59 protein-coding genes, 1 pseudogene and 1 riboswitch (2 of these 61 only partly in view) are annotated in these 57,671 nt (G+C 39.3%); of the genes and pseudogenes, 14 read left to right on the forward strand and 46 right to left on the reverse strand.

Annotation, left to right across the window (positions count from 1 at the left end; translation table 11 throughout):
- The 8 genes and pseudogenes from ACIROD_RS01290 to ACIROD_RS01325 all read right to left on the reverse strand — a co-directional run.
- A protein-coding gene (locus tag ACIROD_RS01290) for a helix-turn-helix domain-containing protein (protein ID WP_402937279.1) crosses the window boundary here: on the reverse strand, positions 1-2,047 show its 5' portion. Its footprint begins 272 nt before the window's first position; 2,047 of the gene's 2,319 nt are visible here — the first part of the coding sequence; it begins with the start codon at positions 2,045-2,047; its stop codon lies beyond the left edge, outside the window.
- A 222-nt stretch (positions 2,048-2,269) separates the two neighbouring features.
- On the reverse strand, positions 2,270-2,830 hold the full coding sequence (locus tag ACIROD_RS01295) for an HPP family protein (protein WP_260357799.1): 561 nt from the start codon (positions 2,828-2,830) through the stop codon (positions 2,270-2,272).
- Between the two features lie 194 nt (positions 2,831-3,024).
- Positions 3,025-3,558 carry a GNAT family N-acetyltransferase gene (locus ACIROD_RS01300; RefSeq protein WP_402937281.1) on the reverse strand — a complete coding sequence of 178 codons (534 nt, stop codon included), beginning with the start codon at positions 3,556-3,558 and terminating at the stop codon, positions 3,025-3,027.
- Between the two features lie 181 nt (positions 3,559-3,739).
- A pseudogene (locus tag ACIROD_RS01305) lies at positions 3,740-4,035 on the reverse strand (zinc-binding dehydrogenase); the annotation flags it as partial.
- Positions 4,036-4,064: 29 nt separating this feature from the next.
- Complete coding sequence (gene sat / locus ACIROD_RS01310) at positions 4,065-5,243, reverse strand: sulfate adenylyltransferase (protein ID WP_402937283.1); 1,179 nt, start codon at positions 5,241-5,243, stop codon at positions 4,065-4,067.
- Positions 5,244-5,311: 68 nt separating this feature from the next.
- Positions 5,312-5,908: an adenylyl-sulfate kinase gene (gene cysC / locus ACIROD_RS01315; RefSeq protein ID WP_402937285.1), complete on the reverse strand. Its 597-nt coding sequence runs from the start codon at positions 5,906-5,908 to the stop codon at positions 5,312-5,314.
- 12 nt (positions 5,909-5,920) lie between these two features.
- Complete coding sequence (locus ACIROD_RS01320) at positions 5,921-6,793, reverse strand: sulfite exporter TauE/SafE family protein (RefSeq protein WP_402937287.1); 873 nt, start codon at positions 6,791-6,793, stop codon at positions 5,921-5,923.
- Positions 6,794-7,124: 331 nt separating this feature from the next.
- The gene (locus tag ACIROD_RS01325) at positions 7,125-7,844 is read right to left on the reverse strand and encodes a glycosyltransferase family 2 protein (protein ID WP_402937289.1); all 720 of its coding nucleotides are present in this window, start codon (positions 7,842-7,844) and stop codon (positions 7,125-7,127) included.
- 294 nt (positions 7,845-8,138) lie between these two features.
- Here ACIROD_RS01325 and ACIROD_RS01330 point away from each other — a divergent pair, with 294 nt between their 5' ends.
- Positions 8,139-9,218, forward strand: a complete 1,080-nt coding sequence (locus ACIROD_RS01330) for a glycosyltransferase family 4 protein (RefSeq protein ID WP_402937291.1) — start codon at positions 8,139-8,141, stop codon at positions 9,216-9,218.
- A gap of 67 nt (positions 9,219-9,285) precedes the next feature.
- Here the strand turns inward: ACIROD_RS01330 and ACIROD_RS01335 are convergent, their stop codons facing one another.
- From ACIROD_RS01335 to ACIROD_RS01345, 3 genes are read right to left on the reverse strand one after another with little or no spacing between them, the layout of a single operon-like run.
- Complete coding sequence (locus ACIROD_RS01335; protein WP_402937293.1) at positions 9,286-10,011, reverse strand: sulfotransferase family 2 domain-containing protein; 726 nt, start codon at positions 10,009-10,011, stop codon at positions 9,286-9,288.
- A 36-nt stretch (positions 10,012-10,047) separates the two neighbouring features.
- Positions 10,048-10,761, reverse strand: a complete 714-nt coding sequence (locus ACIROD_RS01340) for a glycosyltransferase family 2 protein (protein WP_402937295.1) — start codon at positions 10,759-10,761, stop codon at positions 10,048-10,050.
- A 57-nt stretch (positions 10,762-10,818) separates the two neighbouring features.
- Positions 10,819-11,724, reverse strand: a complete 906-nt coding sequence (locus ACIROD_RS01345; protein ID WP_402937297.1) for an NAD-dependent epimerase/dehydratase family protein — start codon at positions 11,722-11,724, stop codon at positions 10,819-10,821.
- Positions 11,725-12,264: 540 nt separating this feature from the next.
- Here ACIROD_RS01345 and ACIROD_RS01350 point away from each other — a divergent pair.
- From ACIROD_RS01350 to ACIROD_RS01360, 3 genes are all read left to right on the forward strand, one after another.
- Positions 12,265-12,705 carry a hypothetical protein gene (locus ACIROD_RS01350; RefSeq protein WP_402937299.1) on the forward strand — a complete coding sequence of 147 codons (441 nt, stop codon included), beginning with the start codon at positions 12,265-12,267 and terminating at the stop codon, positions 12,703-12,705.
- A 233-nt stretch (positions 12,706-12,938) separates the two neighbouring features.
- Positions 12,939-14,159 (forward strand): glycosyltransferase family 4 protein, encoded by a 1,221-nt coding sequence (locus ACIROD_RS01355; protein WP_402937301.1) that lies wholly within the window; start codon positions 12,939-12,941, stop codon positions 14,157-14,159.
- Positions 14,160-14,304: 145 nt separating this feature from the next.
- On the forward strand, positions 14,305-15,219 hold the full coding sequence (locus ACIROD_RS01360) for an NAD-dependent epimerase/dehydratase family protein (protein ID WP_402937303.1): 915 nt from the start codon (positions 14,305-14,307) through the stop codon (positions 15,217-15,219).
- Between the two features lie 546 nt (positions 15,220-15,765).
- Here ACIROD_RS01360 and ACIROD_RS01365 read toward each other — a convergent pair.
- The 4 genes from ACIROD_RS01365 to ACIROD_RS01380 all read right to left on the reverse strand — a co-directional run bounded on the left by ACIROD_RS01365 (position 15,766) and on the right by ACIROD_RS01380 (position 20,795).
- Entirely contained in the window at positions 15,766-16,614 is an 849-nt protein-coding gene (locus ACIROD_RS01365) for a dTDP-4-dehydrorhamnose reductase family protein (RefSeq protein ID WP_101225081.1), read from the reverse strand.
- Between the two features lies 1 nt (position 16,615).
- On the reverse strand, positions 16,616-17,602 hold the full coding sequence (locus ACIROD_RS01370) for a polysaccharide biosynthesis protein (protein WP_101225082.1): 987 nt from the start codon (positions 17,600-17,602) through the stop codon (positions 16,616-16,618).
- Positions 17,595-18,686, reverse strand: coding sequence for a non-hydrolyzing UDP-N-acetylglucosamine 2-epimerase (wecB, locus tag ACIROD_RS01375; protein ID WP_101225083.1), 1,092 nt, complete (start codon positions 18,684-18,686; stop codon positions 17,595-17,597). Before wecB ends, ACIROD_RS01370 begins: the two co-directional genes overlap by 8 nt.
- A 393-nt stretch (positions 18,687-19,079) precedes the next feature.
- Positions 19,080-20,795, reverse strand: coding sequence for an ABC transporter ATP-binding protein (locus ACIROD_RS01380; protein WP_402937307.1), 1,716 nt, complete (start codon positions 20,793-20,795; stop codon positions 19,080-19,082).
- A gap of 220 nt (positions 20,796-21,015) precedes the next feature.
- Here ACIROD_RS01380 and ACIROD_RS01385 point away from each other — a divergent pair, with 220 nt between their 5' ends.
- The gene (locus tag ACIROD_RS01385; RefSeq protein WP_402937309.1) at positions 21,016-22,242 is read left to right on the forward strand and encodes an MFS transporter; all 1,227 of its coding nucleotides are present in this window, start codon (positions 21,016-21,018) and stop codon (positions 22,240-22,242) included.
- Positions 22,243-22,450: 208 nt separating this feature from the next.
- Here ACIROD_RS01385 and ACIROD_RS01390 read toward each other — a convergent pair whose 3' ends face one another.
- From ACIROD_RS01390 to ACIROD_RS01425, 8 genes are all read right to left on the reverse strand, one after another.
- Positions 22,451-23,713: a LysM peptidoglycan-binding domain-containing protein gene (locus tag ACIROD_RS01390; protein WP_402937311.1), complete on the reverse strand. Its 1,263-nt coding sequence runs from the start codon at positions 23,711-23,713 to the stop codon at positions 22,451-22,453.
- A gap of 176 nt (positions 23,714-23,889) precedes the next feature.
- The gene (locus ACIROD_RS01395; RefSeq protein WP_402937313.1) at positions 23,890-24,639 is read right to left on the reverse strand and encodes a (S)-benzoin forming benzil reductase; all 750 of its coding nucleotides are present in this window, start codon (positions 24,637-24,639) and stop codon (positions 23,890-23,892) included.
- A gap of 339 nt (positions 24,640-24,978) precedes the next feature.
- On the reverse strand, positions 24,979-26,436 hold the full coding sequence (gene cls / locus ACIROD_RS01400; RefSeq protein ID WP_101225088.1) for a cardiolipin synthase: 1,458 nt from the start codon (positions 26,434-26,436) through the stop codon (positions 24,979-24,981).
- Positions 26,437-26,643: 207 nt separating this feature from the next.
- Complete coding sequence (locus tag ACIROD_RS01405; RefSeq protein ID WP_054395644.1) at positions 26,644-26,907, reverse strand: metal-sensitive transcriptional regulator; 264 nt, start codon at positions 26,905-26,907, stop codon at positions 26,644-26,646.
- Positions 26,908-27,078: 171 nt separating this feature from the next.
- Complete coding sequence (locus tag ACIROD_RS01410) at positions 27,079-27,522, reverse strand: SRPBCC family protein (RefSeq protein WP_101225089.1); 444 nt, start codon at positions 27,520-27,522, stop codon at positions 27,079-27,081.
- 154 nt (positions 27,523-27,676) lie between these two features.
- A complete protein-coding gene (locus tag ACIROD_RS01415; protein ID WP_230176002.1) occupies positions 27,677-28,204 on the reverse strand; it encodes a DUF4309 domain-containing protein in 528 nt (175 codons plus the stop codon).
- A gap of 491 nt (positions 28,205-28,695) precedes the next feature.
- Entirely contained in the window at positions 28,696-30,126 is a 1,431-nt protein-coding gene (aspA, locus tag ACIROD_RS01420) for an aspartate ammonia-lyase (RefSeq protein ID WP_101225091.1), read from the reverse strand.
- Between the two features lie 23 nt (positions 30,127-30,149).
- A complete protein-coding gene (locus tag ACIROD_RS01425; RefSeq protein WP_402940056.1) occupies positions 30,150-31,139 on the reverse strand; it encodes an asparaginase in 990 nt (329 codons plus the stop codon).
- Positions 31,140-31,368: 229 nt separating this feature from the next.
- On the opposite strand from ACIROD_RS01425, the gene ACIROD_RS01430 reads away from it, so the two are divergent.
- Complete coding sequence (locus ACIROD_RS01430) at positions 31,369-31,743, forward strand: helix-turn-helix domain-containing protein (RefSeq protein ID WP_402937316.1); 375 nt, start codon at positions 31,369-31,371, stop codon at positions 31,741-31,743.
- A 422-nt stretch (positions 31,744-32,165) separates the two neighbouring features.
- Here the strand turns inward: ACIROD_RS01430 and ACIROD_RS01435 are convergent, their stop codons facing one another.
- From ACIROD_RS01435 to ACIROD_RS01465, 7 genes are all read right to left on the reverse strand, one after another.
- Positions 32,166-32,333: a hypothetical protein gene (locus ACIROD_RS01435; RefSeq protein WP_162878727.1), complete on the reverse strand. Its 168-nt coding sequence runs from the start codon at positions 32,331-32,333 to the stop codon at positions 32,166-32,168.
- Between the two features lie 234 nt (positions 32,334-32,567).
- Positions 32,568-33,530: a homocysteine S-methyltransferase gene (mmuM, locus tag ACIROD_RS01440; RefSeq protein ID WP_402937319.1), complete on the reverse strand. Its 963-nt coding sequence runs from the start codon at positions 33,528-33,530 to the stop codon at positions 32,568-32,570.
- Positions 33,527-34,915: an S-methylmethionine permease gene (mmuP, locus tag ACIROD_RS01445; RefSeq protein ID WP_402937321.1), complete on the reverse strand. Its 1,389-nt coding sequence runs from the start codon at positions 34,913-34,915 to the stop codon at positions 33,527-33,529. The genes mmuM and mmuP overlap by 4 nt, the downstream gene beginning before the upstream one ends.
- Positions 34,916-34,998: 83 nt before the next feature.
- A riboswitch (SAM riboswitch) is annotated at positions 34,999-35,101 on the reverse strand.
- Between the two features lie 224 nt (positions 35,102-35,325).
- Positions 35,326-35,934 carry a flavin reductase family protein gene (locus ACIROD_RS01450; protein ID WP_260357804.1) on the reverse strand — a complete coding sequence of 203 codons (609 nt, stop codon included), beginning with the start codon at positions 35,932-35,934 and terminating at the stop codon, positions 35,326-35,328.
- A 17-nt stretch (positions 35,935-35,951) separates the two neighbouring features.
- A complete protein-coding gene (locus ACIROD_RS01455) occupies positions 35,952-36,560 on the reverse strand; it encodes an alpha/beta hydrolase (protein ID WP_402937324.1) in 609 nt (202 codons plus the stop codon).
- Complete coding sequence (locus ACIROD_RS01460) at positions 36,560-37,507, reverse strand: ring-cleaving dioxygenase (protein ID WP_101225097.1); 948 nt, start codon at positions 37,505-37,507, stop codon at positions 36,560-36,562. Before ACIROD_RS01460 ends, ACIROD_RS01455 begins: the two co-directional genes overlap by 1 nt.
- A gap of 24 nt (positions 37,508-37,531) precedes the next feature.
- Positions 37,532-38,509 (reverse strand): ring-cleaving dioxygenase, encoded by a 978-nt coding sequence (locus ACIROD_RS01465; protein ID WP_230175817.1) that lies wholly within the window; start codon positions 38,507-38,509, stop codon positions 37,532-37,534.
- A 250-nt stretch (positions 38,510-38,759) separates the two neighbouring features.
- On the opposite strand from ACIROD_RS01465, the gene ACIROD_RS01470 reads away from it, so the two are divergent.
- Positions 38,760-39,359 carry a nitroreductase family protein gene (locus tag ACIROD_RS01470; protein ID WP_402937326.1) on the forward strand — a complete coding sequence of 200 codons (600 nt, stop codon included), beginning with the start codon at positions 38,760-38,762 and terminating at the stop codon, positions 39,357-39,359.
- 182 nt (positions 39,360-39,541) lie between these two features.
- Here ACIROD_RS01470 and ACIROD_RS01475 read toward each other — a convergent pair whose 3' ends face one another.
- From ACIROD_RS01475 to ACIROD_RS01485, 3 genes are read right to left on the reverse strand one after another with little or no spacing between them, the layout of a single operon-like run.
- Positions 39,542-40,594, reverse strand: a complete 1,053-nt coding sequence (locus ACIROD_RS01475; protein ID WP_402937329.1) for an alpha/beta fold hydrolase — start codon at positions 40,592-40,594, stop codon at positions 39,542-39,544.
- Positions 40,587-41,087 (reverse strand): hypothetical protein, encoded by a 501-nt coding sequence (locus ACIROD_RS01480; RefSeq protein ID WP_402937330.1) that lies wholly within the window; start codon positions 41,085-41,087, stop codon positions 40,587-40,589. The genes ACIROD_RS01475 and ACIROD_RS01480 overlap by 8 nt, the downstream gene beginning before the upstream one ends.
- Before the next feature lie 30 nt (positions 41,088-41,117).
- Positions 41,118-41,879 (reverse strand): SDR family oxidoreductase, encoded by a 762-nt coding sequence (locus ACIROD_RS01485; RefSeq protein WP_230176000.1) that lies wholly within the window; start codon positions 41,877-41,879, stop codon positions 41,118-41,120.
- A gap of 314 nt (positions 41,880-42,193) precedes the next feature.
- On the opposite strand from ACIROD_RS01485, the gene ACIROD_RS01490 reads away from it, so the two are divergent.
- On the forward strand, positions 42,194-42,643 hold the full coding sequence (locus ACIROD_RS01490; protein ID WP_101225103.1) for an OsmC family protein: 450 nt from the start codon (positions 42,194-42,196) through the stop codon (positions 42,641-42,643).
- A gap of 51 nt (positions 42,644-42,694) precedes the next feature.
- On the opposite strand, the gene ACIROD_RS01495 is transcribed toward ACIROD_RS01490, so the two are convergent.
- The gene (locus ACIROD_RS01495) at positions 42,695-42,946 is read right to left on the reverse strand and encodes a YkuS family protein (protein WP_101225104.1); all 252 of its coding nucleotides are present in this window, start codon (positions 42,944-42,946) and stop codon (positions 42,695-42,697) included.
- A 98-nt stretch (positions 42,947-43,044) separates the two neighbouring features.
- On the opposite strand from ACIROD_RS01495, the gene ACIROD_RS01500 reads away from it, so the two are divergent.
- Positions 43,045-43,179: a YuzL family protein gene (locus ACIROD_RS01500; RefSeq protein ID WP_101225105.1), complete on the forward strand. Its 135-nt coding sequence runs from the start codon at positions 43,045-43,047 to the stop codon at positions 43,177-43,179.
- 89 nt (positions 43,180-43,268) lie between these two features.
- Here the strand turns inward: ACIROD_RS01500 and ACIROD_RS01505 are convergent, their stop codons facing one another.
- A complete protein-coding gene (locus ACIROD_RS01505; RefSeq protein ID WP_157831130.1) occupies positions 43,269-43,430 on the reverse strand; it encodes a hypothetical protein in 162 nt (53 codons plus the stop codon).
- Positions 43,431-43,527: 97 nt separating this feature from the next.
- Between ACIROD_RS01505 and ACIROD_RS01510 the strand changes: the two genes are divergently transcribed.
- A complete protein-coding gene (locus ACIROD_RS01510) occupies positions 43,528-43,719 on the forward strand; it encodes a hypothetical protein (protein ID WP_101225106.1) in 192 nt (63 codons plus the stop codon).
- 246 nt (positions 43,720-43,965) lie between these two features.
- On the opposite strand, the gene ACIROD_RS01515 is transcribed toward ACIROD_RS01510, so the two are convergent.
- The 3 genes from ACIROD_RS01515 to ACIROD_RS01525 form a co-directional block, all read right to left on the reverse strand.
- Positions 43,966-44,904 carry a magnesium transporter CorA family protein gene (locus ACIROD_RS01515; protein ID WP_101225107.1) on the reverse strand — a complete coding sequence of 313 codons (939 nt, stop codon included), beginning with the start codon at positions 44,902-44,904 and terminating at the stop codon, positions 43,966-43,968.
- Positions 44,905-45,222: 318 nt separating this feature from the next.
- On the reverse strand, positions 45,223-45,492 hold the full coding sequence (locus ACIROD_RS01520; protein WP_260357810.1) for a hypothetical protein: 270 nt from the start codon (positions 45,490-45,492) through the stop codon (positions 45,223-45,225).
- 64 nt (positions 45,493-45,556) lie between these two features.
- Positions 45,557-46,636, reverse strand: coding sequence for a nitric oxide synthase oxygenase (locus ACIROD_RS01525; RefSeq protein WP_402937334.1), 1,080 nt, complete (start codon positions 46,634-46,636; stop codon positions 45,557-45,559).
- A gap of 262 nt (positions 46,637-46,898) precedes the next feature.
- On the opposite strand from ACIROD_RS01525, the gene catR reads away from it, so the two are divergent.
- The gene (gene catR / locus ACIROD_RS01530; RefSeq protein ID WP_101225109.1) at positions 46,899-47,222 is read left to right on the forward strand and encodes a catDE operon transcriptional regulator CatR; all 324 of its coding nucleotides are present in this window, start codon (positions 46,899-46,901) and stop codon (positions 47,220-47,222) included.
- 140 nt (positions 47,223-47,362) lie between these two features.
- Positions 47,363-48,280 carry an NAD(P)/FAD-dependent oxidoreductase gene (locus ACIROD_RS01535; protein WP_101225324.1) on the forward strand — a complete coding sequence of 306 codons (918 nt, stop codon included), beginning with the start codon at positions 47,363-47,365 and terminating at the stop codon, positions 48,278-48,280.
- 92 nt (positions 48,281-48,372) lie between these two features.
- On the opposite strand, the gene ACIROD_RS01540 is transcribed toward ACIROD_RS01535, so the two are convergent.
- Positions 48,373-48,519, reverse strand: coding sequence for a lmo0937 family membrane protein (locus ACIROD_RS01540; RefSeq protein WP_157831131.1), 147 nt, complete (start codon positions 48,517-48,519; stop codon positions 48,373-48,375).
- A gap of 238 nt (positions 48,520-48,757) precedes the next feature.
- Here ACIROD_RS01540 and ACIROD_RS01545 point away from each other — a divergent pair, with 238 nt between their 5' ends.
- Together ACIROD_RS01545 and ACIROD_RS01550 are read left to right on the forward strand one after the other, a co-directional pair.
- A complete protein-coding gene (locus ACIROD_RS01545; protein ID WP_101225110.1) occupies positions 48,758-49,078 on the forward strand; it encodes a YckD family protein in 321 nt (106 codons plus the stop codon).
- 170 nt (positions 49,079-49,248) lie between these two features.
- The gene (locus ACIROD_RS01550) at positions 49,249-51,222 is read left to right on the forward strand and encodes a S9 family peptidase (protein ID WP_402937337.1); all 1,974 of its coding nucleotides are present in this window, start codon (positions 49,249-49,251) and stop codon (positions 51,220-51,222) included.
- A 42-nt stretch (positions 51,223-51,264) separates the two neighbouring features.
- Here ACIROD_RS01550 and ACIROD_RS01555 read toward each other — a convergent pair whose 3' ends face one another.
- From ACIROD_RS01555 to ACIROD_RS01585, 7 genes are all read right to left on the reverse strand, one after another.
- Positions 51,265-51,696 (reverse strand): CBS domain-containing protein, encoded by a 432-nt coding sequence (locus tag ACIROD_RS01555; protein ID WP_402937339.1) that lies wholly within the window; start codon positions 51,694-51,696, stop codon positions 51,265-51,267.
- A gap of 80 nt (positions 51,697-51,776) precedes the next feature.
- Positions 51,777-52,613, reverse strand: coding sequence for an MBL fold metallo-hydrolase (locus ACIROD_RS01560; protein ID WP_402937341.1), 837 nt, complete (start codon positions 52,611-52,613; stop codon positions 51,777-51,779).
- 601 nt (positions 52,614-53,214) lie between these two features.
- Complete coding sequence (locus ACIROD_RS01565; protein ID WP_402937343.1) at positions 53,215-54,195, reverse strand: ABC transporter permease; 981 nt, start codon at positions 54,193-54,195, stop codon at positions 53,215-53,217.
- A complete protein-coding gene (locus tag ACIROD_RS01570; protein WP_230175807.1) occupies positions 54,188-55,102 on the reverse strand; it encodes an ABC transporter ATP-binding protein in 915 nt (304 codons plus the stop codon). The genes ACIROD_RS01565 and ACIROD_RS01570 overlap by 8 nt, the downstream gene beginning before the upstream one ends.
- Complete coding sequence (locus tag ACIROD_RS01575) at positions 55,099-55,890, reverse strand: SGNH/GDSL hydrolase family protein (RefSeq protein ID WP_402937345.1); 792 nt, start codon at positions 55,888-55,890, stop codon at positions 55,099-55,101. The genes ACIROD_RS01570 and ACIROD_RS01575 overlap by 4 nt, the downstream gene beginning before the upstream one ends.
- 378 nt (positions 55,891-56,268) lie before the next feature.
- Positions 56,269-57,465, reverse strand: coding sequence for an MFS transporter (locus tag ACIROD_RS01580; RefSeq protein WP_402937347.1), 1,197 nt, complete (start codon positions 57,463-57,465; stop codon positions 56,269-56,271).
- Positions 57,466-57,533: 68 nt separating this feature from the next.
- Positions 57,534-57,671, reverse strand: partial view of a PAS domain S-box protein gene (locus ACIROD_RS01585; RefSeq protein ID WP_402937349.1) — the 3' portion only. Its footprint extends 1,995 nt past the window's final position; 138 of the gene's 2,133 nt are visible here — the last part of the coding sequence; its start codon lies beyond the right edge, outside the window; its stop codon occupies positions 57,534-57,536.

Here is a 57,671-nt window from a genome sequence, read left to right on the forward strand (position 1 = left end):
TTAAGGAGCTCAAAAAGAAGCTTTCGACAGAATAAGTGGGATTTACATAGGAATTGTTATATATAGCTAATTGGTACCCTTGTTTCCCCTTCGTCAGTATAAAGTCCTCACCTTCGGCTAAAATTTCTTGCCCAATTTTTGCGATAAATTGCATGTTAAAAAACGCCGGACGTTTTATTTGATAATAATAAAGGAGGGCAATTCCATTCATTGCAATATTATCATTATTCATATTACTATTTTCTAATGAATGGGTATCAATCCAAAATCCCAAACCGGAAATCTCTTTTATAACATCAAGCATGTCTTTAAAAATGAGAGCTGATCGAAAAAAAGTTCCACTTAAATTTACTGTATTACCGTAAAGTGTATTCCAGTTTGTCAAGTAAATTGGTGTGCCAGCCAAGCCAGCTGAAGAAAGGTTTGCTTTTAATTCAATACACGACTTTTTTATATAATCTTTTACTCCCTTGAAGGAACTGTTATCCATATCGGTAAAGTCCAATTGTTCATTTGGATTGCAGCTGAAGCACACCAGGTCAATTTGATCCATTTGCTTTAAAAATTCAGTAACAGGGACTGATAATCCGTTTTCTAAGGAAAATGGTACATGAATTCCAACTTTTGCGGTGGAAGCCCTCTTTTTAACAGTTTGAAGGTATTCTTGATAAAAAGTCCGGGCTTTTTGATCCCACTCGGTGAACACCAATTCAAATTGCCACTTCCCGACAAAGTCATCTCCAAAATAACTGACGGCGTGCTGTAAAAAATCATCTAACATCCTTATATAATCGGGGCTGCTTACGACTTCCTTTTCAATCTCAACGCTAATGAATGGAATTAAACCCAGCCTTTGAAATTCGTTAAATAACGCATCAATCTTATAATAAGGCCCTCCTATTTGCAAAAACGGGTCCATTGTCGTAAAAGCGGGAGATAATAGGTTCGTGAAATAGGCATATTCAAAATGAAGCTGCTCCTGAACAAGCTTTAATTCTGCTTGGACTTCTTCATTTAAGGCATATTCCAGCTTTCCAATCACCAGTAATCGCTGGGCTTTATCCCGGACAAGAACAGGCTCTTGCGGAAGATTAATATGTACCGCAGAAACCCCCGATTCTTTCACCGTAACATTTTGGTCCTTTTGCGAAATATACTTGCTCAATTCAATTAAAAAGTCCGGCGAATTCACCAGAGTATATTGTTCGCTTATATTATTTACTTCATGGAAAGGTTCTTTTTTATGAAGACCACGATATTCTGCAGGTGTTTGATTGTACATTTCCTTAAAAGCCTTGTTAAAAGCTTTCACATTTGGAAAACCATTATTTAACGAGACTTTCATAATGGTATGATCGGTATATAACAGCTCATGAACAGCTGATTTCAAGCGGATTTGTTTTATATATTGTGAAAAGCTGACACCAACAGCCTGCTTGAAATAACGGGACAAATAGTATAGGGATAAATATTGCCGTTTGGCAATCTCTTCTAAAGACACTTGTTTACGATAATTTTTTTCAATAAAAGTAAGGATTTCCCTAATTCTTTCATCCTTCATTTCGATAAATCGATTCTGCCCGAGATTTGTGGTTTTGAAATTTCGGATAAGGAGTGTAACTAACTTGTAAATCAGGCTGTTGATTTCAAGTTCACTTCCATCCTGCTCTTGGTAATGTGCGATCAAAATTTCAGCCAAGAGTTGACGGATCTGATCAAACAGAAGATATAGCCCATTATCCTCTTTGGATGAATGGCAGTCGAAATAACACACATGAATATCCTGATAAAGCTGCTCGATGGAATTTAGGGGAATTTGCAGCAATAATACTACATTATCTTCGTGCCCCTTAACGGTATGAACATCATTAGCATTAATTAGCAGGAGATCATTTTCCGCCAAATGCCAGGAATCTTGATTGACGATAACTTCAACTTCTCCCCGAATTACGAAAAGAATTTCTATTCCTAAATGGATATGCTGTGAGTGATGGCGAATATTTTGCAAACTGATTTGATAAGAATCTCCTAATGTTGGTTCAGACATGAACATTCACCTTTTTTAATGGGATTTTACCACTCCCCATCAAGCTTTAGCAAATCATTATCATACGTTATTTTATGTAATGTGATGGTAAGTAAGGTTTTTAATTCTATTAGTAAGAAAAAGCGCAGCTCCCCGCTTATTGAAGTAAAGCAGTTATCAAATAAGTGAGGAGCTATAATACAGTCACAAATGAAGCACCCGTTTGGTTAATATATTAATTTTTCAAAACCAGTGCTTTGGATATTGTCTTGTTTGAAATAAGTTATTATAGATCATCGATATAAAAACTAATAATAAGGTACCTATTACAATTGAAATCAGGAATCCCCAACCAGCCTGAGAATTAATAGAAACAAGGGCACTTGCCGCTGCGGGGGGATGAACAGTCTTTGTGCAGGTCATTATAATCAATACAATAGCCAATGTTAGACCGATAATGAGCAGGCTTTTACCAAAGAAGCTCCAAATGATAAGAGCTGATGTAGTAGAGATAATATGTCCTCCAATAACATTCCGTGGTTGAGACAAGAGACTTTTATGCGCACCAAAAACAATAACACAGCTCGCCCCAAGAGGAGCTAATGCCATAGGGTATCCTAAATGGAAAGCTATAAAACTAATAATGATAATAGCAATGAGCCCACCTATAGCTGAAACAAAGGAATCCATATAATCTATTCTGTCTTTTTCCCTAGCTTCGCCCTTCATTTTCTTTAAATATGCTGTTAAACCTATGTTTTGTTGATTGCTCCAACTTTTTTCAAGACTTTTTTCTAATTCCATAATTTATGTTTTCCTCGCGTTTTCTAAGTAAGTCGACAAATCGACAGGGTTTTTATATATTGGTATCTTACAGGAAAACAATGATTTTTAAAATATATATCTTAATTTTCATTTTTTGTTTTCCATAAAACAGTTAACAACTTCCCTTATATCTGTAAGCATTGCGCGAGTGTTCCTAGTACTTTGTTAATTCATTAAGGCTTTACCGATAATAAAGAGTATAGATTAGTATCAAAAGAAACATCATTTTGGTACATATAATCTCTCAATATCCCTTCTTTTTTGAAGCCTAAATTTGTCAGCAACTTATTGGATGCTTTATTTTCAATAAAAACAATTGCTCCAATACGCGTTAAGTCAAGCTCTTTAAAACCATAGGAAATCACTTTACTGACAGCTTCTGTTGCATAACCTTTGCCCCAATAATTTGGGAAAAGTGCATAGCTCAGTTCTGCTCTCTTATGTTCATGGAACCATTCTTGAAATCCAATCGTTCCAATAATGCCATCCGTTCCTTTCAATTCAATTCCCCATTTAATACCACGTTTTTCAACAAAATTCTTTGAAAAATTCGTAATGATTTGCATCACCTGATCTATATTTGTTAATGGAGGTTGCCCATAATATCGTAATACATCTGGATTGGAAAAACATTTTAATAAATCCAGTGCATCCCCTTCAGCCAATTCTCTCAAGACCAATCGTTTTGTCTCTAATATTGGAAACATTTTTCCACTCCCTTTGCTAAAACTAGATCTATATCGTTCCAGAGGCACACCTCGTTAACACCGTACGTACTACCCTGACATATATCAGACTTATTTTTAAAAAAGGTCAGCCAGGTATACACCGGCTAACCTTATGATTAACGCATCCCTTAGCTTTATAAAAAATTACCTGTTTCATTTATTAGGATTTGCCACTATGTTCCAGTTTCATGGCGACATTTCCCTTCTTGTGTCCTTTCCCTACATATTTATGGGCTTGAACTATTTCTTCAAACTCATAATATCTGTCAATGACCACTACTAACTTCCCCGCTTCAACAAGTTTTTTGAGGAAGTTTAGAGCTTCGGGAGTTTCAGGTGAATTTTGACTCAATATCAGCTTCTTGCCTGTTGTCAATTTAGTCCATAGCATTCGTACACCGGGTAACGGCTGGCAACATTTAGATAAGTTCCGTCCTTCTTCAGCGATTTTATACAAGCATAGGTCTCACCGCGTTTACAATAGCTTACTCGCCTTCATTTATCTTCATGCCTCTAATAAGAACTTCAGCCACTTCAGGACGTGTAAACTCAAGTGGCGGGACAAGGCCGTTCCGGAGCATTTCCCTGACTTTGGTGCCACTTAATATAAACCTATCTTCATCTTTGTGGGGACATGTTTTCAGGGAAGCCATATTCAAACATTTTTTGCAGTAAAAGCTATGTTCATAGAATAGAGGTTTAATGCCAATTTTCAGCGGATCAAACTGGCTAAAAATTTCTTGGGCATCATATGTCCCATAATAGTTGCCTACACCCGCATGATCTCGGCCGACAATGAAATGCGTGCACCCATAATTCTTTCGGACAATTGCATGAAATACTGCTTCCCTGGGCCCTGCATAGCGCATTGCTGCTGGGTATATGGCAAGTAAAACCCTATCCATTGGATAGTAGCCTTTTAGTAAGGCTTGATAGCTTTCCATCCGAACATCCGCAGGTATATCATCTTTTTTCGTTTCACCGACAAGAGGATGCAATAATAGTCCATCAACGGTTTCCAATGCTGTTTTTTGCAAGTATTCATGTGCACGGTGTACTGGGTTCCTCGTTTGAAAACCGACAACAGTATTCCAACCTAAATCCGTGAACATCTTTCTCGTTTCGGAAGGGTTCATATGAAATTCCCCGAATTGCTCATGCGATGACCCATTTATTAAATAAATTGGTCCTGCAACATAGATATCCCCTTGTCCAAACAGCTTTTTAACCCCAGGGTGATTGGGATCGTCTGTTTTATATACGAGTTTTGCTTCCTCCAGTTTATCGTATTCAAACGTTTCTTCCACCTGTATGATACCAGCAAGTTCCCCGTCATCACTGTATAAAGCGATCTCATCGCCAATGTTCAGCCGACTTGCCTCTTCCTTCGTGACAGGAAGAGTGATCGGTATCGTCCATGGCAAGCCATTTGCCAGATGCATATCTTTAATGACACTCCGGTAATCCTCTTTTCCCATGAATCCTACAAGCGGGCTGAACGCTCCATTTGAAATCATTTCCAGATCGGAAACATTCCATTTCGAGATGGTCAGGGACGATAAGGATTTACACTTTTCCATGTATTCCACACGGTCTTTTCCTGATAATTCACGTTGAATCAGTTTCCCGCCATGTGGATCGATACTGGTTCTTTGAACCTTCATTTATAACCCCTCAATCATTTGATTTGGTTTGTTTCATATTCTCTTTTTCAAATTCGGCCATGTCGATGTTAAAGGCCATTATCCTCTAAATAGTTCATGACCTGCTGCACACATTCTTCAATTGTGTATTGACTGGTTTCAATTAGTATCTCCGGATTTTCCGGTTCTTCATATGGAGCCGAAACGCCTGTGAAGGAGGTGATTTCCCCACTTCTAGCTTTCTTGTACAATCCTTTGGGATCCCGTTTTTCGCAGGCTTCGATGGGACACTTTACATAAATCTCAATAAACTCATCCTGTTGTACTTTTTTTCTTACTTCCTCCCTGTCACTCGCATAAGGCGAAATGAAAGTGGCCAACACTACTATTCCGCTATCCACAAATAGTTTGGAGACCTCTCCGATTCGCCTTATATTCTCTTTACGGTCACCAGAGCTGAAACCAAGGTCTTCATTTAATCCATTTCGTAGATTGTCTCCATCTAAAATATATGTCGAAATTCCCATCGCATGCAGTCTTCCCTCGACCATGTTGGCGATGGTGGACTTACCTGACCCTGATAAACCAGTAAACCAAAGAATATAGCTTTTATGTCCGTGCTGAGCTTGCCTTAGCTCTTTCGTAATGGAAAAAGGATGTTGATGGATATTCTCTTGTTTACTCACACTATCTCCCCTTTAATCTTTATGGAACCCCTTTTTGTTGTTCCGGATGACAAATACCAAAGAACCTGCCCACCCGATCAATATCAGCATATATATGACGGGGACCCAATGATGCTGAAGAGACCATGTTGCAAGCAGCGTTCGAGCATTCGTCAAAATGATAAAACCTCCGACAAGGACTCCCAATAAATAAGATGGCAATTTTGTAACGATCCATGCAGCAATCGGGGCAGCAATAATCCCTCCAACCATCAGGGAGGTTACCCAAAACCAGTTCACTTCCTGCCAACCTAATGCAATGAGAAACCCTAGGGTTGCGGAAACAGCAATTGCAAACTCACTAGTGTCAACTGTACCAACCACTTTTCTGACAGGAACACCTTCTTGGGATAATAGGACTGGAGTTGTGATAGGACCCCAACCGCCCCCACCCGTTGCATCTGCGAAGCCCGCTATCAATCCCAAGGTGATTGATTTTTTTCTTGTAAGATTAATTGATTTCTTTTCACTTTTTGTCTTAGACGTTCTTAAAAAGCGGAAAAGTACATACACACCAAGAATCAGCAGAAATATCGAAATGTATGGCTTAATCAGATCACCAGGTAAGTTACTTAAAAAGCACGCTCCTGCAAATGCCCCGATAGATCCAGGTATGATTAATTTGAAAAGTGCCTGGCGGTCGACATTCCCGAACTTCATATGTGAAATGCCTGATGCGGCCGTTGTCACGACTTCTGATAGATGAACGGATGCAGAGGCCACTGCCGGTGCGATTCCGAATGTCAGCAACATCGATGTGGATGTAACCCCATATGCCATGCCTAATGAACCATCGATCAGCTGAGCCAGAAATCCGATAAACGCAAATATAATGAGTTTTCTCATTTTCTCCTCCTACAAAGCATTCCTTTTTTTATAACGTACCTGTTGTCCCTTGTTCTGTAACAACCAATGCACTGACGCTCGTCCACTGTCGATTAACGCAATTAAGCCCTTCCTGACAAAAGCTTTAATTGGTGACAGTCCCTGATTATTAAGGAAAATGAATGATTTCTTTAAGATATGCAAAGAGCTTTATGTATGTTATAGACTCATATATGAAATTGGAAATTTCATTTGGCCACCCTCGAGGTCCCATGATGAAAGCCAGGCCCTTCCAACAACTAAAGAAGCCCCTGTTTTATAAAAACAGGGACCTCCTTTACAACTTGCTCACCTATTGTTGTTTCCTAAGTTCATTTACCAATAATTGTTTCATTTTGGCATGATGTCGATTAACCACCAGTCTATTTTCCATTTTGATGCTGCCTTCATGCTTTTTAGAGCCCATTTCTGTATGAATCCTATATAGTAATAGCGGTTGAGGCACAAAGTGAAATTTGAAATTTTGCAGGATCCGCAACCATAAATCATAATCGTGTGTGTATAGAAGCGACTCATCAAATATTCCGATGAGCTCAAATACCTTCCTGTGAATCATGACCGAGCAGCCATTAATAATATTTCCTCTGATCATTGCTTTAATAAGTTCAAGCTGATTAGGTGGGTATATCCCTATAATCGGAGTAATGATTTCGCCATTATCATCAATGCAATAATAACTGGTATAACTGAATCGTGCATCTTCCCTAACCATTGCTTCCAACTGAATCTCTATCTTCTCAGGGTAAAAGATATCATCTGAACTAAGCCAGCATATATAATCACCTGTTGCATTTTTGATGCCGGAATTCAATGCACTGGCCGTTCCCCCATTTTCCTTTTTGATATATGTTATTTTATCCAGAAACGGATCGATTTTTTCTGAATATAATGTAGAACCATCATTGACTACGATAATCTCAATATTTTTGTAGGTTTGGTTGAACAAGCTCTCCAAAGCTTTATCGATATATGGACAATTATAGAATGGAACAACAATCGATACTTTAGACATTTATGAACCGCCTTTCAATTGATTACCATGTATTTCGTGAGCATCAGGGCTATCCGTTTTATAAAGAAAATTCATATTAATATTTATTTCACACTAATTAAGATATGAACTATTCCCAATCGAGTCATCCCAAATTAAAACGGCTATAAATCCAATTTGTGAATCATACGTATATTACATGGCTCTTTGTCACACCTATTCAAAATGGATCGATTTGTGCTAACTGTTGTTTTGAAAGGTAAAGTCCAACCTAAATATGAGACGTGTTGCTCCATTATTTTGAGGAGGGGAAAAATGAATATATTGTTTGTTTTTTATGTTCCAAGTGGTGGAGTGGAAACATTGAATCGGCAACGATTTGCCGCTCTGAAAAAATACGGTATCGATGCTCATTATCTATATTATGATAACAGAAGGAATTTCTTGAATGACCACAGTGCCCCAACATTTATTACGAACAATGATGCTGAAATCAAAAAAATATTGGAAGAGGGAGATTATTCCGCTATCGTTGTCGTATCAGATTTCAAAACTTTACCGAGATTCAGGTCTATGGGTTATAAAGGAAAGATGATTATCGAAATACAGGGTTACGGTCCAAAACATGTGGCAAGATCCGCACTTACAAATGCCATCCCAGATGTCAAGGCCCATGCAGATGGATTTCTTAACCCAAAGACTCCTCATATCATGCAATTATTAGATGAACTTTACCCAACGTTCCCAAAGTTCAGTTTTAATAATTGTTTTGATACAAGTCAATTCTGCTACAAGCCAATGCCTTTAGATGGATATAGAAAAGTGGCTTGGATAGGAAGGATCGAAGATAATAAAAATTGGAGTGAATTCCTGAAAATCGGTTATCAACTAATTAACAATCATAATCCGAAAATACAATTACTTATGTTCGAAGATCCCACCTTAAGTGACCCTAACGAAAGAGATAAATTCAATAAATTAATAAAACGGTTAAATTTAAGCTCAAAGCTTACTTTGCATTCAAATGTCCCAAATTCCCAAATGGCTGATTTTTTCTCTGAAATTGGGGATTCCGGAGGCTTTTTATGCTCCACTTCAAAAGTGGAAGGAGCCCCTTACGCACTCCTAGAAGCGATGAGTTGTAGATGCCCTGTGCTGACGACGGATTCCGATGGTGTAAGGAGCTCAATCATTCATAATCAAACTGGAAAGTTTTACACGTTAGGAAACCTCGATAATGCCGTCAAAGAGGCAAAGGAATTAATGAATAACCAGACCTTAAGGGAAAGTATACGATCGAATGCCCTCGAGCATGTAAAGACTAATTTTAGTCCTGATTTGTATGCTCGAAATTTCATCAATATGCTTGAATCCTTAGGAATAGATTCCAAGTGAAAAGAAACCGCCGGAATTTTTTCATTCCGGCGGTTTCTTAATTTATTGGGGACTGTCATATTAGGAACTAGTTTGAGGCACTCAGTTCCATTTTGAACTTTTCCAATTGCTTTTGCTCGTCTACTGTAAGTGATTGAAGTTTTTCGTAAAGAAGTTTTTTGGCAAAATCATATAATTCCAAATCCAATGCGTTATATTTTCTAATCAAGTTTATTAAGTCCGATGGCACTTCTTTTTTGGCCAAGCGATTTTTAGTAATATTTTTTCTTGTATAATGGATATCCCCCCAGGCATATTCCTTTTTCAGGCAAAAAAGTGTTTCATTGAACAACTCAGTGACTCCCACCACAGCAAATGTCTTTAGGTTTTCCTTGGCTTTTTCAATGTCAGGAATCTCCTGGCTGCCGCATACCATCAATGTTTGTAAATTGGGTGCTTCAGGCCCTTTGACTACAAACTCCTCCAAGGTCATGTCTTTTACCATTTCATAGCCAGGATAATCCTTCAAAAAATAATAGGAAGAAATGACACGGTCTACCGGGTCACGTAACATCGTAAAATAATTGAATGGCCGTGAAAACTCCTGATGTATCCCATAGAAATAATGACCTGTAATTGCTTTGATATTCCTCTTTTCCGTCTCCGTTAATTCATCCATTTTCATCATCTTCATTTCAAAAGAGTCATGATCAAATATTTCGTTAAGCTTGTATTGTTTTTTAAATATTTCGTTTAAAGTCGTTCCGCCAGTTTTGGGGATATGCATAAATATATCGAGAAGACCTTCAGACATAATGATTCCTCCATTTCTAGTTATAAAAATCGTGCACTATAAGTTCTTTAAATTTTTTTTGAGAATGGGCCGGTAATGGGTTTCAATCGTAAGAATATCTTTTAACATCTCAGGTTGGAATCTGCTTGTACCCGATTCTTCATGTATTCTGAACTTCGTTAAGACTTCATCCAAATAATACATTTTATAACCATTTACCAATAAACGAAGCCACATTTCGTAATCATGGGTATAACGATGATATGGATTGAAGTAACCAACCGCGTCGAATACATCTTTCTTCAAAACGACAGTACAGCCATTCACGGCATTACGAAGTAAAAAAGCATGGTACACTCCGTTTTCAATATCTGAAAAGCGTTCGCCGGTCCAAGATAGAATGACTTCATCATTTTTGTTTATACTATCAAAATTCGTAAAACTCACCTTTGCATTATGTTCGAGCATAAACGAAATTTGCAGTGATACCTTTTCAGGAAGAAAATAATCATCCGAGCTTAACCAAGCGATATATTCTCCCGTAGCAGCACTTATCCCATGATTCAATGCCGTAGCAGTTCCCCCGTTCTCTTTTCTTAAATAACGGATTTGTTCCAAGAACGGCTCGATTTTTTCAGTATAAATTGTCGATCCGTCATCGACGACAATGACCTCTACATTCTTATATGTTTGATCAAGCGCACTTTGAATGGCGTGATCTATATAGGGACAATTATAAAATGGAATAATGATTGATACTTTCGGCTCCATTGCCTACCCTCCTGAAGAATATATAGCGTATTTTTTCGATTGCCTACAATTGATTTATCACTTTTCCTTTAATTCACGATGAAAGGCAAGGATGTCCATTAAAGATGATTCAAGTGGGATATTAGGCTTCCATCCTAAATTCACTAGCTTAATAGGATCGATTGCCGCTTTATTTTCGATTAAATCATTTCGTTTTGAATTGACCTTGATATCACCTGTTGTTACCGACCTATAGCCTTCTATGATTTCTTCTAAAGAACGATTATTACCTGAAGCAACATCATACGTATCTCCTGGCTGCCCTTTTCTCAAAAGAAAATCATATGCTCTCACTGCATCTCTTACATCCAGAAAATCACGTTGGTCATTCGGATTATCGACCTCAAGGACCTTTTCCAACCCCTTCTTTTCCATCTCTGCTATTTTTTTCGCAAAAATGGAACATACCCCATTAGAAAATCCAGGTCCAATTAGATTGGCTGGTTTTGCAATGATGATGTCCATGTTATATAAAACTGCCCATGATTGTGCTATAAGTACTTGAAGTGTTTTACTTAAACTATAAGGATGTGGAATGGAAGAGATTGAACCAGGATCAATTTGAAGAGCTGAGCCAACTATCACCATTTTACAGGTTGGACTTTCTTTGCGAATTGCATCAATTAAATATGCAGTGGACATGGTATTTGCCTCCAGAGTCGATACGGGTTCCGACCATGACTCCCCAACATGGTTTTGTCCGGCTAAATGAAGAAGGTACTGAGGTTTGGTCCTTTTAATGAGGTTCTTTACATCTCTTTCATTTGTCAGGTCACAGCATTCTGCTTGTATCCTACCTTCGAAATTCATCTTTTTTCTTGAAACCGCCGTAATATCAAATCCTGATTTCAGGAAGTGTGCGCATGCATGCCTGCCTGTAAACCCACTAGCCCCTGTGATCATTAATTTCCCTTGTTGATTCATTGATTTCTCATCCAATCATTATTGATATTAATAACCGCTTTAATCGACTCAAGGTTATCCAGATATTCATTGATAAAAGGATTCCGGATATACTGGTATTTTTCTGACACACTGGGTCAGCATGAACAATCGCTCGTAACACATCAAAACGTTATAGTTCTAAAAATCGCCATAAGCAGTTATTTACAAATCCATAGTAATCATAAACACAGTCTCTTTATTACACTATGTTTAAACCCCTCTATTGCTATGGGCTGTTCTCACATCTACCGTCAAAAGGGCTTTCACTTAAGGATGAACAATATCTTAAAAGCTGGACTTTTTTTGAGCTGAAAATTGTGGGAATATTCGTTTCCATATATAAGGATATTTTGGAAGTGGATTTTTCAGGAGGGTTGTACATAATGGGTCAATATGCTGCGACAGGAAAATGCCAAACATATTTTTAGTTGAAAATATTCATATTATGAATAACTTGTCTATACAAAAACCTTCTCAAATTAATATGTTAGAGTATTCCAATAAAAGAGGTGTTATAATTTGGGAAAATTTTTAGATGCACAAACTTCACAGAATGCCAGTTATCGTGACTCCATCTCGATACCGGTCACCACTACACCTGCACTTTTCGGCACATTGGGCCTAAACACTACTGGTGCAGGACCGAATATCAGGGTCGAATTCACTTTCACCGCAACTCTTAGCTCTCTAGCTGCCATATTAACTCCCGTCAACATTGAAATTTATAGAGGGACAGGCGTAGGACGCGTACTGGTTTATTCAGCACAACTAACATTACCCGTTGCAGGTTTAGGTGTTGCCTCCGAAACGATCATCACCCTAGCAGGAGCGGACTTCAATCCACCATCCCCTAATAACTTTTTAGTATATCAATCGTTCATAAGTATACCTGGCGGAATTGTCATCGCACCGACTCGTACTGGCCCAGAAAGCTTTTTCGCAGCTGCATTTTCCAACTAAATACTTCTAAGGGCAATGAAGAATATTAGATTTACCGTGTTTATAATGGTGGCGAGTGCTTCTTGATTGGACAAGTACTCGTTTTTTTATGAAATGATATTCAAAAATATGGGAATCCCTTAAATAAGCTACATAAACCCATGTGATTCGTCTATAGCATCATTTTTTCCCCGAATAGTTATAAAGAGATAACTTAAAATGGAGTATCAAAAGCATGATAAGGAGAGATTACCGTGAAAATATTACTTGCCACTTTTTGGGTAACACCACATGTTGGCGGTGTATGGAACTATATGCAGCAATTAAAGGAAAAGCTTGAAACTCTTGGTCATGAGGTCGATTTCCTAAGCTATGGTGAAAACCATGAATATGTTCATATCATTAACGAAAATCGTAGAATAGATATGGATTCACTGCCTCAAGAAGTATTAATGGAACAACAAGATTCATCCCTCCATAGTGATCCAGTGATTGCTTATTATGCCTCAAAGTGTGATTTTTTTCAGTTTGCCGCTAATAATTTAGGATTGGAAAAATATGATGTCATTCATACACAAGATATATTTTCGACCGTCTGCATTAACCGGATACGAACCGAAAAAACTGCTCTGGTCGCTACCCTTCATGGTTGTGTCGCTCACGAGCTAAGGAGCGCGTACTACAGCTCCAATACGCAAAAGAAAAGCTATGCAAAACAAGGTTGTGATTATTTTAACCGACTCGAATATGAAGGTGCGACCTCGGCTGACTATACGATCGTAGCCAATGAATGGATGAGAAATATTTTAACGGATGAATTTCAAGTGCCGAAAGAGCAACTTAGCGTTTTTCACTATGGATATGATATTGAATCCTTCTTGAAGCGAACGAACGAAAAAACCGAGATCCAACGCCCAAATGATAAGAAAGTGATTATCTATACTGGTCGCCTGAATGAGTTTAAAGGAGTACATCATTTGATAAGCGCACTCAAGGAATTAAAAAAGACTAGAAGTGATTGGGTTTGCTGGATTGTTGGGGATGGTCCCAAAGAATTGGAGTTGAAAAACAAAAGCAAAGCGGAGGGATTGGAAAGTGATGTGATTTTTATGGGAAGGCGGGATGATGTTCCTTTTTTGTTATCTCTTTCGGATATCTTCGTTCTTCCAACATTGATGGAAAATCAGCCGTTGTCTGTAATTGAAGCACAAATCACCGGAAAAGCTGTCATTGCCAGTGATGTAGGAGGAGTACCAGAAATCATCGAACATGGAATTACAGGTGTATTATCACCTGCGGGGGATGAACAGATGTTAACCATGCATATCAATTATTTATTGGAGAATGAGTCCTATATGAAAACCCTTGGTTTAAATGCCCAAAAATGGGGGCTGGAACATTGGTCACCCGATAAAGCCGTCCAAAAGGTGCTAGGTGTATATGAAAACGCACTTTGCAAAAAGAGAAATAAATGATGTCTACAAGAAAGGTGCTAACCACTTATTGCGTCAGCACTTTTTTTCCTTTTTCCTTTCTTTTTTGGCAATGCTAGGTACCTGTTTAAGACATTTTTGAACGTATTACATACAATACTAAAAACATATAAGAGGAGTATGATGCATGAAGGCTATCGTGACAGGAGGGGCTGGGTTCATCGGTTCCCATCTCGTTGAAGAACTTATCTTAAATGGTGCCGAGGTACATGTATTGGATAACATGATATCCGGACACAAAGAATATGTACATCCAAATGCCATCATCCATACTGAAGATATATGCAGTGAGGCAGCTGTCCAAATCATCGCGAGTGAAAAGCCGGATGTCGTTTTCCATTTGGCTGCACAAGCTGATGTGAGCCGTTCCATACTTGAACCCCAATATGATGCTGATGTGAACATTAATGGAACAATTAATATTCTTCGGGCTTGTCATGAATCTTCTGTAAGTAAACTGATCTTTTCCTCCACCTCAGGAGTTTATGGCAATTTACAGAAAGAACTGATTTCCGAAGACGACCCGACAGGCCCCATTTCTTATTATGGATTATCAAAACTGACTGCCGAATCATATATCCGCCTGTTTCATCAGTTATATGGGCTCCCCTATACGATTCTTCGTTATGGAAACGTTTATGGGCCGAGACAAACAGCAAAAGGCGAAGGCGGAGTCGTCGCAGTCTTTTTGGAAAAACTCAAAAAAGGGATGCCTTTAAGCATTCACGGTGATGGTGAACAAACTCGTGATTTTATATATGTGAAAGATATAGTGCATGCTAACATCGCTTCGGTGAATCGTGGTAATCAAGAAACGATCCAGGTCAGCACTGCACAGAAAACATCAGTAAATCAACTCTTGGAAATGCTAGCACAAATTCATGGTTCAAAAGTGAGTACACTCCATTCAGCCGCAAGAACAGGAGATATCAAACACAGCTGCCTTGATAACAGGAAAGCACGGCAATCGCTGAATTGGTATCCAAAGACTGATATTTTCAAAGGGTTATCCGAAACCTATTCCTTCTCGAGTAAGAAGTAGTTACAATGATATCCCCCATGCTCCCCTTTAAGACCACTACCACATCGTGTATGGATCGCTTACCTTTACACCTCATACCGCTGCTACATTCAAAATTAAAGACGCACTAAAAAAGGGTTACGTTTTCAATCTATCATTTCTCCCGAAAACCCAAATTTTCGGGAGAATATCAGTGGTCATTTTTTGGATCGTTTATAAAAAGGATTCCATCGAGAAAGATGTTTTTTTAAAATCCTTCGTATAGTATTCATAAGTTGAACAATTTCTAAAGCATTACTCTATTTATTAACTCTTAATAAAATGGCAGCGCTTTCATAAAAATTTCACCTTTACACTCAATAGCTCAACGACTTTCGCCACTTATATTCCCCTCGGGTTTATATAATATCAACCTTACATTTTTGTTTTAAAGAAAAAGACCCCTCGGATAGTTAACTTTTTCATCAAAGCGATGCGAGGTTTCCTACACGAAGAGATCTTTACATAACATGACCATTTTCAGCCTGAACGAAATCTAGTCTTTTGGTCACGAATGGATTAAACCATTCAACCAATCGACTTGTTTTCTTCCTTTTTCCTCATCCAATCTCTTAATTCCACCAGCATTTCTTCGTAAGTAGGCAGTTTGTATTGAAAATCATTTCTTGTATTTTTAATGGTTCGATCTAAATTAATAAATGAATCAGGAATGATTTCCACATCGGTTTTCTTGAAGATTTGCTGTATCAATGTCAATAAGGCCGCTTTTGAGATCTTTTCATCTGAGCCAAGATGATATAACCCAGTAATGTTCTTTTGGATCATCGTGTCCAGTGCCTTAGCCAGCTCGAGAGTCGTTACACCATTCCATAGCACTTTTTCGTATCCTTTTATTTCTCCCTTTTGCTTCATGAACCAAAGAAATAAACCAATTCCATTTTCTTTTAGCTCCGGGCCGATTATGGAGGTTCGTATAGTCAAATGTTTTTCACTAATGATTTCACCCAAATGTTTTGATTGGCCATAAATTGTGGAGCTGTCGGGTACATCATTCTCAGTATAATCACCTTTTGACCCTGAAAATACACAATCTGTACTGATATGAATCAATTTTCCATTATTGCGTTCAGTCAATTTAACAAGCTGATGGGGAAAAACACTATTTACCTGAAAAGCGAGTTTCGTATTATCACTAGCATGCTCATTTAAAATGCCGATACAATTAATCGTAATGTCAGGTTTAACTTTATCCATGATTTCCTCTAGACTCGTTACATCGGTTACATCCAGATATAGTCCCTTATTATCATTCGGATCCCTTGACGTATAGGTCACCTGATACTTCGGGTCCTGTGTGAAATACTCCTTTATTACATGGCCTGCCATCCCTTGTCCACCAAGGACTAATACCTTCATGTTAAATAAAGCCCCCGTTCTTTAACATTTCCTCGATCTGGGCTTTATCCATAAGTCCTGTGCCAGAGTTATAGTCTTCTAAACTAACCGGCTGGTATTTAGAATAATGTTCTTTTATCCCATCTATGTGAATGGCCGGCAATATGACATAATACTCATCGTCATAGGCAATCGCCGTTGTGCTTTCATATTCTGAAAGCAGGATTTCATGGAGTTTTTCACCAGGACGGATGCCCAGGACATCTACACCTACATTTGTTTTCCCGGATGCTTCTATCAACACTTCAGCTAAGTCAATAATTTTACAGGAAGGCATTTTCATCACGAATATTTCTCCGCCGACACTTTCAAAAGTAGCCTTGAATACCAATTTTATCGCTTCTTGAATGGTTAGAAAGAACCTTGTCATATTCAAGTCCGTTATCCCGATTTTCCCCTTTTCCTTGATTTGCTTTTTGAATACATGAATGACGCTTCCATTCGTACCCATGACATTTCCTCCGCGGATACATACGAATCTAGTTTTCGTGTTTAATGTATTAGCGTGTATGATCAGTCTTTCCGCCATTGCTTTTGATAGACCATAAAAATTGGATGGATTCGAAGCCTTGTCGGTAGATATATTCACAACAGAATGCACATTACAGCTTATAGCTGCCTCTATTACATTCTGTGTTCCGATTACATTCGTCTTTAATGCTTCAATGGGCTGATCTTCACAAACAGGAACATGCTTTAATGCAGCCAAGTGGAAAATATAATCAACACCTTGGCAAGCTTCCAATAAAGCTTCCTTCTCTTTTATGTCTCCGATAATAAAATGCAATTTCGGATTATTATCAAACTCTTGTTTCATTGTGAATTGATTGGATTCATTTCTTGAGAAAATTCGTATTTCACGCGGTTCAAAATCCAGTAGTTGCCTTACCAATTCATATCCCCATGAGCCTGTACCGCCCGTTACCAAAATTGTTCGATTCTTAATCAATTTCATGGCCTCCCAGTATTATTTTAAGCACTTTATCTGAAACGTTTTTATGGTCGTAGCCTTCTGGAAAGGTCCAGTCTTTTTGCTGGTTAACCATAATCTTCACACAATTGACGATTTGTTCAGCATTAATTCCCGATAACATATTGCTGCCTGACTCAATTGTTTCAGGCCTTTCCGTAGTTTTTCGTATCGTAACCGCAGGAACATGGAACAAGCAACATTCCTCTTGGACGGTTCCGCTATCGGTCAGCACACAAAAAGCGCTTTTTTCAAGCTTAACGAAGTCGAAGAAACCAAATGGCTCATGGAATTCAATTAGTGGATGTACATCTAAATTGGGACTGAGTTCAATGCGGGATTTTGTCCGGGGATGTAAGCTGCATATAATTCTTTTTTGATAGGTTTCGGCAACCAAATTAATGCCTTTCATAATTTCCATCAAACGGTCTTCATAATCAACATTTTCGGCTCGATGGGCTGTTACGAGGAAATAATCCTCCTTTTTCAAATTCATTTTGTCCAAAATTCCACTTTGCTCGATCTCATTGTTGTAATGATTCAAAACTTCGTAAATAGGGTTTCCCGATAAATATATCCTTTTGCTGGGGATACCTTCTTTCAGAAGATTCTCTTTACTTTGAGGAGTGTAAGGTAAATTCAAGCTTGATACAGCATCAATGATCTTTCGATTTTTCTCCTCAGGCACTTCCAGGTCAAAGCAACGGTTTCCTGCTTCCATATGAATGACGGGTATTCCCAGTCTTTCTGCTAAGATGGAGCTGAGCCCGGAGTTCGTATCCCCCAACACTAATACTTTGTCTGGCTTTTCTTTTAATAGGATTGTCTCTAAATTCTTAAAGATCGCCGATAACTGTTCGCCGAGTGTTTTCTGTTGATTCAGCAAGACGTAATCGGGTTTCCTTACCTGTAACTGTTGGAAGAATATTTCGCTTAAGGATGTAGTGAAATTTTGTCCGGTGTGTACTAGTATATGTGAATCGGCATACTGATCCAATTTCTTTATAATGAGACTTAATCTGATGATTTCAGGTCGAGTCCCTAAGATGGTCATTACTTTCACGATTTGCACTCCTTACTCTTTTCTGGTATATGGCCTCTCCTTCTACCCTTTATTGTATGCACTGCCAATCCTATTGTTATAGGCTAACCTATTAGATTTCGGTCTATATAAAACAAATAACCGCGTTTATAGACAGCACTTCCAACTCCGGCCAAGACACGTTTAAAGACTTTTTTTAAATAAAAAAAGCCATGGAACGACTCCAAGTCTTTTTTGGTAGAACATCTGCCTTAGTACACTAAGCATTATCATCCTTATGAGGTAAATGTTTCATCCATTTTTCAAAAGCCTTGTTTGTTACCCTATGGAATTATGGGAAATCATTCTGAATTGAATTCCACTCCAATCTATTAAAAATGCTATATGTCCTTATGGGGACATATAGCATTTTTATCATTTTTGGAATTGTAATTGATGCAGATTGGCAAAAATGCCCCCCTGCTCAAGTAAGTCATCGTGACCGCCCTCTTCAGCAATTCCTTCTTCCGTAACAACCACGATCTTGTCAGCATTTCGAATGGTTGCCAATCGGTGTGCGATAATTAACGTAGTTCTGTTTTCAGCTAGTTCTGTAAGAGCCTGCTGAATTATTCTTTCCGTCTCAGTATCGAGTGCAGAGGTTGCCTCATCGAGAATTAATATTGGCGGATTCTTCAAAAACATCCTCGCTATTGCAATTCGTTGTTTTTGTCCTCCAGATAATTTCAAGCCACGTTCACCTATTTGAGTTTCATAGCCTTCTGGAAGTCCTTCAATGAAAGTCTCCAAATGGGCTTTCCTTGCAGCATCTTGAATTTGTTCATCCGATGCTCCAAGCATTCCGTACGCAATGTTCTCTTTTACTGTTCCTGTGAAAAGAAACACGTCTTGCTGGACTATGCCAATTTGTGAGCGCAATGATTTTTTCGTCATCTCACGAATATCAATTCCATCAATGGATATTGAACCGGCCTTAACATCATAAAATCTTGGGATCAATGAACATATGGTCGTTTTCCCAGCTCCCGAAGGCCCGACAAAAGCAATGGTCTCACCAGCCTTAATTGTAAGATCAATACCTTTTAAAACTGGCTTTTTGTCTTCATAGTTAAAAGAAACGTCTTTAAAGGAAATATCGCCTAAAAGGGTGGTTACCTCTATTGCATCCTTTTTATCGACGACATCTGGCGTTACATCCAGAAGTTCCGTAAAACGCTTAAAGCCGGCCATCCCTTTTGGATAGAGTTCCATCATCGCACTGATTTTGTCGATCGGCTTAAACAATACGTTAACATATAAGACGAATGCAACCAGTTCACCATAAGAGAGCTGCCCATGAAATGTTAGCCAAGCACCAAGCACCAACACGGCAAGGGTCATAAACCTCGTCATCATGTATATGCCCGATAAGCTAAAGGACATAACCTTATATCCAAGAAGTTTCGCTTTACGGAATCGGCGATTATTAGTAGCAAATCTTTTCATTTCATATGTTTCATTAGTAAAGGATTGTACAACCCTGACTCCTGAGACGCTATCTTCCACACGGGCATTTACATCCGCAACTTCTGTATACATTTTCTTCCAGGCTTTATTCATCTTTAAATTACTTATGACAATTAATAAAACGAGGAACGGTAAAATACAAACCGATACGAGTGCAAGTTTCACATTGATTGTCAACATAATCCAAAATGCGCCTATAAAAGTCATGAAGGCAATGAATAAATCTTCGGGACCATGGTGAGCAAGTTCCCCAATATCGAAAAGGTCATTGGTTATGCGGCTCATGATATGGCCGGTTTTCGTGTTATCAAAAAAACGAAAAGATTGTTTCTGCACATGCTCAAATAATTCTTCACGCATATCAGTCTCGATATTGATACCCAATTTGTGCCCCCAATACCCTACGATGAACTGTAAGAAGGTACTAATGATATAAAGGAGGAACAAACCGGCACTTACCGAAACAATTGCAGACCAGTCGTCGCCAGGCAGCAGTGTATCTATGAACCACTGAACAGCTAGCGGAAATGCAAGTTCTAGTACAGCAACGACCACTGCACTGAAGAAGTCAATAATGAATAACCGCTTATGCGGCAGGTAATATGAAGCAAAACGTCGAATCATCAAATTTTTCTCCTTTTTTACATATATTAAGGAGTATAATTCCATATTCAATATTCAGCAAGCATTTGAGAACCCCCTTGTTCATATTATGGTAAAATCATCTATATAAAACAGGCCAACCCGGCTCATGCAATCTAGTAAATTAAGGAGTGAATCCAGTGTAAAAATTATAACCATTCTAAATATCCATGAACTTTATTTTCGCAAAAGGATGGTATATATGAAAAACTCATCTTTTCGATACCTTTGGATCGGTCAGTCGTTTGCAAATCTAGGTGATATATTTTATGTAGTCGGGTTGATTTCATTATTATATACTTTGACGGGATCTGCCTTTTATTTGAGCTTGCTTCCGTTCACTACAACGATTTTTCGATTTATCAGCAGTTTACTCTCCCCCCTTGTCATCGACAGGTTTCCTTTAAAAAGGATCCTTGTACAATCTCAATGGTGGAAGTCCATCTTACTCGTTGGCCTAGGAATCTATATAACAAATTTCAATCATGGTTTTGCTGTTGCCGTCATTTGCTTCATTGCCTCCATTTCATTATTGGATGGAGTCGCTGCCCCGGTCAGCGCAGCTTTGGTTCCTCAATTAGTTCCGAAGGAAGAACGGATGAAAGCGAATGGTTTCTTGAATATGATCACCCAGACCATCTTTGTAGCAGGATGGCCACTAGGTTCCGTCTTATTGATAAGTACCAACAGCAGTTTCATCATTTGGCTTACGGTCATGCTTTTTGCCGTTTCAACGATCTATACAATGAAAATAGAAGTCTCAGAACGAACGACGGACTCTGTTGTTCCGTCAAACTGGGGTTCGATTAAATCCGGATGGGTTTCGATTCGACAAATCCCAACTATCCGTACACTCATTTCCATTGATTTTATAACTACTTTGGCTTCAAGCGTGTGGATGGCTGCCGTTATATATGTATATGTTGAACAGAACCTGGAACTAGGTGAGGAGTGGTGGGGATATATTAACACAAGCTACTTTGTCGGCATGATATTCAGTGGATTGATCGTCATCCGTTTTGCCAAGTTACTAGAAAAATATATAGGGTTCTTCATCACTTTCGGGATATTTCTCAGTTCAATGCTAACCCTGCTTTTTGGAACTACCAGTATTCCTGCTTTGGCTTTACTGCTGGCATGCCTGTACGGTCTCCCGGAACAAATCCGGGAAGTGATCTACACCAAGCTATTCCAAGACCATGCTTCGGAAAAGACTCTTGCAAAATTTCATGCAGTTTGGGGAGCCGTCATCAATCTTACATTTGCCGGCTCTGTCTTACTATTAGGCTATATAACGGAAACATACAGTGTAAAAACAACGTTCCAATTTTCTTCCACCCTGATATTCCTTGCCTTTCTTTATGCAATTTTTAAAAAGAAAGACTTACAGGGAAAAAAACATGAGCATTCGATACCAAATCAGTCATAAATATTCCTGGATGATGCATTCCATTCGGTTAACCGTTAAAGTAAAGGAGCCTTGGTTTTCCCTGGCTCCTTTTTATTGGTTCATAGCCATTCGAACGATATTGGCTCCCTTTAATTCTTCTAGATGTGATTGGCTTGCCCTGATAAAAGTTGCACAACCAAACAAGGGAAAAATATAACACTTCTATTCACCGCCTGCACCCATTCATCTATTTAATAATCAAAATATTCTTTTCTATAAACGCCCAATTCTGAGGGAATTCCAAACCAATCTGCCAATAAGTTGCACCTATCAGTTCATATGCATCAATCATTTCATATTTCGCGCTTATCGATCGAATATCTTCAAACCAAACCACATGATTCGAATTTTCTCTTTGATAAGCATAATTAGGTGATGCCGCAGACGTGTCAAAAGTTATTTCAGCGCCAGTTGCAATAGCAAGATTTTGGGCATTTTGAGCTGATAAAGCTTTCGTCTCGTGGCTTGGTACTACCCAATCGTATCCATACATAGGAAATGCCGACTGCAATTTATATTCAGGAATATTCGTCAAAGCATAACGAAGAACCTCGCCCATCCACCAAAGTGGGGAAATTGGTTCAGGCGGGCCAGTAGGATACCCATAGTCAATGGTCATCACGGCAACAAGATCGGCTACCTCTCCGATCCCCCGATAATCATGGCCGCCTACAATTCGATTATCAGGATTATCCGCTGTTTTTGCGTGTACGTTCACATGAAGGATCAGTTCGTTCAATCCCTCCTTTAATTCTTTTAAAAAAAGCACATAATCGGAACGCCGAGCAGGTGGTATGAATTCGATGTCCATACTGACACCCCCATACCCTTTCTCCCTAACGAATTTCAGCATACTATTGATTAAATTCGCTCTGTATACTGTACTAGCAAGGACATCACCCGCCAAATCAGCATCAAAATCACCATCTTGAAAGTTCCGGATCATCAATAGGGGTGTCACCCCGGTTTGCTCGCATTTCGCGATAAGCGGGAGATCATCACCATCAACGTATGCATTTCCTTCCCTTGTAAACGAATAAGCTACAATGGCTAAATAGGATAATTTATCACCATTCTCCTCAAGTGTTTCAAATACTATTCCACCTGAATTCGGAAAGGCAAAACCCAGCGTAATCAATTGATTTTTGTAAGGGGACGGAATCAAAATTACCGTGCCGACTTTAAGCGAGTTTGCAGCGATTCCTGGATTGGCTTCCTTGATTGCCGCTGCACTCGTTCCAAAACGACTGCCGATTCTAGTAAGGGTATCCTGACTTTTAATTAGATACCTTCGTCCCACCGCTTTTTCCTCAGGTATATACAATGCCAGGCCAGGAACCAAAGCTGTTGATTCCAAACCGTTGACTTCAATTAACCTCGATGGTTCAATTTTATTTTTTCTGGCAATTTCCCAAAGGCTGTCACCTTTTTTCACAATAATGATCGTCATTCATAACCCTCCAAACTCCCTCCAAAAAAGTTTATGTTATTCAGGTAATTGGATAGAACGAATTATCATATTTCCTTGAAGATATCCTGCTTTTTTATATAATAAGGGATCACTTAAAAAAGAGGCTGTCCAAACGGACAACCCCACGCTATTTTCGTTTCACATGCTTCCATTCATTAAAGAAAATTCTTAATATCGTAGAACTTCCCATTCTCCAAATCTTCCGATTCAAGAAGCTGCAAAAGTATATCTGCCACAAATTCGGGGCTTCTTAACATGCCCTTCTCTTTATATTCATGAAATTTGTCTCGATCGGAAAAGTCCCGTTCGTCTGCTGACCGGATTGTCCCTTGCATCGCCGTATCCATTACTCCAGGTGAAAAAGATATGAGGGACGTAGGGAAAGACGCTTTATCCTGCTCCACCCCTGCAACCCGTGTAAACATTTCTAGCCCCGCCTTAGTACTGCAATAGGCTGCCCAGCCATGATAAGGATTTTTTGCTGCACCTGATGATATGTTCACCATTACCTTCTTTCTGTTCGAGTCCTTTGTCTGTTTAATGAATTCATCAGCCAATACGATGGGTGCCATGAAATTCACCCGCATGCTTGTTTCCAAATTTACCATACCAAGCTCTCCTACCGGCTTTATCGGTTCAATAACGCCTGCATTATTAATGAAGTAAATGTCACTTGTATCATCGACAGCAGCAAGAATCTCATTGACTAAGGAAGGTAACTTTTCAGTTTCATTCAAGTCCATCGAAATAAATGTAAGTTTCTTCCCTGATCGGTCAGCCAGCCGCTGCATTTCAGGATTGGCTGTACGGGAAACTAAAATGCAATGATCACTCGTCTGCAAACATCCTTTGGCGATGGCAGCACCTAAACCTTTTGAAGCTCCTGTGATTATAAACGTTTTCATGACTTTTCCCCCTTTTATGGATATAAACTATTGTACCAAAATAGAGTTCGGAAGGGGCTCATCCCGAACCATGACATTAAGGCAAGACTTGTGATTCTTAATGTTTTTTCTGGTTTTATGAATGAATTGAAGAAATTACATTCCTCCTAAACAATGGCTAGCCGAGACGCCACAGGCGCTTGCTTTGATGATGCATAGCTGACAGTCGGCTGAAAGGGAGCGGATTTCTGAACAACTGGAACATTTCATAAAGAAAAAAACTGCAGGCAAACTCGCTTTTCTTCGAATTTGTCTACAGTCTGAGCAGACCATGTAGTAATGGTCCGTTTAGTTTAAAAATTATAATATCGGTGATACTAGCCTTGCAATGGACTCTTTAAAACGAATCCACTTGGAACGCTTTTCAAACTCTTCAATTGTAAGCTGCCTGCAAACTTCGACATCCTTATAAAAAATCCTTGTCAGTGTTTCTGCCATTCCTTCATCATAAATGAAGGCATTGACTTCAAAGTTCAATTTAAAACTACGGACATCAATGTTAGCTGTCCCCACCGAGGAGACCTCTTCGTCCACCACGATCATCTTCGCATGAATAAAGCCGTTATCATAGATGTATATCTTAGCTCCCGCTCTTAATAACTGCCCTGCATTGAAAGTTGTTGCCCAATAAACGAAAAGGTGATCAGGTTTATTCGGAATCATGATTTTCACATCTAATCCTGATAAGCTGGCAATCCTGAGTGCATCCAATAAACTTGCATCCGGTATGAAGTAGGGTGTTTGAATGAGAATCGATTTTTTTGCTGAAGAAATTAATTTAATATAGCCATTTTTAATTTGTTCCCATTCAGAATCCGGCCCACTTGTCACTATTTGCAAATCTATATTTCCTTGAGGCTTTACAATAGGGAAATAATGAGGTTGATACGTTATATCATGGTGCTTTGATGCCTGATTCCAATCCAAGATGAAACGGGTTTGAATGGCTTTGACAGCCGACCCCTTTATTCGAAGGTGTGTATCACGCCAAAAACCAAATTTCGGATTAAGCCCTAAATACTCATCTCCAACATTAAAGCCTCCAACATACCCAATTTTCCCATCTATGATGACGAGCTTTCGATGGTTACGGAAATTCAGGCGTAAATTTATAAATTTTAATTTGGATGGAAAGAATGCCTCCACTCGTCCTCCAGCCTGCCTAAATTCCTTGAAGAAACGTTTAGTCATCCCTCTGGAACCCAGCTCGTCATAAAGCAGCCGAACTTTGACGCCTTCATTCGCTTTTTTAGTCAATGCTTCAATGAATCGTTTACCCAAGCCGTCCCTTTGAATGATGTAATATTGTATATGTATATGGTTTTCGGCCGCTTCAATATCTTTAAAAAGCTGGTCAAACTTATTTTTCCCTTCCGTAAAAATATCGACTTGATTATCTTCAGTAAGCACGGCATCATTATTCCGGAGATGCATATAAATCAAATCACGATAATTACTTGAAGAAGCATTTCGAAATGGGAAATGATCCGTTGAAAGCTCTTCCATCTGTTTATCAAGGATTTCTTCAATCCCGATCTTCTTCTTGTCCTCCCATTGGAATAAGTGGGCGTGCCTTAAACTTGTTCCAAAAAGGAGATATAAAATAAAACCGACTACAGGCAGAAAATATAACACCAATAACCAAGCCCAGGTCGTGCTCGCTTCCCTTCTTTCAAAAAATATGACAATCGTGGCAAATAAAATATTTAGAATGATGACGAGGCCGAGCAAAACCGATGTAACATGCGTAAATTCCATAGCATACCCTCACTCAATTTTTATCCCTTTAAGGATACCATGCAAATTCTTTATATCAAAGGATTTGCTTATCAGAAATGAAAACAGAGAATTCACAAAAATGGACCTCTTCTTGTAGAGGCCCATTTTAAAAAATACATCCACCCCGGACACTTAAATTTCTCAGATTGGTCAGGTTGTCTTATCATCATCGTCCTAAAAATTACACTACCGGCTTTTCACCAATAAATTCACTGCTTCTTTAACTAGCTCTTCGGGATTCTTTTCTCCGGATTCATTAGCCTCCCGGACGCATTCTACAAGATTGGAACTTACTATTACCCCAATTGTCCTATCGATTGCCGATCTAGTGGCAGATAACTGCGTTACTACATCTCTGCAATCTTTGTTTTCCTCCATCATCTTCAATATCCCACGAAGCTGTCCTTCAATTCGCTTCACTCTATTTTTAACCTGCTTATCATACTCCATGTGATGCCTCCTGCCCCGCCTATTACTTATGAATCGTATCCAAACATCCATTATAAAAACCATTCAATTGATCAAAGGCTTTATAAAGAATATTACAATTTATAATACATACCACTAAGGTATAATTGTCAAGTGCCAATATCCAATAATGACAGCTGCAATATGTAATTTCTATTTTTGTACAAGGAGACTTTGTGCAACTGCCTCAGAAAACTCGATCGTCATTTGGGGAACGTAGGTTTTTAACAAAGCATTGACGATGGGGGCTTTGGCCCCTTTTGCCGTAATCGCAAGGCAGCCTGTCATTTTAGTCTGTCCAATTCCGCACTGTTCCGCTAAAAAATAACCGTGCCCCTCAAATTTTTCATTTAATCCCTTAAGATTAAATGTTACCTTATCAGGTTCAATCCATTCCAATATATTCACTTCAAGTTTAATTTTCTTCTTCATTAATCCCAAATCGCTTTTAAACTCCCAAATAAGTGTCTCCTCACTTATCATCTCATGATTGATATATCCTGGGACAAGAGGTGCCCAACGGTCAATGCTACTTACAAATCCCCATACTGTTTTTATTGAAACAGGTAAAATGATACTATGCACACCTTCTGACAAAGCAAATCCCCCTTAATCATTCTACTTACATCTTTTTAATGTATGGCTGAACAATATTGAATAGAACGGTAAGTTTAGATTCTTAAACAAAATTCTCCCGGTGGTAGCAAAGAATCGCCCCTCTGCAATAAAGGGACGATCCTTTTTTTACTTATTAATCTGACGCGAATTCAACCGTATACATATTCAAGCTTGGATCTGGGTTAATCCAGGCGCTTTCAAACACGAAGACCACTTTATAATTTGCGGAATCGGTATAAGTGACATAGTACATCCCTTCTTGCTCCACTTCACTTACAGGTTCACCAATCAATTCCTTCAGCATGGATAAATGGATGGTTTGCAATTTCGGATCAAAATCATCAATGGCTGTAATCGTCTTTCTACCTGTTGAACCGTCATAGAGGAATCGAACATTACGGCTCCAATAATTGGCTGCAACGGTACTTAAATCTTCCGGTGCCCCCCAGGCTTTTTCCACTTTCTTCAACGAATCACCTACAGAAAATGGTCCACTGCTAATGGATTGTTGGGATTCGTAGGCCAAACCCATGATCTGCCTAATCAAAAGGTCTGGCGTGGATTGCGATGAAATTGAATCTGATGAAGCAAATGCAGCCTGCCCACTAAACATGAGAAATGCGAGCATTAGAAATGTAACGCTTCGGATAAAACGATTCACTTGTTTCAAAGTTACCCTCCTTTTTCACCTGGAAATGACTGATTACATTATATTAAATATCTTGAAAAAAATGAAAAGTTACGTATGTCATTTCATTTGGTTTTACACACGATTAATATTCATCGGAACTTTGGACACATACCCTTCGTTCAAAAAAAATCTTTAAATGAAATATTAAAGCCGATTAAGCCATTTAAAGTGAGCCACATTTTTTAAAATAAATTCTCCTGATTTAAAACTTCCCCATCCCCCATAGGTATTCTAAGGGAGATGGTTTTTTTATGAATAGTTAAACACCTACAAGATTTAGATGGACGATCAAAAAAATAACAGAATATTCAGTTTTCAATACTCGCAAGCAGAGTTGACAAACTGTTAGGTAACATTTCATATGTATGTAATTAATGACTATGCCTTAAAACCAACGGTCCTAAAGGCATAGTCATTACATCAAAAATAAGATAGATTAATGCATTCTACTAATATACTGGTTATTGCCGATCAAAAAGAGAAGCTCCCGCTATGCCGGGCTTTGTCATCTCATAAGGATTTAGAATCAGATCCAATTCTTCCTCTGTCAGTACATCATATTGTAAACAAAGTTCGCGAACTGATTTGCCTTTTAATATCGCTTCCCGGGCAATACGTGAAACCACTTCGTATCCAAGGTGCGGATTGACTGCTGTAATCACTCCAACACTTTGTTCGACATAATCTTTTAAATGTTGCTCATTTGCTTCAATGCCTTCTAAACAATAATCTGTAAAGACATTGAAAGCATTGTTCATAATGCTGATTGACTGCAATAAGTTGAATACAAGCACTGGCTCCATTACATTCAACTCGAGTTGTCCTGCTTCTGATGCTAAGCAAATCGTATTATCGTTCCCGATCACTTGGAAAGCGACTTGGTTAATCAATTCTGGCATTACTGGATTTACTTTTCCTGGCATGATGGATGAACCTGGTTGACGAGCTGGAAGTGTGATTTCCCCTAATCCCGCTCTTGGTCCTGAAGCCATCAAACGTAAATCATTAGCAATTTTAGACATATTCATCATACATACTTTCAATGAAGCTGACACTTCAGTATAAGCATCCGTATTTTGAGTTGCATCTACTAAATGTTCTGCTCCTACAAGCGGCAAGTTACTGATCTCAGCTAAATATGTAACAACATTTTCAATGTAACGCGGATCTGCGTTCAATCCCGTTCCCACTGCTGTTGCTCCCATATTCACTTCATATAAATGTTGACGTGATTGACTGATTCGTTTTATATCGCGATCCAACACACGACTGTAAGCCTCAAATTCTTGACCAAGGCGAATTGGCACTGCGTCCTGAAGATGTGTGCGTCCCATTTTGATAACATGATCAAATTGTTTTGCTTTATTCTTTAAGACCGTACTCATCTTGGTCATTGTTTGCAACAATTGCTCTAAAAGTCGTAGTGTTGATAAATGAATGGCAGTAGGGAATACGTCATTGGTTGATTGCGACATGTTAACATGGCTATTTGGACTAACATGTGCATAATCACCTTTATTGTGTCCCATAAGTTCTAACGCACGGTTGGCAACGATTTCATTGATGTTCATATTCATCGATGTCCCTGCGCCGCCTTGAATTGGGTCAACGATGAAATATTCATGCCACTTTCCATCAATCACTTCTTCAGAAGCTTTGACGATAGCGCTTCCAATACCATCATATAACCTTTTGGTATCCATATTTGCTAAAGCGGCTGCTTTTTTAATCATCGCTAGTGCACGAATCATTTCTTCATTGACTTTGTAACCGGTAATCGGAAAATTCTCTACAGCGCGTAGAGTTTGTATTCCATAATAAACATCTGCCGGAATTTCCTTTTCCCCAAGAAAGTCTTTCTCGATTCGGTATGTTCTCTCTTCTATCAACATTTCCTCTTGCCCCTTTGTTTGTTCTAGAATGTGATGTCCTCTGCAATCGGTGTTTCCATCATTTCCTTCACTTTTTTAGGATCCCGTGTCTTGGCTAAAATCCACATCAACTTCGGAATGATGGCTTCTGTATTCATATTTCTGGAACGAATGATGACATTCTTGTTCACTTTTCGTCCAACTTCGTAAATATCCATATCTTCCCCTTCTTCTAAACATTGGGTAGTAATGACTACGGATATTCCGCATTGTACTAACTCATTCAATTTTTCTAAAATATTTCTTCCTTGAAAGGGAATACCACCGCTTCCATAACTTTCAATTACGATTCCCCGACATTGATTTTTCAGGAAATCAAAGAATTCAGGCTTAATACCGGGATGCAGCTTAACCAAAGCAACATCAGTACATAGGGAAGCATCTAACTTAGCTTCCTTATTCTTTGGTGAATGAACTGGCTTTAGATACTCAATTTTATCTTTGAATATGGTAGCAATATAAGGATAGTTAATACTTTCAAATGAATCATAGCTTTTCGTTCTCAATTTAATGGCTCTCGTACCCTGGATGACTCTACCATCAAAAACAACATATACTCCTCCAATATCTTCACAAGCAAACCGAATTGCATCAGAGATATTTCTTTTGGCATCTGTCTTTTTAAAGGCAATTGGGATCTGAGAACCTGTAATGACGATTGGTTTCCCTAAATCTTGTAACATATATGAGAGCGCAGCTGAAGTGTAAGCCATTGTATCTGTTCCATGGGTAATCACAAAGCCATCGTAATCATGGTAGTGCTCATGGATGGATTGTGCCATTTCTGTCCAATCTTCCGGCTGCATATTTGTACTATCAATATTCATCAAAGGCTTACTATCAATCTTGCATAGTAAATCCAATCCCGGTAGGTGACCTAAAATGTCGTCAGCTTTCATCTCTGGAACCAGTCCATTTTTTCCTTCTAACGATGCAATTGTACCACCTGTAGTAATCAACATCAACTTCTTGATTTTTGACTTCAACTTCTCCAATATACTACCCCCTATATAGCCTCCCTGTTTCACAATCATTCTTATCATTTCAGAAAAGGATGTTTCGCTGCAAATGTACATGTTACGCGTACACCACATGTTATTATAGTCATGTTTCATAGTGAAATCAAGCTAAAATTATTCATTACGCGTACACTTATTTCAATTTGATGTTATAATGGATTTATATAAAAGGAGAGTAATAAGAATGATTTTAAATAGATTGACTTCATTAAGGAAGGCCAAAAGATGGTCTTTGCAATATACCGCTGACAGACTTGGAATCGCCAAGAGTACCTATGCAGGTTATGAATCGGGCCACCGCCGCCCTTCATTAGAAACGATTAATTTATTGGCAGGCCTATATGATACATCCACTGATTACATTCTAGGTCGGATAGATCATCCAGCTAAAGATATTACCACAGAGTCACCTCAAGTCATGGAATTAACGGATTTACCAAATATGGAGCTAGCCGTTGATGGAATCTCTCTTTCTGAAGAGGAGACGATTCAATTTATCGCTTTTATTAGAGCAAAACGAGAAGTGGAAATAAATCGCGATAAACAAAATGAAACATAGCAGAAATTGGGCTTAAGACTTGTATATGGGGGACGAACCGTACTTCATCCGGTACTTATAATATTCACGATGTACCTGGCATGATTTATATCTAAAACTGTAAAAACTCCAGGGTTTTAACCAGTTAGGGTAGCCGGTTCCGATTAATTAAGTTCGCCCTTTTTAGACGTTACCCTTAATTATTTCTGGATGACAATGCAGGTTATACTTCCTTCTTAGTGACTTAAGACTAATACTAATGATGCGTGATGCGCCAAGCTGAGAAATTTGAGTTTATATAGAAGAAAGTCGGCTTATTATTTAGCTTACTTCCTTTTCCAACAAGGTATGATAGATATCTGTTCCCCTCCTGATTTATTAGTAATGAAAGAAAAAACCATAGCAAAAGCTCATGGTTTTCCCCCCGTATATACATGAAATATTTAAGGCATCTCGTCTTCTTTTTCCCGATTTTTAAAAGCTTCATGTGTGACGATATCCTCGATTTGTTCATACTGCCGGCTGTGTTCCTTCTCTTCGCTAATTCTATTATTAGGTAAATTTCCCGGATGGCCTTTTTCTTTGTGATTAAAATTTTTACCACGGCTCATACTCATTTCTCTCCTTTCTATTCATTGTTTGTTTAGTTTTCCCAAGCACACAAATATTATGATTTAATTTCTCCTATTCCTGTTTTTGAAGCGGTTTCGTTTCTTTTTCAGCCTAAGAGATATGATAACTCGAATTTGAATAATGAATTCAAAAAGAACAGGAACCGCCTGATTATGACGCTTCCTGTTCCTTTTAGTGGCCTATATCATACATACTTTAAAACAGTACAAGGGCTAGGAGGATACCACCACGGAAGGTCGCCACTTTCTTGAAATGTCTTCAATATGATGTGGTGCCGTTCTGCAGCATCCTCCAATTAAACGCGCCCCTGCATGTTGCCATTCTTCAGATTTCAGGTCGAGCCTATTACATGATTCTTGACCATGCCATGTTTTAGTTTCCGGATTATATGTTTCACCTGAATTCGGATAAACAATGATTGGTTTATCCGTGTTTGCACGCAGCACCTGGATGGCTTCCGTGATACATGAAACTGGCGCACAGTTGATGCCGATTGCTGCAATTTGCTCACTGTCCCCTAACAATCTTGTACATTCCTCGAGTGAAGTACCGTCACTTATCGCTTTTTCATTTTTCAATGAAAAGGATAGCCAAGCATACACTTCTGGATAATCCTTCAATAATGAATATAATACTTTTGCTTCTTGCAGGGAAGGAATCGTTTCAAATGCTAAAAGGTCAGCTCCAGCTTCAATCAACGCTGATATTCGTGAGCTATGGAATGCAATTAAAGTTTCATCCGAAACACCATAGTTTCCTACATATTCTGAACCATCTGCAAGATAAGCCCCATAAGGCCCAACAGATGCAGCAACCAATGGCTTAGGCCTAAGCGTTTGATTTTTTTCCTTCCAAAAATCATCTCTTGCTTTTCTTGCGAGTAAAACCGTTTTCCGGATTAGCTCCAAAGCCTCTTTTTCTTGTATTCCGCGGAGGGCGAAACCTTCAACAGTGGCTTGGTAGCTAGCCGTAATCGCACAATCCGCTCCAGCACGAAAATAGTCAGAATGCACTTGATAAATCACTTCTGGATTTTCAAGTAATACACGTGCAGACCAGAGCGGGTCGTCCAAATCACATCCATGCCTCTCTAGCTCTGTAGCTAAAGCTCCGTCTAAAATCATGACTGAATGATCTCGTAAAATAGCGTCAATTGGGTTAGTTTTAATGTTCATGATCTACTCCTCTTTCCTTTATGGTTTTGTGTCAGATAATAACTTCCATAGCAAATCAAAATAAATGGAATGCCACAATATAGTGCAATTCGTTGTGTAGGATCAAATGCAATTCCTATGCAAGAAGCTAGGCATAGCATAAAAGAAACGATTGGTACGAGTGGATATAATGGCGTTCGATAAGCTAAGTCATTTACTGAATTTCCTTCGTTTATATATCGTCTGCGAAATAGAAATTGCGACATGCTAATACTCATCCAAACTACAACAACGGCTAGTCCAGAAATGGATACAAGCACTATGTAAACAGTATCCGGTGCAATAATACTCGAAAACAGGGCTAAGCAGCCGCCCAACATACTGAAAAGGACTGCATTTATCGGAACTCCCCGTTTTGTCAATTTTGCAAATATTGGTGATATAGTTTCCTTATCTGCAAGTGACCAAAGCATTCTGGATGCCGCATACAGTCCTGAGTTTGCAGCAGACAAAATGGCAGTTAATATAACAAAGTTCATAATATCCGCTGCATATGGCACACCAATCCGTTCAAGAACTGCCACAAAGGGGCTTTCTAATACGCTTGCATCCGAAATAGGCAATAATGCGGATAATACAACGATGGTTCCTACAAAAAAGATAATCAATCTCCATAATGTCATACGGATTGCCTTTGGTATCGTTTTTTCTGGATTCACAGTTTCTCCAGCTGCAATTCCAATTAATTCAGTTCCAGAGAATGCGAAATTCACCGCAAGCATCGTCATTATAATGGCAAAAGCACCATTCGGAAATAAACCTTCACTTGTAAAATTGGAGAATAACGGAGCGGATTGTGAATGAATTATTGGAATGAAACCTAGCATTGCCGCTGCTCCCAAAATAATGAAAATCACAATGGCAAATACCTTTATAGACGCAAACCAGAATTCGGATTCAGCGAAAAATTTAACGGTCCACGCATTTAATGCCAAAACCAATATGGCAAATAGTGCACTCCATATCCAGACATTGATTGATGGAAACCATCTCTGCATCAACAATCCTGCAGCCGTGAATTCCGAACCAAGTGCAACTGTCCAAGTTAGCCAATACAACCAGGCTACTGTATACCCTGTCCCAGGACCTATGTATTTAGCTGAGTAGCTATGAAACGCACCTGTCTCGGGCATATGTACTGCCAGTTCCCCTAGACATAGCATGACTAGATAAACCACTAATGCCCCAATCAGATACGAAAGGATGGTGCCAAACGGGCCTGCCTGTTGAATCGTATAACCCGAACTTAAGAATAAACCTGTTCCAATCACCCCGCCAAGCGATAGCATTATTATATGCCGTGCCTGCATTTTCCTTTGAAAATCATGCTTCCTTTTGTTCTCCATTCTTACTCTCCTTTATCTTGCATCCAGAAAAAACGAAAACGCACTCTAAAAAAGAGTGCGTTACTGACAAATAAACACTTACGGTCTTATCTATCAAGGTTTCACCCCCTGGAATTAGCACAGTGTCATTGCAGACCTGTTGCTGAGGTTTCATAGGGCCAGTCCCTCCACCTCTCTGGATAAGAAATTATTTTTTTATAACTTTATCAATCTATGAAAAAATTGTCAAGTTTTGTTTCGGTTTGTAAAGACTTCCTTTAAAATCCAAACGATCAACGCACCGTTGGCATAGATATGAACTTGTTTTTGGAACAGTCGCTTACATTATAGAATTGTAAATAATGCTAACCGGGAAAAATTTTTAAAAAATGACGACACCTTAAAAGATGACGCCATTTTTCTTATATTCCTTAAGGTCTTTCAATTTCAAATAATTCTCCTAGTTTTGTATAAGTATGACCCGCTAATCTTGCTACAGGTTTTAGCCCATTCTGGTCAATTCGGCCATTATGGTAAATCTCCTGCTCTATATGATAGCAGACTATTTTCCCTATCAATAAATCACAACCAGGTTTATTCTTGGAACCTGCCAAAGGTATCGCATGCTCCAATGTGCATTCAAAGCGTACCTTCGCTTCTTGCAATCCTGGTACCGACACCTTATCACTAACAGCCTGAGTGAAATTGGTAAGACCCAATTCACTTTCGTCAGACGGGAGTTCCTTGGCCGTTCGATTTGCATCAGCAACATTGTCTTCATCAGTGATATGAACAACGAATTCACCTGTTTGAATTGCATTTCGGGCCGTGTCCTTCAAAACTCCTTCTTTCCGTTGAACAGAAATGGAAATCATCGGAGGATTGGAACTGACTATGTTAAAAAAACTGAACGGCGCTATATTGATTGTACCGGTTTCGGATTGTGTCGTGACCAGGGCTATTGGTCTCGGTATGATGCTTCCAGTCAAAAACTTATAATTTTCCCGTTCTGTAAGACTTTCAGGATTTACTGAAATCATCTTCATCCCTCTCATTCTTATAAAAAGTTCTTTTGAAACCATGAACTTGCTGCATCAACCTCTGAACGTGTTAACTGATGACCGTAATTTTCCCAGTGAACGTCCACCGCAGCACCCGCTTGCAGTAAAATCCGATTAAGTTCATCAGTTTCTGCTGCGGGGCAAATCGGATCGTTTTTACCTGCAGCAATGAATACAGGTATATCCGATAGGGACGGCAAAGCAATCCCGCGTCTAGGCACCATTGGATGATGAAAAATCGCTCCTTTTAATGCCCCTTCGAAATGGAACATCAAACTTGCTGCTATGTTTGCACCATTAGAATAACCTAATGCCACCACTCTGTCACGATCGAAGTCATATTGTCCGGACGCTGATTCCAAGAAGTCATAAAGCTCCTTCGTACGGAAAATCAAATCTTCTTCATCAAAAACTCCTTCAGCCAGCCGGCGGAAATAACGGGGCATTCCGTTTTCAAGTACATTTCCCCGTACGCTGAGTACGGATGATCCCGGTGAAACCATCTCCGATAATGGCAAAAGATCCGTTTCCCTTCCTCCAGTGCCATGTAAAAGCAAAAGCAACGGTGCATCTGGATTACTTCCTTTTTGAAAAATATGCTTCATCATTTATCCTCCTCTAGTACCCTCGGCACTGCCGGCAGTAACGTTTTCTCCATAATTTCCCTTTTTTCTTCAAGCCATGGCGGCAGCATTAATTTACTACCCATCGTTTCCTTCGTTTCATCATGAGCAAAGCCAGGTGGATCTGTGGCAACTTCAAAGAGTATGCCTCCATCTTCCCTGAAATAAATGGCATCGAAGTATTGGCGGTCTTTAAAGGGTGTCACGCCATAGCCATGGTTTGCGATATGTTCCCTCCATTCTTTATGATCTTCATTATCGCTTGCACGCCATGCAAGATGATGGACAGTTCCCACTCCGATTTTCCCATTTGGCAAAACCGTTTTTTTAACATCTATCAAATTTCCGATGTCCGATGTGGATTTGAAGCGAATGAAATCGCCCTCTTCCCCCATCTTTTGCAAACCCATCACTTCCTCTAAAAGTTCCATCGTTTTGATCGGTTTAGACGTCAATAATACAGCACCGCCGAATCCCTTGATTGCCTTATCAGCTGGTACACCGCCGAATGACCACTCGCTATTTTTACCTTCTTTACGCTCAACCAGTTCAAGTTGCAATCCATGTGGGTCCTGAAATCCCAGATAATCCTCGCCGAAGCGTGAGATCTTTTCAAAGTCAATATTAAATTTACCCAAGCGCGTTTCCCAGAAGCCCAATGAACCTTCCGGAATGGCATATGTTGTTATCCCCACTTGTCCGGAGCCAATTGTCCCTCGGTATGCCCCAGGCCAAGGAAAGAAAGTGATGATAGTGCCCGGTGAACCTGATTCATCTCCGAAATATAAGTGATAGGTGCCTGGATCATCAAAATTAACGGTTTTCTTCACCATACGCATTCCCAGCACTCCAGCATAAAAATCCACATTCTCTTGAGGATTGCCTACAATTGCGGTTATATGATGTATTCCTGCATTTTGCTTTTGCATGCCGATTCCTTCCTTTCCCCTTGATTAATTAGTTGATTTTGTATTCAGTGGTTTTAAATTCGATTCAATATCTTTTCTTTTTGATTCTAAAAATGGCGGCAGGGCAAGGTTCTCACCTAGGTGCTGCTCTGCTTCATCAACTGCAAATCCAGGTCCATCAGTAGCTAGTTCAAATAATATTCCATTCGGCTCCCTAAAATAAAGTGAACGAAAATAAAAGCGGTCCACATATCCAGAGTTCACGAATTTTGATTCACTAATTTTTTCTATCCATTTTCTAAGTTCTTCTTCATTATCCACCCGAAAGGCAACATGGTGTACTCCACCCCTCCCCAACCTTTCCCGAGGAATGTCATTCCTTTCTTCAATATGAAGTTCCGCTCCTGTTCCTCCCTCACCTGTCTCATAAACGACAATTGGATTTTGCCCCCTAATTGCAGATGGGTATGTGCCTGTTTTCCTGAACCCCAATACCTCGGAGAGAACACTTTCTGTTAGTTCAATATTAGGTACAGTAAGTTTTACCGGTCCTAATCCAAGGATGGAAAACTCTTGCGGTACCGGGCTTCCATCCCATGGTGATCCCCCTTGAACACCGTTATTATCCTGATCGGAAACCAGAAGTAGCCTCTGCCCTTCAGGATCTTTAAAAGAAAGCACCTTCCTTTCAAAACGGTTCGATATTTCATCATGCTCAACATTGAATTCCACAAACCGTTTTTTCCAATATCCTAGAGCTTCATCATCTCTCACCCTTAAAGAAATTTCAGAAATGCTATTGTTTCCCTCATGAGTGCGGGCAGCATTGGGAATTTCAAAAAACGTCAATTCCGTACCCGGAGAACCAATTTGATCTCCATAAAATAAGTGATACACACGAACATCATCTTGATTCACCGTTTTTTTGATTAATCGCATCCCTAAGACTTTTGTGTAGAAATCAAAGTTATTTCCCGCTTTAGCTGTAATCGCCGAAACATGATGTAATCCTTTTAATTCCATCCGTACCACTCCTATCTTTTCTTTATAAATCTCCCCTTAAGGAGAGGAATTAATCCGTAAACAATATCTCGAAATCGAGATATTTAACTAAACATATAATACTTTTAATACAAATATCTTGATTTAAAGATAAATGATAACGATAAATTTGTCAACCATTTTCAGACAAATAATTTCACCCGTATCCACTTTTCATAAAATAATAAAATCAGGTCAAAATAAGTCGGTATAATGAATGGAGGTATGATGTATGGCTAAGGACTTTTTTAGCGCAATTGAAGATAGACGCTCTTATTATTCCCTTAGCAAGGAACATGTTGTCCCTAATAAAAGGATTAAAGAAGTTATCGATCATGCCGTTCAATATTCCCCTTCCGCTTTCAATTCCCAAAGTGCAAGAGTGATTGTTTTAACTGGTCAAAGCCACGACCAATTATGGGATATCACGAAAAACACATTAAGAAAAGCTGTCGGTGACAAAGATTTCGAAAAAACGGAAGAAAAAATGAAATCATTTATAAATGGTTATGGTACGGTTTTATTCTTTGAAGACCAGGCCATTATAACAAGGCTTCAAGATCAATTCAAAACGTATGCCGAAAACTTTCCGATTTGGTCGAACCAATCGTCTGCCATTTTACAATTTGTCGTATGGACTTCCTTGGAAATTGAGGGGTTTGGTGCAAGCCTTCAGCATTATAATCCTTTAATCGATGACGAAGTGAGAAAGACATGGGATATATCACGCGATTGGAAACTCATCGCTCAGATGCCCTTTGGAAAACCCACTGCAGAGCCTGGCGATAAAGACTTCTCACCACTAGAAGAACGAGTGAAATATTATGAATGAGACAATAGGGGCTGGCTCTAAATACCAAGCCAGCCCTTTCATTTATTTCACTTTAGTAATCCGGAAATGTTGCAAAAAATCTTGAAAATATAAATGCCGCAAAGCCTATATATTCTACAACCGGCATGATTTTGATTTCCTCACTGGCGTTAAACATGTACATTTCACTTCCCCCCACTAACCTATTGAATTGGTGAAGAACGCCCAGGTAGCCATTCCTTCAAATAATATGGAAGTCCACCGGAATATTGTTTAGCAGCATGTCCACTTTTCAGTAGGCTATATGTCTTATCCTTACATGTTAAATGCTCCATTACCGGATAAATCATTTCCTGTGGGACCAATCGATCATACTTACTTGCAATGACCAAAACACTAGCATTAATTTTCGATAGCTTCGCTTTTTTCCCCCTTACCTTAAAACCACCATTAACCAAGCGATTTTTTATCAAGAGGTCTTTGGTTATTTGTTTGGCAACTGCGCCGGATAGAGGCACATGCCCATTTACCCACGCATTGAAGCGGCGCCAATTCTTAACGTATTCCTCATCATCCGCTTGATTCAATAACGATAAATACGGTGATATATAGATAGGTGATGTAATTAAACGAATTCCATATTTAACAGCACTGGCTGGAATCGTTTGATAAATATCTATTGTCTCGTCAAAATCCGCTGTTCCTTCTTTTAACGCTTCCTGCCATTGATCAAAAAATTCCGAGCCACTGAAATCCACCGGGGTCACGGAAAGTATCAAATTCTTGATGGGCTCGTCTGCAATGGCAGCATATATTGCGGCTATTGTACCTCCGAGGCAAAACCCCATGACTGTAATTTCTGATGCTCCAGAGTGACGTAATGCACGCTGTACTCCTTTTTGAATATAATCGACGATATAATCTTCGATCGATATGTCACCATCTTCAAAGCCCGGGCTTCCAAAATCAAGCAAATACACATCAAAACCTTCATTTACAAAAGATTCTATTAAACTATTCCCCGGAGATAAATCAAGAATCAAAGGAGTATTGATTAGTGAATATATAAGAAAAACCGGTACATCATATTTTTTTTGTGCTGAGGGATAAAACCAAAGCGTTGATTTGTTTTTTTTCCACACCGCTATTTTCGGAGTCAGTCCCATTTCAGGCATTGGCTGATTGGGAATATCCAATAAATGTTGCCATTTAGTTTTGGGTTCAGATTGATTTTTGGGCACTTTCCGTTTAGCCATTTGAATTCTCCTGACCAACTGAATTGAACTCAGGCAGCTGTGAGCTTAACAATAAGGAGTTATTTATAAAATCAGATAACCTTTTTTTACTCCCTTCCATTTCATTGGATGCCAATCTTGATTTCTTTTTGATGCTGCGGGATGAATTGGCATTGCCTTTATTGCGAATTGAAGAATTACCCCCGACATTCCCGCCCCTATTCTCAACAAGCATAGAGACCAATTCTTCCAACCCATCAATTTTTTCTTCGAGTTGGATGACTAATTTCGCTAAACTCGCCACATCTTTTTTTGTTGGATAATTCATGATGATGGACATTCTTTCTGAGGCTTCCTGAAGACTATTTATTCTTGGTACCTGCATTTGGGCATTGTCGCTTACTGCTTCTATTAACTCACGATTATTTAGCAAATCCTTAATTTTCTCATTAAGCTGTTGCTCTTTTTGTGCGCCTAGTAATTTAAGCCCTTTATAAAAATTTGATTTTCCCACCATATATTTCTTCCTTCCTTTCTCCTCCGTTTACACTAATGCCGATATTCCACCGTCAATGATCAAAATATGACCAACCATATAGTCAGAAGCCTGTGAGGCTAAAAATACGGCAGCGCCCTTTAAATCATCTTCATCGCCAAACCTGCCAGCCGGAGTTTTACCTAATATGTCATAGTTGGATTTTTCAAGAATTTTCTTTGTGATTTTAGTCGGGAAAAATCCAGGTGCAATTGCATTGACTTGGATGCCGTATCTAGCAAGTTTAACTCCTAAATCCTTCGTCATTGTAATGATGGCACCCTTACTGGTGTTATAAGCTATCGTATCCAATAACTCGGGAAACGTCCCGCCAAGACCCGAAACAGATGCAATATTTATGATTTTTCCGAAATTTTGCTGCTTCATGACCTTCGCAACAGCCTGTGAAAACAGGAAAGTACCTGTAACATTGACATTCAATACTTTTTCCCACTTATCCTTAGGAAGATCCAAAAGAGGACCTGACCAGGACGTACCGCTATTATTTACAAGAATATCAATCGTGCCAAATTGGGCAACCGTTTCCTGGACGACATGGTCGATGGCACTCTCATCGGTGATATCACATTCAAAGGCAACGGCATTAACACCCATCAGTTGCAAGTCTTCACATACCTCCTTACAGACAGGCAGATTTCGTGAAGCAATGACTATATTTGCGCCAGCCTCCCCCAACGCCATGGCAATCTGTTTGCCCAGTCCTCTGCCGCCGCCGGTAATGATAGCCGTTTTATTAGTCAAATCGAACATATTACTCAATGTAGTCAACTTTTCAGCCCTTCCTTAATGAAGTATTATTTATATAAAACCGTCTATATCATTATAGGAAGGCCTATCCAATATTGTGCTTAAAATAGCCTGATGCCTCTGCCTTTTGTTTCATCAACAGTATCCTTTATATCAATAATACCTATTCTTTCGACCGCTACAGTCGGTTTTGAATTGGCATACTGAAAAACTTAATTCGACCCACTGCTGTTATGATTAATCCCCCGAGTGAGCAAAATCGAATACTTAACCTGTTTAATCGTTTACACTATAGAAATGGTAAGGAGGTTAAAAAAATGACGATACATCACTTTCATTTAACTGCAGAGTGGCCAGGCGGCAGAAATGATATCGGCACAATTCATTCAGGGAATCTACTAACACAGATAAGTATTCCTACTGAAATGGAGGGACCAGGTATCGGCACTAATCCCGATGAAATGCTGCTTGGGGCGGCATCGACCTGCTATATCATTACCTATGCTGCCATGTTAGAGCGAGCCCATATAGAAAAGGTGAGCTTGACCATGCAATCCGAAGCGTTAGTGGATGTTACGAATGGAGTATTCACCTACAAGAAAATCATTCATCGCCCTAAACTTATATTAGTACCGGGCACTTCAGAAAAAGTGGTTGAAAAAGCGAGGAAACTTGCTGAAAAAGCTGAAGCTTCATGTATGATTTCCAGGGCGATCAAAGGGAATGTAGCGGTGGAATTGAATGCGGCAATTTCCATAGCACAGTAGCCTTGAACAAAAAAAGTGCCTAACCCTATATCGGTTTAGGCACTTTTTGAACTATTGAATGGCGTTCATTTTATTTTCAACCTCGCGGCACACTTCATCAGCAGTTAAACCATTTGCCTCAATGATAGACGCTTTAAATGAAGTATCGCTTATACCCATTACATTACTTTCCAAACCTGTTACCACACAACAATCCACGTTATTTGCGTCAGCTTCTTGTTTAATCTCCACAACATCAAAACCTTTTTCACGAAGTGCTTCCTGAATATTCGTTAATGATTCTTCAACACCGATTTTTGACATCAACACACACCTCCTCTACCTTCTAACCTGTCCTTTTCACCTTAAATATATGTATAGGATGCAAAGGAAAAAGGGAAAGTAATATCGAGGTGATAAACATGAATGGAAAAAACAAAAAAGATGCTTCTCAAACCCGTTTAGGGTCTTCTCAGGTAGAGGGGCAAGGCACCACTACGAAAGAAACCGGGTCCTTCACTCAACCCTCTTCACTTAAAAAGCAAAAGCGTTCTTGATAAGAATGCAGTGGAAAACGCTTGGCGGATAAACCAAGCGTTTTTTTTGCGTATCATGAAGACGGAATTCCATGACAATCGGGCTTCCCTTATATATTTTGCTTTATGATTTCCCGTTGAATCTTTAGATCATTCAATCGATCACCATCAATTGTTTTTGGATCCATTTTTGCTTTATCGGCTCCAGCCGGGTTTAAATCACTTGCCCTTAAATTATTATTGCGAGCCGCTTGCTCGTTCCATTTGGTCATAATGATCTCCTCCTCAGTCCTTATCCTTCCCAATCCTAATAATATTCATGAATACACCCCATCCTTTATTGCCAAGATACAAATGGAGGTGGTTTAATTGGAACCAAACAGACCCGGCAATAAGAATGTACCGGATTTTAAAGAGTTGAACGACCGTATCATCAGAGAAGCATCACAGAGTCCCCGTTTAGTGATTAAAACAAATTTGGATGCAAAGAATGTAAAAGATGAGAACCCTTATTCCGATCGAATTAACAGTGAAGGATTTGCTGATTTTTTTGAGGAATAAGATTAAACCGGCTTGGCAGCCTCAATTTTACGAACCAAATGGTTCGTAGGTAAGGGCCGTAAGGGTTCTATATAAAAGTTAGAACAAAGTTGATTGGAGCGGGTGTACGAGACTCTTGCGGGAAAAGCGAGTGCCTGGAGTGGAAATCATGCTCAAATTGCACAAACCCTAATAAAAACTGTAGACAAACTCGATTTACATCGAATTTGTCTACAGTCTAAAACCGGCTTAATAAGCTGGTTAATTTTAAAAATATTTTTTCTTCCAAAAAATGAATGCCGTCGTCCCCGCCAATGTTATGGCAATTAATAATGTAAATATGAATGCAAACCGATTATGTTCAAACGGCAGTTCCACATTCATTCCGTAAAAACTTGCCACCATCGTCGGAAGCGTCAAAATAATGGTCACGGAGGTTAGAAACTTCATCGCATTATTGACATTATTGGAAATGATTGAAGCGAATGCATCCATCATACCACTAAGAATGGATAGATACACTTCTGCCATTTCAATTGCCTGAGCATTTTCGATAATTACATCCTCAAGCAATTCTTTATCTTCTTCATACATTTTCAAATAATTAAAACGGAGGATCTTATCAAGTACTACGCGATTGGATTTTAATGATGTCGTAAAATAAACCAAGCTTTTTTCCAAAGCCAGGAAAGTGTATAATTCTTTATTTTTCATGGACTGATGCAATTCACGTTCCGCTTCATTAGTCATCTTGTTAATCTGTTTCAGGTAACGTAAATAATAGGATGAAATCTCAAATAGTAATTGTAAGGCAAACCTTGTTTTCTTATTGGTGAAAAATCCTTTTATCTTATTGTTTTTGAAATTCGCCAATATCGGTGTTTCTTTCAAAGATACCGTAATGAAACAGTCTTTGGTAAAAATCATCCCTATAGGTATTGTTTCAAAAATCGGTAAGTCGGCTTCGTCCCTTGTCAAATATGGGAAGTCGACAATAATTAAAACATTATCATCCTCTTTTTCAATTCGAGGCCTTTCCTCATCATCCAACGGATCTTTCATGAAATTGATCGGTAACTTCAAAGTCGTGCATATATAATCTATTTCAGATTCTGTGGGCGCGACAATGTTCACCCAGGAACCTTTTGTCATTTCCTCGATCTTGTTTAGGTGTCGGTTTTCATCCGTCTTGTAGATTTCAATCATTTCTTGACCTCCTCTTCTATAGAGAAAGCCTTATTTACCTTCTTCGAGCAGATACTCAGGGAGAATAACAGTCTCGACTTCTAGCATCATATTGGCTTCCTCTTGCTTTCTGGGTTCAGGATCATAAGAACTGCTGCTCACTCGTATCCACTTCCTTTCGATTCTTTAATCTTAATCCTTATTCTTTTAAAGCACAATAACGAATTTAATACCTTGGTTCCCTGTTTTAAATTCGCAATTATCAGTTTTTAAAGGTTGGAAAATATAATAAAAACTACCACAAAAAAACGCTTAGGTTTCCCCAAGCGTCTGATAACTTTATCCATGCTTAGCATTATTATAATAGTGAACACCATACATGGCGCCTTCATCCACCATTTTATTATCGTCATGATCATATGGATCAGGGTGACCTGCCTTTTCAATTACAGGATCTAGCTCTGAAGCCGTCCTATTCCAAAAGCCTAATGTTTTTGTTTTTGCATTGGACCATATGTCCTTCACTTTTCCTCTGTTCGTTTTATTCGATAAAAATGAGACTCCGGCAACTCCGACTCCTAGTAATACCACGTTTCTTCCTAATGCCATCATTACCTTCCCCCTTATTTATTGGCTTGCTATATATATACCCAACGCCAATAAATGTAAACCTTTATTTATATGGAGGAATTTGATAAAAGAAATTAGGTTTCATTATTTCATTATTATATGGCTGATGAAAAACGTGGGTTGTGGCTGGAGAAACAGGCGGAATTAACCAGGTCCAGTCCCCCGTAACTTTCCGGTTACAAGTGGTTTCTTTTTCTTCGAATTTCTTGAATTGTTTAGCTGCTGTATGGTGATCAACAATGCTGACTCCGTGTTTTTTATACGAATAAAGGACTGCTTCATTCAGTTCGATAAGGGCTCGATCTTTCCATAAACTTGAATCACGTTTAATATCCAAGCCCATCCTCTCCCCGATTACCGGTAGCATATTGTAGCGTTCTTCATCAGCAAGGTTCCTGGCACCGATTTCCGTTCCCATGTACCACCCATTAAATGGTGCAGCTGAATACGTAATACCGCCAATTTCCAGCCTCATTCCAGATATGATTGGAACTGCATACCATTTGATTTGAAGATCTTTGAACCATGTCAGTTTAGGGTGGGTGATTTGAACTTCTTTAACGAGGCTTTCAGGTATGACATGTAAACTAGGGGTTTTTCTGTCCAATTGGACTACAAGGGGTAAAATATCGAAACGTCCGAATTTCCCTTCCCATCCCATTGCCATACATTGCTTGGTGAATGCTATTGAACTTGAATCGCCGATTACGCCATGCTCCGTCTCATATCCTGCATATCGAATAAGCTGATGATTCCAAATATCCACTTTTCGATCATGATCTTTTTGTTTGAAAATTGTAATCACGGGTCTGATGCTCCCATTATTCGTTGCATATTCGATATGCTCAAAGAGTGCCGATACAATTTCTTCTTCGCTTTGAATCATCCTTTTATCAATCACCCTCAGCGACTCCCAAAAAAAGCGCCCTATGCAACGATTGCTATTACGCCAAGCTAATTTAGCACCATAAACCAATTCTTCATATGTATGTTCATATCTGCCTGTTTCATCTATTTCCTTTTTGATTTGTTCAATCCTGCCATCCATGTCCTCTTCCGTTTTCGATATTTCCGGATAACTTGTCCTGATAAAGGATACGGCCTCTTGCAGTAAATCACTCATCTTTCCCACGAACCCTTCCATTTGTAAAACTTTGACTTCAATATTAAAATAACATATTTTTCTCGGTATCCCTAAAGAACACATTTTTTAAAAGCGCATTTTTTTAAAATGTGGCAATTATGAGGCGAATTTCTTTTCATGATACTTAAAGTAAGCTCATAATTTTCTTATACTTTAACATCTCTAGTAACTAAATAATTATCGGTAAAGTTGTTACATATGAGGTAAATGCATTATAATATATTAATAATGAGGTGATAAGATGAATAATACGACACTTTGTCCACGATTTGAAAAAGGAATGCAAATCTTGAGTAAACGCTGGACTGGATTGATTGTCAATCAATTACTTAATGGCCCTCAACGGTTTTGTAATATTGAATCTGCATTCCCGATAAGCGGCAGGATTCTTTCCGAACGTTTAAAGGACTTGGAAATTGAAGGTATTGTTAAAAGGGATGTATATCCAGAGACACCGGTCAGGATTGAATATTCTTTAACTGAAAAAGGCAAGGCTCTTGCACCGGTAATGAACGAAATTCAAAATTGGGCACAAGAATGGCTCGAACCAATACAGGAACAATGATACAGGCATTAACTGAAAAGGAGGAAGGTCCGCCAGCTGGCGGACTTCCTCCTTTTTTGTTTAGGCGCCAGCGACTAGTGGTATATTTTTTACAGATAGAATAACACTAGGTTTATTCCAAATTTATGGGCGGTGAATTCATGAAACAAGCAGATTGCATTATTATTGGTGGAGGTATAGCCGGTATTCAGGCAGCTATACAGCTCGGAAGATATAAACATAATATTATCGTCATTGATTCTTCTCAAGGCCGCTCCTCCATTGCCAAGGCTTACCATAACATTCTTGGATGGCCGGATGGGGTAAGCGGTAAACAATTAAGGACGCTTGGCAGACAGCACGCTGAAAAATTCGGTGTCGAATTCTTGGATGATACAGTGACAGCTCTAGAAAAAAAACAGGACAAGTTTTTTATCCAAACAAAGAATGACAGGCAATATCAAGCAAAAATGATTTTTCTCGGTACCGGCATTACCGATAACATTCCTCCAATCAAAAACATCTATCCAACTCTTGGGACATCCACATATATATGCCCTGACTGTGATGGGTATGAGATCATGGATAAGCAAACCGTTGTTCTTGGAGGCGGAAATACTGGTGCGGGCATGGCCCTTACACTTTTATATTGGTCAAAGGATATCATTTACGTAAATCATTTGAAATCAAAAATTGATGATGATTATAAGGAAAAATTGAAGGAAAATCAGATTCCCGTAATCGAAGAAGAAGTTTGTGAGGTTCATGTCGACGACAAACAGCAGCTAACGGGCATAGAATTGGTCTCCGGTAAAATAATCGAGGCTGAAAAAGCATTCACGGCGTTTAAAGGGAACAAACTAAATAATGACCTAGCCCTACAATTAGGTGTGCAAGTCAATGAAAACAAACATGTCTTGATTCATCCCCGGACTAAAGAAACGAATATTAAAGGAGTCTGGGCAGGCGGTGACCTCGTTGCCCATTCAGAACAAGTCACCATTTCAATGGGGGATGGCACCCAAGCAGCGATATGGATTCATAAGAGGCTGTTAGGCCAGCCACTTCCTTACGATTGACAGCATAACGGAAAATTAAAAGGCGGCCTGCTCACCAGGCCGCCTTTCAAATTGTTGTTTTAAACTTTTCCACGTTAGCCTTTGATACATATCTACACTCGATTCCTTCCCTTAAAAACTTTAACCAAAATGAGAATGACCGCGATGATAAGCAAGATATGTATAAAGCCTGCAGCCACTTTAAAAACCAGACCAAGAACCCATAATAATATTATTACACCAATAATCGTCCAGATCATAATCCCCCCCTTTCTTCGAAGTTACATCAAAATTTTGTGCTTACATTTAAATTACCCATATCTTTCTTTAACAAACCCTTACCTATTTTTTTACATAAAACTCTAAATGCTGTAAATGATAATAAAAGAATAAGGAATCTTCCATAAAGAAAAACATTTACAAGGAAGAGACTTTCAGGTTTTAAATGCTCTTCAATTCTTCATAAGGCAAAAAAACAAAAGAAGGAGTCGTTCATTCATGAAAAAGTTTTTAGTCATCTGTTTAACAGCCTGTTCCCTATTCTTAGTCAACCTGAATCACCCAGCTGCAGAGGAAAATAAAGCAAAAACGGAACGTGTACAATTCACTGATGCTCAAAAATCTGAAATCGCCAAGATCCAAAAGCAGATACTCGCTGACAAAAAGATATTGATCCAAAAATATGTTGAGTATGGCGCGCTATCAAAAGAAGAAGCCGATAAAATGGTTTCACATTTTGAACAACATTATAAAATGATGGAAGAACATAATTTCCAAATACCGCCGCACCGCCCACATACACGACACATGCATAAGTAATTGTAAGTTTTTCGCCTATATATCCTGATGATCCGACCTGACGAAAAGGCCGGATTTTTTTCATTTCTTTCGTCCTTGATAAATAAACCTTACGCGTTTACCATTTACTAAAGGATTTATATTTCTCTTTAGCGAAATACATAACTATGAGAAATGAAAGGGTGAAAAGGATGAACAAAATAGGTATAACAGCAAGAGACTTATTTCACTTGAAATCAGTGACCGATCCAAAGCTATCACCGGATGGCAGTATGGCGGTTTATGTCCAAACCAGAATCGATGAAAAAACGGAAAAATACATTTCCAATCTGTTTATGTTCAGCCTGATTACGAATGAAACAAAGCAATGGACGTTTGGGGATAATCGTGATACATCACCAGCCTGGTCCCCAGACGGAAAGCATATCGCCTTTATTTCAGACAGATCAGGGAAAAAACAAGTCCACATTATTGGGAGCATTGGTGGGGAAGCTCGCCAGTTGACCCATTTCGTTAACGGCGCATCAAAACCTATTTGGTCTCCTTGTTCCACCAAGTTACTGCTTTCTACCGGGTTAAAGGAAGACGAAAACCTTAATACGGATAAGGAAAATGATTTGACCAAAAAAGTTAATAGGTATGACCGGATTAAGTATAAATCGGATGGAAGAGGCTATTTTGATCAGTTATATCAGCAGCTGGTTATAGTGGACATTTTTAAGGGAGAATCCACACTGCTAACGGAAAACAATGTGGATCATCAACCGAATGCATGGTCCCCAGACGGACAGCATATTGCATTCATAAGCGGGGATGCAGAAAGAAGTGATGATGAACTTTTTTCCGATATTTTCATCATGGACCTTGAAACGAAATCTTTAGAGAAGATAACGGATAGTACAGGTTTCTTTAGAGATCCGAAATGGTCTCCAAATGGCGAGCATCTATCTTTCATTGGCCATAATAAAGAATTTGCCGGTGCCACCTTTTCAAATATCTGGTTATATTCCATTTTCGATCAAACGACTCAATGTTTGACCGATGGATGGGACGTCCAAATAGGCGATTCCGCAATTGGGGATTTCCAAATCGGAGCCGTCGACCCAGGTATATTGTGGACAAACGATAGCCAAGGTTTTTACTTTTTAATAAGTGATTATGGAAATACCGGGGTATATTATGGTTCGATTGAAGGAGCCATGTATCCATCAATCCTTGACCCGCAGCATATATACGGCCTGACTATAGATCCCGAAAGCCACCGTGCCGTCGTGGCCATCAGCACACCTGTTCATCCCGGCGATCTCTTTGCCTATAACCTTACCAATGGTGATAAGGAACAAATCAGTTTTGTTAATGAGGATTTTTTGAAGGATAAACATTTGTCCACGGCTGAACCAATAACATTCCAATCCGTTGATGGACTTACCATCCACGGCTGGATCATGAGACCGACCGATTTTGATGGAAATCAAAAATATCCGCTCATTTTAGAAATCCACGGCGGACCGCATATGATGTATGCCAATACCTATGTTCATGAATTCCAGACCTTGGCTAATGAAGGGTATACTGTATTGTTCACTAACCCGCGCGGGAGTATAGGATATGGCCAAGACTTTGTAAATGCCTGCCGGGGAGATTATGGAGGCATGGATTATAAAGACTTAATGGCAGGAGTTGATCACGTTTTAGCTACGTATGATTTTATAGACCATGAAAATTTAGGGGTATCCGGAGGAAGTTATGGAGGGTTCATGACAAATTGGATCATCGGACATACCAACCGCTTCAAGGCCGCTGTGACTCAGCGTTGCATAAGTAACTGGCTAAGTTTTTATGGCGTCAGTGACATTGGCTATTATTTTACAGAGTGGGAAGTTGGCGGCGATATCGTTAACTCTGCTGAAAAATTATGGCAGCACTCGCCATTAAAATATGTCTCCAATGTGAATACCCCTTTACTTTTACTTCACGGTGATAAGGACTTCCGCTGTCCCATTGAACAGAGCGAGCAATTCTTTGTCGCCTTAAAACGTCAAAATAAAGAAGCGGTACTTGTTTCTTTCCCAGATGAAACTCATGAAGTATCCCGAAGCGGATCTCCAAAAATGCGCTTGCAACATGTTGAGGAAATCAAAGGATGGTTCAATAAATATCTTTAATAATAAAAACTCTGTTAGCAAAAGCTAACAGAGTTTTTGTTTTTAGTGTTGAATTTGGTCTCTGTCTTCGGAAATTGAACTTAAAGCATTTCCAGCCATTGAATTTGACTGTTGGTGTACAGCAAGATCACCTAATGCCACGACTCCGACCAGCTTGTCATTCTCAATGATAGGGAGCCTTCTGATTTGTTCGGTAGCCATTAAATCCTCAGCTTCCTCCACGGACATATCAGGCGTGCCTGTTACAAGATTGGTGGTAATGACATCGGTAATTCTAGTCGAATTCGGCTTTTTCTCGGCAACACAGCGAATGACAATATCCCTGTCTGTTATAACACCAATTAAATGGTTATTCTCCAAAACAGGAATGACACCAACATCATCATTCTTCATTTTGACTGCTGCTTCATATATATTATCTTCCGCAGTGCAACAGTCCACGTCTGTTGTCATGATATCTCTTAAATTAGTCACGGAAATCCCTCCATTTTTCATAAGTTGCTTGTTTATTTTTGACTTCTGAAGAGAAATTATTCATGGAACTCGTTCACGCTTCATTCCACATATTTCCCGTGATCCGGTTTAGCTAATGAATCGAATTCCTTTGCAAGCTTCGCTAAACCCATTTCCAGTTCTTTCCCTTCTACAGGATAACCATGTCCCGTTATGGCAACAGTCGGCTTCAGACTTTCCAATAACCTTACCGATTCCTTGGCAGCCTCCCAATCGGTTGTCAAATACCGCGGCGGGCCTGCTATTTCTTTCTCCTGAGTGATAACCTTGTATAGGGAATCTTGCCTGACATTCACAAAAGCATCTCCTGCAATCAAACTTCGGTCACTTTCACGGAAAAGTGATATATGTCCTTTCGAATGGCCAGGGGTGTGAACCCATTTCCAATCGTGAAGCCCGGGAACACTATGATCATCAGGCAATGGCTGAACTTTTTCATCAAGGTTGATTCCCTCATTCGGAAATACCCATGAAATTTTAGCGACCATTCCCCCTTCAACAGTAGGATCAGGTTCGGGGTAATTTTCCTGTCCCGTTAAATAAGGCATTTCTTTAATGTGGGCATAGACAGGAGCATTCCAATACTCCATTAACTCAATCAATGCACCAACATGATCGAAATGTCCATGTGTCAAAATAATCGCGGCAGGTGGATTTTGCGGTCCGTATATTTCTTCAGCAGTTTTCTTTATTACCTCTGCTGAACGCGGCATCCCTGCATCTATCAATACCCATTCATCATCTTTGGATGACCCTATAAAAATTACATTAACTATTTGGACGGACAGACAATATATTTCATCATTTATAATCTGTACATCTCCACTGGAAACTGAAGTCATTGGCATGAATTTTTTATTCAAATGATTATCATCCATTTATAATCCTCCTAATTTGAACATACTGTTTTTTAAAGGATACCCTGTACGAGAAAATAAAAAACAACCTATAATTTATATAGGCTGTTACAGACAGTAAGAAAGATTCGAAAGCGAGTTTGCCTACAGTTCTTTAAAAAAGTTACAGATGACTTTTTTCGACAGTCAAGGCACCTTTTTTCGACCGATCATGCAGTTTTTCGGCCTTCACCGCACTTTTTTCAACCGTTCACTCAGTTATTCGACCTTCACCGCACTTTATTCGACCGTCCACGTAAGTTATTCAACCTTCACCGCACTTTATTCGACCGTCCACGCAGTTATTCAACCTTCCCTGCACTTTATTCGACCTTCCCTGCACTTTATTCGACCGTCCACGAATTTTTTCGACCTCACTTCATTATTCGGACTCTGGAGCCGTTATTTTGCGGTCCCCGCTTTAAATCCGCTCCCTTTCCGCCGACTGTGTTCCAAGCATCTATAGGGGGTCTCGGCTAGCCAGTTAAACCGAGTCTTCTTTTATAATCATGTTCGGGGTGCGAAACTCCCGAACCATCTATGTCAACAAACTGAAACAACCTATAATTTGTTAGGCTGTTTCTCAGTATACATCCCGCCGGGTAAATACTGTAAAAGATACGATTAAAGCAAGCGCCCACCAAACGAGCAGAGTAATGACGGAGGATAATAAAGTCATCCCTTCAATCGGTGGAGCCGTACCGCTGATGTAAGCGGTCAATTTCAAATTCACCATAAAAAAGTATTTCGCTGATTCCCATGATGAAACCATATTGTTCAATATAGCCCCGGAAATTAATGCAGCCAGCATGATGCCCATGCCTGCAGGGGTGCTTCTCACTAAAACCGAAAGCATGAAAGAAAGGGTTCCTACAACAACCGCCACCAGCCAGACAAGTCCCAAATCCATCAATAGGAATTTCCATTGTTCCACTAACCTTACTTGACTGACATCCACGTCAGCCCCATTCAATTCGAATCCGGTTATTACAGGAGCCCCCCATCCTTGATATCCGAAAACGATACCTGATAAAAGGTAAGATAATAAGGCTGTCATCGCGACGATAATCGAAACTGATAATAATAATGTTACATATTTGCTCAATAAGATTTTCCAGCGCTCCACTGGCCTGGTCAACAAAAGCTTGATTGTCCCTTGACTGCTTTCGGAGGAAACCATATCACTAGCCACAATCATGATCAACAGCGGAATGAACAAATCGATTGCATTTTCCAAAAACATGCGTGTAAAGGTGGCTGCGCCTGGTTCTGAGGGATTGATATCATGATCTAGATAATATTGCTGCTGCTTCAGACTAACTTGCAGCTGTTCACGCCACTCATCGAGCATCCTATTCGAGCCCAAACGATTTTGAGTATCAATGATTTGCTGCTGAAGAGCTGAACGCCAATCATCAGTTCCCAACTTCTTCCGCTGCTCTTCCACTTGTTTGTATTGGGCATATGTAAACATCAGCACTAAAATTCCCACGATGATACCGATTATGATTAATCGTTTCTTTGCCAACAACTTCATCATTTCATTTTGAATCAAGTTATTCAATGCCTGCACCTCCGACACCGGTAACTTGCAAAAACAATTCTTCCAATCCCGGGAGCTTTCGATTCATTTCATGCACCCTCACCCCTGCTTGGTTAAGTGCAGCATTCCATTCGGGTGTTCTGAGTTCATCATAGGCTGTAATGATATATTTTTGATCTATGGTAATTTCGGTGAAGCTGCTAAGAATTTCCGCTCCCTTTTGTATAGGTTCCACCCGCCAAAATATCCGCTCCTGCGTGGATAATAAGCTTTCCACCGTATCCGTTTTAATAATTTCCCCCCCTTTAATAATTGCAACCCGGTCACAAAGTTGCTGTATTTCACCTAATAAGTGTGAAGAAACCAGAACGCTCATACCTTCTTCTTCAGCCAACTTTCTGATGAATTGCCGCATTTCACGGATTCCGGCAGGATCTAGACCGTTGGTCGGTTCATCCAAAATCAAGAGCTTAGGGCTGTTCAGCATTGCCTGCGCGATTCCTAAGCGCTGCCTCATACCTAACGAATAAGTCTTCACTTTATCGTGAATTCTCGCTTGCAGACCGACGAGTTCAACAACCTCGATCATTCTTGTTTCATCAACTTCAGGTAACATTCTTGCAAAGTGGAGCAAATTATCCCATCCGCTCAAAAAAGGATACAACTCTGGATTTTCAACGATGCAGCCCATTTGCTTCATAGCCTTCGTAAATTCCTGACGGACATCATATCCGCATATATGGATGGAACCTGAGGATGGCTTAATCAAACCGACCAACATGCGGATCGTCGTCGTCTTGCCTGCTCCGTTCGGTCCTAAAAAGCCGAAAACCTCACCTTCATTCAGCTCAAAATCTATTCCTTTAATAATTTCCCTTTTGCCAATCCTTTTTCTCAAGTCCCTGACAGACAATGTCACCTGTTTCATCGTTTCACATCCTCCCATTTTATTAAAGGAGCAACTCTATCAGCAATTAAACGGTACCCCTTCTTATTAGGGTGAAATTTATCCGAATACAAATACTCATTTACCGACAATTGAAATAAATCAAATGTTGGAACGAAAATTGCATTTTTATAAAGAGCCACAACTTCTGCCGTTTCATTATTCCAGTCACGAACAATGCGGTTCGTATCAAAGTCTTCATCCAAATCTATAAACGGATTATATAGCCCAAGCAATAAAATGGTAGCTGTATCATTGGCTTTATTGATATCTTTAAAAATTTCATCTAAATTTCCCAAGAAATTCTTTTGTGATAAAGATATAGCTTCACGATCATATTCAAGCAGGGTCTGGCCTTTTTGAAATAAATCGTTACCCCCGATTGTAACTAAAATAACATCAGCTGCCTGGATTTGGCGCTTCACTTCCGGTTGTTTCACTTGCTGCACCAATTCTTTAGACACTTGTCCATTAATTCCGAGGTTATGAATGATTGGTTTTCTATTGTACTCGCTCTTCAAATCTTCAACAACAAGTCCAACGTAGCCTTTCCCTGTTTCATCACCTGTGCCGCGTGTCAATGAATCGCCTAATGCCACTACCGTAAAATCATCAGGAAGATCATTTTTAATGGGGGTTTCTTCCATTACTTCTCTATCGGAAGTTCCTTTTCCGTAATGGTCAGTAATCGCCCATCCAAGGCAAAATAAAAAAAACAGGCCGATAAGAGCTGATACGATGGTAGCAGCCAACACTTTTGGTTTGCTCAAAACACTCATCCTTCCATTCATTCTCTACCTTCCATTAAATCATATTATTTCCAAAAACAAAAAACTGATTGTTATGGGTAAAAATTCCAATTAATAAAAGCCTTTCCTTTTTAAAAAAGGCTGAAAGGGGTTACAAAAGGGATTCTATCTAAATTTTATAAGAAAGGTGATTGGAGCGAGTGCCCTAGGTTCCTATCAACGGTTAAAAATCCTTAAAAAACTTTTAATCAAGTTTGCATACAGTCTGAGGGATTGGATGAATCCCATTCGCGTTTTCTGCTTGATCATTTAGCAGGCATTCTCTCAAACTTGTTGAGAGACAAGTAAAAAAGACCTCTTCACCATGAAAGGTTAAGAGGTCCCTCGGTATATTTTCCATCATTTTTCTATTTTACCTATGGGTTTTCCCAATACTTTTAATTTTATATCTAACCTCATGAGCCATATTGTAAGCAGCATCCCGATCAGCGTGAGTAAACCATAAAATAAATAGACAGCATATATTCCAGATTTCTCCAATATTATCCCGCCGCTGAAGGTACTGAACCAGTTACCCAATCCATTGCCAATGGCGGAATAAAGCGTTATTGCTGTTACTGTTATTCGTGCAGGGACAACTTCCCTGATATATTGTAAAGCTGCAGGAATGAATAAGCCAAGTGAAAACCCTTGAATGATCGAAGTCACATATACGGTAGCCAAACTTGGTTCGGTGAAGTACAAAACCCAGCGGACCAATGAGGCCGTTCCAGCCAGTAAGGTAATTGGCAGCAGGCCTATTTTATGAATCCAGGTACCTGCGATTCTCATAAAGGGGATTTCCGATAATACAGCTAAAAGGAAAGCAATGCCAATTCCTGTATATGTCCCTCCCCTTGCCTCTACAAACAAACCATAGTATACATTATTTGCGAGATTAGGACCAAATAGCAGGAACGTTATGGCAAGAAAGATAAGAAACCGTTTCATGGTGATCAATTCTTTCATTCCACCGAAAAGCTTCACCTTTTCACCAGGTGTCTCTTCAGGCAAACGAAGAGCTAGACTAGCCGCAATCAAAAGACCGAAGAAAAAGGCATAAAATATCACTGAAGGACCCATGAAGGATTCAGATAGCCTTCCCATTACAAAAACGGCCACACCGTAACCAAGTGAACCGAATAAACGGATTTTCCCATAATTCGATTTGATTTTTGTTGTATATTGAAGGGTGATGCTATCTGAAACCGGTATTATCGCACTTTGAAAGATAGCCAAAGCGATTGCGACGGATACGATTAGTAAATAGTGCTCGAACAGTAGGTAGCCTAAACCGAATACACCAGCAAGCAACGATGTAATTGCCAGTATTTTTGCTGGTCTCCCGCTCCAATCACAGACAATTCCCCAAAAAGGTTGAAAAACGATCATCACTATCGGTCCAACAGACATGATCGTACCTATTTCAATACCGGACAAGCCAGCCTCATTGGCCAAATAAACGCTTAATAACGGTGTTAAACTTCCCACTGCAAAAAAAGAAAATAAGTAAAATACCTTCAAGCTAATAATATTGACATGCTTTTGTTTATCCAAATCCAGTTCCCCCACGCAGACAGCTTCTTAAAGTTGTTGATTTCAATCATTGCTTCCTATTATTGATATTAAATAGGGAGCACGATATTAAAGACTGTACCTTTATTGACCTCACTCTCGACAAAGACATTTCCCAAATGGCTTTCTATGATTTTAAAGCTGATCATGAGACCTAACCCATTACCAGTTTTTTTCGTTGTGAAGAA

Origin of the sequence: Peribacillus sp. NPDC101481 (genome assembly GCF_044767165.1) — a bacterium.
Lineage (GTDB): Bacteria > Bacillota > Bacilli > Bacillales > DSM-1321 > Peribacillus.

Excerpts from the sequence above, each read along its gene's own strand:
- ACIROD_RS01380 (WP_402937307.1), bottom strand. The coding sequence starts at position 20,795 with ATGATTCGACGTTTTGCTTCATATTACCTGCCGCATAAGCGGTTATTC.
- ACIROD_RS01295 (WP_260357799.1), bottom strand. The coding sequence starts at position 2,830 with ATGGAATTAGAAAAAAGTCTTGAAAAAAGTTGGAGCAATCAACAAAAC.
- ACIROD_RS01505 (WP_157831130.1), bottom strand. The coding sequence starts at position 43,430 with ATGACCAAATGGAACGAGCAAGCGGCTCGCAATAATAATTTAAGGGCA.
- ACIROD_RS01345 (WP_402937297.1), bottom strand. The coding sequence starts at position 11,724 with ATGAATCAACAAGGGAAATTAATGATCACAGGGGCTAGTGGGTTTACA.
- ACIROD_RS01460 (WP_101225097.1), bottom strand. The coding sequence starts at position 37,507 with ATGCAAAAGCAAAATGCAGGAATACATCATATAACCGCAATTGTAGGC.
- ACIROD_RS01430 (WP_402937316.1), top strand. The coding sequence starts at position 31,369 with ATGATTTTAAATAGATTGACTTCATTAAGGAAGGCCAAAAGATGGTCT.
- ACIROD_RS01485 (WP_230176000.1), bottom strand. The coding sequence starts at position 41,879 with ATGTTCGATTTGACTAATAAAACGGCTATCATTACCGGCGGCGGCAGA.
- ACIROD_RS01385 (WP_402937309.1), top strand. The coding sequence starts at position 21,016 with ATGAAAAACTCATCTTTTCGATACCTTTGGATCGGTCAGTCGTTTGCA.
- aspA (WP_101225091.1), bottom strand. The coding sequence starts at position 30,126 with ATGTTGATAGAAGAGAGAACATACCGAATCGAGAAAGACTTTCTTGGG.
- ACIROD_RS01390 (WP_402937311.1), bottom strand. The coding sequence starts at position 23,713 with ATGACGATCATTATTGTGAAAAAAGGTGACAGCCTTTGGGAAATTGCC.
- ACIROD_RS01455 (WP_402937324.1), bottom strand. The coding sequence starts at position 36,560 with ATGAAGCATATTTTTCAAAAAGGAAGTAATCCAGATGCACCGTTGCTT.
- ACIROD_RS01450 (WP_260357804.1), bottom strand. The coding sequence starts at position 35,934 with ATGATTTCAGTAAATCCTGAAAGTCTTACAGAACGGGAAAATTATAAG.
- ACIROD_RS01325 (WP_402937289.1), bottom strand. The coding sequence starts at position 7,844 with ATGTCTAAAGTATCGATTGTTGTTCCATTCTATAATTGTCCATATATC.
- ACIROD_RS01320 (WP_402937287.1), bottom strand. The coding sequence starts at position 6,793 with ATGAGAAAACTCATTATATTTGCGTTTATCGGATTTCTGGCTCAGCTG.
- ACIROD_RS01500 (WP_101225105.1), top strand. The coding sequence starts at position 43,045 with ATGAATGGAAAAAACAAAAAAGATGCTTCTCAAACCCGTTTAGGGTCT.
- cls (WP_101225088.1), bottom strand. The coding sequence starts at position 26,436 with ATGGAATTTACGCATGTTACATCGGTTTTGCTCGGCCTCGTCATCATT.
- ACIROD_RS01365 (WP_101225081.1), bottom strand. The coding sequence starts at position 16,614 with ATGAAGGTATTAGTCCTTGGTGGACAAGGGATGGCAGGCCATGTAATA.
- ACIROD_RS01570 (WP_230175807.1), bottom strand. The coding sequence starts at position 55,102 with ATGAAACAGGTGACATTGTCTGTCAGGGACTTGAGAAAAAGGATTGGC.
- ACIROD_RS01550 (WP_402937337.1), top strand. The coding sequence starts at position 49,249 with ATGAACAAAATAGGTATAACAGCAAGAGACTTATTTCACTTGAAATCA.
- ACIROD_RS01300 (WP_402937281.1), bottom strand. The coding sequence starts at position 3,558 with ATGTTTCCAATATTAGAGACAAAACGATTGGTCTTGAGAGAATTGGCT.
- ACIROD_RS01560 (WP_402937341.1), bottom strand. The coding sequence starts at position 52,613 with ATGGATGATAATCATTTGAATAAAAAATTCATGCCAATGACTTCAGTT.
- ACIROD_RS01470 (WP_402937326.1), top strand. The coding sequence starts at position 38,760 with ATGGCTAAGGACTTTTTTAGCGCAATTGAAGATAGACGCTCTTATTAT.
- catR (WP_101225109.1), top strand. The coding sequence starts at position 46,899 with ATGAATAATACGACACTTTGTCCACGATTTGAAAAAGGAATGCAAATC.
- ACIROD_RS01335 (WP_402937293.1), bottom strand. The coding sequence starts at position 10,011 with ATGTCTGAAGGTCTTCTCGATATATTTATGCATATCCCCAAAACTGGC.
- ACIROD_RS01360 (WP_402937303.1), top strand. The coding sequence starts at position 14,305 with ATGAAGGCTATCGTGACAGGAGGGGCTGGGTTCATCGGTTCCCATCTC.
- mmuP (WP_402937321.1), bottom strand. The coding sequence starts at position 34,915 with ATGGAGAACAAAAGGAAGCATGATTTTCAAAGGAAAATGCAGGCACGG.
- ACIROD_RS01475 (WP_402937329.1), bottom strand. The coding sequence starts at position 40,594 with ATGGCTAAACGGAAAGTGCCCAAAAATCAATCTGAACCCAAAACTAAA.
- ACIROD_RS01465 (WP_230175817.1), bottom strand. The coding sequence starts at position 38,509 with ATGGAATTAAAAGGATTACATCATGTTTCGGCGATTACAGCTAAAGCG.
- sat (WP_402937283.1), bottom strand. The coding sequence starts at position 5,243 with ATGAAGGTTCAAAGAACCAGTATCGATCCACATGGCGGGAAACTGATT.
- ACIROD_RS01405 (WP_054395644.1), bottom strand. The coding sequence starts at position 26,907 with ATGGAGTATGATAAGCAGGTTAAAAATAGAGTGAAGCGAATTGAAGGA.
- ACIROD_RS01545 (WP_101225110.1), top strand. The coding sequence starts at position 48,758 with ATGAAAAAGTTTTTAGTCATCTGTTTAACAGCCTGTTCCCTATTCTTA.
- ACIROD_RS01340 (WP_402937295.1), bottom strand. The coding sequence starts at position 10,761 with ATGGAGCCGAAAGTATCAATCATTATTCCATTTTATAATTGTCCCTAT.
- ACIROD_RS01540 (WP_157831131.1), bottom strand. The coding sequence starts at position 48,519 with ATGATCTGGACGATTATTGGTGTAATAATATTATTATGGGTTCTTGGT.
- ACIROD_RS01525 (WP_402937334.1), bottom strand. The coding sequence starts at position 46,636 with ATGAGTGATTTACTGCAAGAGGCCGTATCCTTTATCAGGACAAGTTAT.
- ACIROD_RS01515 (WP_101225107.1), bottom strand. The coding sequence starts at position 44,904 with ATGATTGAAATCTACAAGACGGATGAAAACCGACACCTAAACAAGATC.
- ACIROD_RS01330 (WP_402937291.1), top strand. The coding sequence starts at position 8,139 with ATGAATATATTGTTTGTTTTTTATGTTCCAAGTGGTGGAGTGGAAACA.
- ACIROD_RS01490 (WP_101225103.1), top strand. The coding sequence starts at position 42,194 with ATGACGATACATCACTTTCATTTAACTGCAGAGTGGCCAGGCGGCAGA.
- mmuM (WP_402937319.1), bottom strand. The coding sequence starts at position 33,530 with ATGAACATTAAAACTAACCCAATTGACGCTATTTTACGAGATCATTCA.
- ACIROD_RS01395 (WP_402937313.1), bottom strand. The coding sequence starts at position 24,639 with ATGAAAACGTTTATAATCACAGGAGCTTCAAAAGGTTTAGGTGCTGCC.
- ACIROD_RS01520 (WP_260357810.1), bottom strand. The coding sequence starts at position 45,492 with ATGGCATTAGGAAGAAACGTGGTATTACTAGGAGTCGGAGTTGCCGGA.
- ACIROD_RS01535 (WP_101225324.1), top strand. The coding sequence starts at position 47,363 with ATGAAACAAGCAGATTGCATTATTATTGGTGGAGGTATAGCCGGTATT.
- ACIROD_RS01495 (WP_101225104.1), bottom strand. The coding sequence starts at position 42,946 with ATGTCAAAAATCGGTGTTGAAGAATCATTAACGAATATTCAGGAAGCA.
- ACIROD_RS01435 (WP_162878727.1), bottom strand. The coding sequence starts at position 32,333 with ATGAGCCGTGGTAAAAATTTTAATCACAAAGAAAAAGGCCATCCGGGA.